Origin of the sequence: Marinobacter sp. Hex_13 (genome assembly GCF_001566815.1) — a bacterium.
GTDB lineage: Bacteria > Pseudomonadota > Gammaproteobacteria > Pseudomonadales > Oleiphilaceae > Marinobacter > Marinobacter salarius.
Genome location: NZ_LSMM01000088.1, coordinates 1 through 57671, shown reverse-complemented (window position 1 = coordinate 57671; position 57671 = coordinate 1). Strand labels below are relative to the sequence as shown.

47 protein-coding genes, 1 tRNA gene and 1 riboswitch (1 of these 49 running past the window's edge) are annotated in these 57671 nt (G+C 58.3%); of the genes, 28 read left to right on the top strand and 20 right to left on the bottom strand.

Annotated elements, in window-relative coordinates:
* Positions 1 to 300, top strand: partial view of a mercury(II) reductase gene (gene merA, locus AXW11_RS20095; protein ID WP_041334612.1) — the end only. Its footprint begins 1104 nt before the window's first position; only the last 300 of its 1404 coding nucleotides appear in the window; its start codon lies off the left edge, out of view; it ends in the stop codon at positions 298 to 300.
* 97 nt (positions 301 to 397) lie between these two features.
* Entirely contained in the window at positions 398 to 832 is a 435-nt protein-coding gene (gene merR, locus AXW11_RS20090) for a mercury resistance transcriptional regulator MerR (RefSeq protein WP_036206363.1), read from the top strand.
* Between the two features lie 22 nt (positions 833 to 854).
* Here merR and AXW11_RS20085 read toward each other — a convergent pair.
* Positions 855 to 931 (bottom strand) — tRNA-Arg (locus tag AXW11_RS20085).
* Between the two features lie 87 nt (positions 932 to 1018).
* Between AXW11_RS20085 and AXW11_RS20080 the strand changes: the two genes are divergently transcribed.
* From AXW11_RS20080 to AXW11_RS20070, 3 genes are read left to right on the top strand one after another with little or no spacing between them, the layout of a single operon-like run.
* Positions 1019 to 1387, top strand: coding sequence for a DUF488 domain-containing protein (locus AXW11_RS20080; protein WP_075194573.1), 369 nt, complete (start codon positions 1019 to 1021; stop codon positions 1385 to 1387).
* A 25-nt stretch (positions 1388 to 1412) separates the two neighbouring features.
* Complete coding sequence (locus tag AXW11_RS20075; RefSeq protein WP_227664155.1) at positions 1413 to 2156, top strand: TIGR04283 family arsenosugar biosynthesis glycosyltransferase; 744 nt, start codon at positions 1413 to 1415, stop codon at positions 2154 to 2156.
* A complete protein-coding gene (locus tag AXW11_RS20070; protein ID WP_075194574.1) occupies positions 2140 to 2778 on the top strand; it encodes a TIGR04282 family arsenosugar biosynthesis glycosyltransferase in 639 nt (212 codons plus the stop codon). Before AXW11_RS20075 ends, AXW11_RS20070 begins: the two co-directional genes overlap by 17 nt.
* Positions 2779 to 2785: 7 nt before the next feature.
* On the opposite strand, the gene AXW11_RS20065 is transcribed toward AXW11_RS20070, so the two are convergent.
* Together AXW11_RS20065 and AXW11_RS20060 are read right to left on the bottom strand one after the other, a co-directional pair.
* A complete protein-coding gene (locus AXW11_RS20065; RefSeq protein ID WP_075194575.1) occupies positions 2786 to 5638 on the bottom strand; it encodes an insulinase family protein in 2853 nt (950 codons plus the stop codon).
* Between the two features lie 24 nt (positions 5639 to 5662).
* Entirely contained in the window at positions 5663 to 5962 is a 300-nt protein-coding gene (locus AXW11_RS20060; RefSeq protein WP_007151678.1) for a hypothetical protein, read from the bottom strand.
* A gap of 401 nt (positions 5963 to 6363) precedes the next feature.
* Here AXW11_RS20060 and AXW11_RS20055 point away from each other — a divergent pair, with 401 nt between their 5' ends.
* Positions 6364 to 8349, top strand: a complete 1986-nt coding sequence (locus AXW11_RS20055) for an SDR family oxidoreductase (protein WP_075194576.1) — start codon at positions 6364 to 6366, stop codon at positions 8347 to 8349.
* Positions 8350 to 8407: 58 nt separating this feature from the next.
* On the opposite strand, the gene rnt is transcribed toward AXW11_RS20055, so the two are convergent.
* Both rnt and pyrC read right to left on the bottom strand, forming a co-directional pair.
* Positions 8408 to 9043: a ribonuclease T gene (gene rnt, locus AXW11_RS20050; protein ID WP_036206941.1), complete on the bottom strand. Its 636-nt coding sequence runs from the start codon at positions 9041 to 9043 to the stop codon at positions 8408 to 8410.
* A gap of 123 nt (positions 9044 to 9166) precedes the next feature.
* Positions 9167 to 10198 (bottom strand): dihydroorotase, encoded by a 1032-nt coding sequence (gene pyrC / locus AXW11_RS20045; RefSeq protein ID WP_075194578.1) that lies wholly within the window; start codon positions 10196 to 10198, stop codon positions 9167 to 9169.
* Between the two features lie 166 nt (positions 10199 to 10364).
* Here pyrC and AXW11_RS20040 point away from each other — a divergent pair, with 166 nt between their 5' ends.
* Positions 10365 to 11288 carry a flagellar protein MotY gene (locus AXW11_RS20040; RefSeq protein WP_075194579.1) on the top strand — a complete coding sequence of 308 codons (924 nt, stop codon included), beginning with the start codon at positions 10365 to 10367 and terminating at the stop codon, positions 11286 to 11288.
* A 17-nt stretch (positions 11289 to 11305) separates the two neighbouring features.
* Here the strand turns inward: AXW11_RS20040 and AXW11_RS20035 are convergent, their stop codons facing one another.
* Positions 11306 to 12232 (bottom strand): histone deacetylase family protein, encoded by a 927-nt coding sequence (locus AXW11_RS20035; protein ID WP_091642357.1) that lies wholly within the window; start codon positions 12230 to 12232, stop codon positions 11306 to 11308.
* Between the two features lie 172 nt (positions 12233 to 12404).
* Here AXW11_RS20035 and AXW11_RS20030 point away from each other — a divergent pair, with 172 nt between their 5' ends.
* Entirely contained in the window at positions 12405 to 15149 is a 2745-nt protein-coding gene (locus AXW11_RS20030) for a bifunctional acetate--CoA ligase family protein/GNAT family N-acetyltransferase (protein WP_036206438.1), read from the top strand.
* 10 nt (positions 15150 to 15159) lie between these two features.
* Here AXW11_RS20030 and rdgC read toward each other — a convergent pair whose 3' ends face one another.
* The 8 genes from rdgC to AXW11_RS19990 all read right to left on the bottom strand — a co-directional run bounded on the left by rdgC (position 15160) and on the right by AXW11_RS19990 (position 21030).
* Entirely contained in the window at positions 15160 to 16089 is a 930-nt protein-coding gene (gene rdgC / locus AXW11_RS20025; RefSeq protein ID WP_075194581.1) for a recombination-associated protein RdgC, read from the bottom strand.
* 115 nt (positions 16090 to 16204) lie between these two features.
* On the bottom strand, positions 16205 to 16405 hold the full coding sequence (locus AXW11_RS20020) for a DUF2788 domain-containing protein (RefSeq protein WP_036206443.1): 201 nt from the start codon (positions 16403 to 16405) through the stop codon (positions 16205 to 16207).
* A gap of 26 nt (positions 16406 to 16431) precedes the next feature.
* Positions 16432 to 17202 carry a peroxide stress protein YaaA gene (gene yaaA, locus AXW11_RS20015; protein WP_091642354.1) on the bottom strand — a complete coding sequence of 257 codons (771 nt, stop codon included), beginning with the start codon at positions 17200 to 17202 and terminating at the stop codon, positions 16432 to 16434.
* Positions 17203 to 17214: 12 nt separating this feature from the next.
* A complete protein-coding gene (locus tag AXW11_RS20010) occupies positions 17215 to 17448 on the bottom strand; it encodes a glutaredoxin family protein (RefSeq protein ID WP_007151668.1) in 234 nt (77 codons plus the stop codon).
* A complete protein-coding gene (locus AXW11_RS20005; protein ID WP_036206452.1) occupies positions 17448 to 18197 on the bottom strand; it encodes a YciK family oxidoreductase in 750 nt (249 codons plus the stop codon). Before AXW11_RS20005 ends, AXW11_RS20010 begins: the two co-directional genes overlap by 1 nt.
* Before the next feature lie 46 nt (positions 18198 to 18243).
* Positions 18244 to 18903, bottom strand: coding sequence for an HAD-IA family hydrolase (locus tag AXW11_RS20000; protein ID WP_041334637.1), 660 nt, complete (start codon positions 18901 to 18903; stop codon positions 18244 to 18246).
* 23 nt (positions 18904 to 18926) lie between these two features.
* Positions 18927 to 19655, bottom strand: a complete 729-nt coding sequence (gene ubiG, locus AXW11_RS19995) for a bifunctional 2-polyprenyl-6-hydroxyphenol methylase/3-demethylubiquinol 3-O-methyltransferase UbiG (RefSeq protein WP_041334640.1) — start codon at positions 19653 to 19655, stop codon at positions 18927 to 18929.
* Between the two features lie 34 nt (positions 19656 to 19689).
* Complete coding sequence (locus tag AXW11_RS19990; protein ID WP_036206461.1) at positions 19690 to 21030, bottom strand: TRZ/ATZ family hydrolase; 1341 nt, start codon at positions 21028 to 21030, stop codon at positions 19690 to 19692.
* Between the two features lie 159 nt (positions 21031 to 21189).
* Between AXW11_RS19990 and mtnA the strand changes: the two genes are divergently transcribed.
* Entirely contained in the window at positions 21190 to 22254 is a 1065-nt protein-coding gene (mtnA, locus tag AXW11_RS19985) for an S-methyl-5-thioribose-1-phosphate isomerase (protein ID WP_091642351.1), read from the top strand.
* Positions 22255 to 22260: 6 nt separating this feature from the next.
* On the opposite strand, the gene AXW11_RS19980 is transcribed toward mtnA, so the two are convergent.
* From AXW11_RS19980 to AXW11_RS19970, 3 genes are all read right to left on the bottom strand, one after another.
* The gene (locus tag AXW11_RS19980) at positions 22261 to 24453 is read right to left on the bottom strand and encodes a carboxy terminal-processing peptidase (RefSeq protein WP_177190614.1); all 2193 of its coding nucleotides are present in this window, start codon (positions 24451 to 24453) and stop codon (positions 22261 to 22263) included.
* Between the two features lie 293 nt (positions 24454 to 24746).
* A complete protein-coding gene (locus tag AXW11_RS19975; protein WP_075194584.1) occupies positions 24747 to 26897 on the bottom strand; it encodes a 3-hydroxyacyl-CoA dehydrogenase NAD-binding domain-containing protein in 2151 nt (716 codons plus the stop codon).
* A 32-nt stretch (positions 26898 to 26929) separates the two neighbouring features.
* On the bottom strand, positions 26930 to 28138 hold the full coding sequence (locus tag AXW11_RS19970) for an acetyl-CoA C-acetyltransferase (RefSeq protein ID WP_075194607.1): 1209 nt from the start codon (positions 28136 to 28138) through the stop codon (positions 26930 to 26932).
* 188 nt (positions 28139 to 28326) lie between these two features.
* Here AXW11_RS19970 and AXW11_RS19965 point away from each other — a divergent pair, with 188 nt between their 5' ends.
* Positions 28327 to 28590 carry a late competence development ComFB family protein gene (locus tag AXW11_RS19965; RefSeq protein ID WP_041334642.1) on the top strand — a complete coding sequence of 88 codons (264 nt, stop codon included), beginning with the start codon at positions 28327 to 28329 and terminating at the stop codon, positions 28588 to 28590.
* Positions 28591 to 28630: 40 nt separating this feature from the next.
* Here AXW11_RS19965 and AXW11_RS19960 read toward each other — a convergent pair whose 3' ends face one another.
* Positions 28631 to 31096, bottom strand: a complete 2466-nt coding sequence (locus tag AXW11_RS19960; RefSeq protein ID WP_091642349.1) for a DUF349 domain-containing protein — start codon at positions 31094 to 31096, stop codon at positions 28631 to 28633.
* A gap of 185 nt (positions 31097 to 31281) precedes the next feature.
* On the opposite strand from AXW11_RS19960, the gene AXW11_RS19955 reads away from it, so the two are divergent.
* Positions 31282 to 31749 (top strand): regulatory protein RecX, encoded by a 468-nt coding sequence (locus AXW11_RS19955; RefSeq protein WP_085681149.1) that lies wholly within the window; start codon positions 31282 to 31284, stop codon positions 31747 to 31749.
* Here AXW11_RS19955 and mltF read toward each other — a convergent pair.
* Positions 31744 to 33138 (bottom strand): membrane-bound lytic murein transglycosylase MltF, encoded by a 1395-nt coding sequence (gene mltF, locus AXW11_RS19950; protein WP_374700691.1) that lies wholly within the window; start codon positions 33136 to 33138, stop codon positions 31744 to 31746. The two genes, AXW11_RS19955 and mltF, sit on opposite strands and share 6 nt — an antisense overlap.
* Positions 33139 to 33674: 536 nt before the next feature.
* On the opposite strand from mltF, the gene purL reads away from it, so the two are divergent.
* A complete protein-coding gene (purL, locus tag AXW11_RS19945; protein ID WP_091642436.1) occupies positions 33675 to 37580 on the top strand; it encodes a phosphoribosylformylglycinamidine synthase in 3906 nt (1301 codons plus the stop codon).
* A 467-nt stretch (positions 37581 to 38047) separates the two neighbouring features.
* Positions 38048 to 38359: a YqfO family protein gene (locus AXW11_RS19940; protein WP_036206488.1), complete on the top strand. Its 312-nt coding sequence runs from the start codon at positions 38048 to 38050 to the stop codon at positions 38357 to 38359.
* 20 nt (positions 38360 to 38379) lie between these two features.
* Here AXW11_RS19940 and AXW11_RS19935 read toward each other — a convergent pair whose 3' ends face one another.
* Positions 38380 to 38928, bottom strand: a complete 549-nt coding sequence (locus tag AXW11_RS19935; RefSeq protein ID WP_091642346.1) for an NUDIX hydrolase — start codon at positions 38926 to 38928, stop codon at positions 38380 to 38382.
* 102 nt (positions 38929 to 39030) lie between these two features.
* Here AXW11_RS19935 and AXW11_RS19930 point away from each other — a divergent pair, with 102 nt between their 5' ends.
* The 15 genes from AXW11_RS19930 to AXW11_RS19860 all read left to right on the top strand — a co-directional run.
* Positions 39031 to 39618 carry an NUDIX hydrolase gene (locus AXW11_RS19930; protein ID WP_007151652.1) on the top strand — a complete coding sequence of 196 codons (588 nt, stop codon included), beginning with the start codon at positions 39031 to 39033 and terminating at the stop codon, positions 39616 to 39618.
* Between the two features lie 207 nt (positions 39619 to 39825).
* The gene (locus tag AXW11_RS19925; RefSeq protein ID WP_036206493.1) at positions 39826 to 40518 is read left to right on the top strand and encodes a GntR family transcriptional regulator; all 693 of its coding nucleotides are present in this window, start codon (positions 39826 to 39828) and stop codon (positions 40516 to 40518) included.
* 15 nt (positions 40519 to 40533) lie between these two features.
* On the top strand, positions 40534 to 40959 hold the full coding sequence (locus AXW11_RS19920) for a cobalamin B12-binding domain-containing protein (protein ID WP_007151650.1): 426 nt from the start codon (positions 40534 to 40536) through the stop codon (positions 40957 to 40959).
* Between the two features lie 60 nt (positions 40960 to 41019).
* Positions 41020 to 42441: a phenylacetate--CoA ligase family protein gene (locus AXW11_RS19915; RefSeq protein WP_091642344.1), complete on the top strand. Its 1422-nt coding sequence runs from the start codon at positions 41020 to 41022 to the stop codon at positions 42439 to 42441.
* Positions 42442 to 43422 (top strand): methylmalonyl Co-A mutase-associated GTPase MeaB, encoded by a 981-nt coding sequence (gene meaB, locus AXW11_RS19910; RefSeq protein WP_083637141.1) that lies wholly within the window; start codon positions 42442 to 42444, stop codon positions 43420 to 43422.
* Complete coding sequence (locus AXW11_RS19905; protein WP_091642341.1) at positions 43409 to 45106, top strand: methylmalonyl-CoA mutase family protein; 1698 nt, start codon at positions 43409 to 43411, stop codon at positions 45104 to 45106. The genes meaB and AXW11_RS19905 overlap by 14 nt, the downstream gene beginning before the upstream one ends.
* A gap of 42 nt (positions 45107 to 45148) precedes the next feature.
* Entirely contained in the window at positions 45149 to 45706 is a 558-nt protein-coding gene (locus AXW11_RS19900) for a cob(I)yrinic acid a,c-diamide adenosyltransferase (RefSeq protein WP_036206502.1), read from the top strand.
* Positions 45707 to 45734: 28 nt separating this feature from the next.
* Positions 45735 to 46754: a threonine-phosphate decarboxylase CobD gene (gene cobD, locus AXW11_RS19895; RefSeq protein ID WP_091642338.1), complete on the top strand. Its 1020-nt coding sequence runs from the start codon at positions 45735 to 45737 to the stop codon at positions 46752 to 46754.
* 47 nt (positions 46755 to 46801) lie between these two features.
* A riboswitch (cobalamin riboswitch) is annotated at positions 46802 to 47002 on the top strand.
* 245 nt (positions 47003 to 47247) lie between these two features.
* A complete protein-coding gene (locus AXW11_RS19890; RefSeq protein ID WP_228301241.1) occupies positions 47248 to 48969 on the top strand; it encodes a TonB-dependent receptor plug domain-containing protein in 1722 nt (573 codons plus the stop codon).
* A gap of 22 nt (positions 48970 to 48991) precedes the next feature.
* A complete protein-coding gene (locus AXW11_RS19885) occupies positions 48992 to 53203 on the top strand; it encodes a cobaltochelatase subunit CobN (protein WP_091642333.1) in 4212 nt (1403 codons plus the stop codon).
* Positions 53197 to 54093 carry a cobalamin-binding protein gene (locus AXW11_RS19880; protein WP_091642330.1) on the top strand — a complete coding sequence of 299 codons (897 nt, stop codon included), beginning with the start codon at positions 53197 to 53199 and terminating at the stop codon, positions 54091 to 54093. Before AXW11_RS19885 ends, AXW11_RS19880 begins: the two co-directional genes overlap by 7 nt.
* Before the next feature lie 33 nt (positions 54094 to 54126).
* Positions 54127 to 55080: a FecCD family ABC transporter permease gene (locus AXW11_RS19875; RefSeq protein WP_036206521.1), complete on the top strand. Its 954-nt coding sequence runs from the start codon at positions 54127 to 54129 to the stop codon at positions 55078 to 55080.
* On the top strand, positions 55080 to 55850 hold the full coding sequence (locus tag AXW11_RS19870) for an ABC transporter ATP-binding protein (RefSeq protein WP_085681135.1): 771 nt from the start codon (positions 55080 to 55082) through the stop codon (positions 55848 to 55850). Before AXW11_RS19875 ends, AXW11_RS19870 begins: the two co-directional genes overlap by 1 nt.
* A gap of 13 nt (positions 55851 to 55863) precedes the next feature.
* Positions 55864 to 57192 carry a cobyrinic acid a,c-diamide synthase CobB gene (locus AXW11_RS19865; protein WP_091642327.1) on the top strand — a complete coding sequence of 443 codons (1329 nt, stop codon included), beginning with the start codon at positions 55864 to 55866 and terminating at the stop codon, positions 57190 to 57192.
* The coding region (locus AXW11_RS19860; protein WP_286792647.1) for a cob(I)yrinic acid a,c-diamide adenosyltransferase at positions 57185 to 57671 on the top strand (487 nt) is incomplete at its 3' end. The genes AXW11_RS19865 and AXW11_RS19860, both read left to right, overlap by 8 nt.

Below are 57671 nucleotides of genomic sequence, written 5' to 3'. Positions count from 1 at the left end.
GTCACCGACAGCCGTACCCTGACCCTCGACAACGTGCCACGGGCCCTGGTCAACTTTGATACCGGAGGCTTCATTAAAATGGTCGCGGAACGTGAAAGCGGGCGGTTACTGGGTGTGCAGTCCGTGGCGGGTGAGGCCGGCGAACTGATCCAGACCGCGGTGATGGCGCTTCGTGCGCGCATGACTGTCAACGAGATTGCCGATGAGCTGTTCCCGTACCTGACGATGGTAGAAGGTTTGAAGCTGTGCGCTCAAACGTTTACCAAGGATGTCAAGCAACTATCCTGCTGCGCGGGATAAGGCAAGGCAACCCTTGGATAGCATGGGCAAATGCTCTATTAGTGACCTTGTTTGATGACGTAAACTGATGCCGTAGTCAACTACGGAGTAAGCCCGCATGGTGAATAAAGTAAATCCACTGACCATCGGTGGGCTGGCCAAGGCGGCCGGTGTCCATGTCGAGACCATTCGCTATTACCAGCGGCGGGGCCTGTTGTCGGAACCCCAGCGTCCTCCCGGTGGGATCAGACGCTATGGTTCTGCCGATATCGATCGATTGACGTTCGTGAAATCGGCGCAGAACCTGGGCTTCAGTCTCGATGAGATTATCGACCTGCTTCGGCTGGAAGATGGTGCCCACTGCCAGGAAGCCAGTGTCCTGGCCGAGCACAAACTGCAGTCTGTGCGTGGAAAGATCAAAAAGCTGGTGAGGATTGAGAGTGTTCTGAGCGATATGGTCGCTCGATGTCATGAGCAAAAAGGGGACATCGCGTGCCCTCTCATTGCGTCATTGCACACCGGAATCAGCAAAGTCCCAGAGGCAGATCTCTAACCATATGATTTTATTGCTGGCATGGTACCCCCGGCAGGACTCGAACCTGCTACCTTCCCCTTAGGAGGGGGACGCTCTATCCAGATGAGCTACGGGGGCTGATCGTCAGAAGGCGGGTATGATAGCGGGCTGAGTGATGTGTCTCAAGGGCTTGCGGGAATACTTCCGGAATAGAAGGAGATCGCTATGACAGAAATTCGGTTGAAGCGTGCCTATGATGAACCGGCCCGTTCTGATGGTCCGAGGCTGTTGGTTGACCGGGTGTGGCCGAGAGGCGTTGCCAAGGAAAAGGCCAGTCTGGCCGAGTGGTTGAAGGATTTGGCCCCATCCACTGAATTGCGTAAGTGGTTTGGCCATGACCCGGCCCGATGGGACGGGTTTCGTGAAAAGTACCTGCAGGAACTGGCATCGTCCGATCGTGCGGACCTGTGCACTCTGGCATCCTACGTTGATAAGCACGAACGAATCACGCTGGTATTTGCAGCCAAGGATACAGATCATAATAATGCGGTAGCGTTGAAACAGTTTATTGAGGCGAGGCAGCTACCGGTTTGATCGGGCACAGGGGATACCAGGCGCATTGAAGACACCAGCACAGCACACTTCCAAGACACCGCCCCAGCCGTTGCGTTTAAGCGTTATTGTGCCTGTTTGGCAGGAAGCCGCCACCATTCGCGACACCCTGGATCATCTGCAGCCGCTCAGAGCGGCGGGCCATGAAGTCATTGTGGTGGACGGTGGCAGTGATGATGGAACAGCCAGGCTGGCGCAGGGTCATTGTGACCGTGTCATCCAGTGTGGCCGTGGAAGGGCGCCGCAAATGAACGCCGGCGCACAAGCAGCCCGTGGCGATGTCCTTCTGTTCCTGCACGCTGATACCCGTTTACCGGATTCTGCGCTGGCGGCACTGGAGCAATTTAATGCAAGCCGTAAGGCATGGGGGCGGTTTGATGTGCGTCTCAGCGGCAAGAGAGTGCTGTACCGGGTGATCGCCTGGTTCATGAATCAACGCTCCTGGCTGACGGGTATCGCTACTGGCGACCAGGCTCTGTTCGTGCGTCGGCCGGTGTTCGAGGCCTTGCGTGGCTTTGAAGAGATGCCGTTGATGGAGGATGTGGAACTATCGTCTCGTCTGAGACTGGTGTCACGACCTTTCCGTATTACCGATCCCGTGGTCACGGATAGCCGGCGCTGGGAACAGCAAGGTGCCTGGCGTACCATCCTGCTGATGTGGCGATTGCGCTGGCGCTATTGGCGCGGCGACTCGCCGGAAACCCTTGTTACCCTCTACCGGTCGGATGTTCGTAATGCCCGTCAATCCTGATGCTTCAGTGCTGGTTATGCAGTTTTCCAAGTGGCCGGAGGCGGGCAGGGTGAAAACCCGTCTGATGCCGGCACTGGGCGCCGAGGGCGCTATGGCGGCACACGTCAGGCTCAGTCTGGCCGTGCTCGATAATCTGGTGGCCAGTGGTTATACCGTCCAGTTCCTGTGGGACCGGGCGCTGGAGAATGCGCCCACGGGTGCTGCTCCTGTACTGGAACGGCTTGACGTTCACGGCGTTGCTCAGGCTGTACAGGAGGGCGACATCCTTGGGGAACGCATGTCACAGGCACTGGACGCAGGGTTGCGTGGCTTTGGCAAGGCGATGATTGTGGGCAGTGATTGCCCCTCCGTGGATGCGGACTACGTGCGAACAGCCGTGGCTGCGCTGGACGAGGTGGACGTGGTACTGGGGCCGTCGGAGGACGGCGGCTATGTACTCATCGGTGCTCGCCGGGTCCTCCCGGGCATGCTGGCCGACGTGGCCTGGGGAACGGAAAAGGCGTTGTCGCAAACCTGTGACCGCCTTACGCAAGCGGGTTTGTCATTCAGGTTGCTTCCGCAACGATGGGACGTGGATGAACCCGAAGACTGGCACCGGTTCACGGGCCAGTCCTCAGGTTGAGAGCTGATCAGGCGTCGGGAACAGCGCTGCGTTGCAGCAACAGCTCAACCGCGCTGGCGTTGTTTTTTGCCTCGGCTGTAGTGAACACCTGCAGTGCCTGTTTACGGTCAATGACCTGCTTTTGCAAAGTATTAACCAGGGCTTCCCGGCTCACGCGTTGTATCGCCTTGGCCAGTTTCTCCCTTGATTTGAAGTCGGTCGCGCCGCGGTCGATTTCACGCCAGTAACGCTCCGAAATCTCACCAAGTTGCCGATCCTGTTCCATCAGTTGGCTGATGACAGCCTGTTTCTCTCGCGCCAGGTCCTGCTCCGAGAGGTTGGATAACGTGTCCTTGAAAGCCTTGGAAAATTCCCGCACCGCTTGGTCGATCTGGTCGCCACTGGCTTCCGGGGATTGCACCACGAAGCCCAGCGCCGGGGTTTCCAGCATTTCGAACGGGGTAGCGTAAACGATATAGCCAAGCTGGCGATTGGTGCGGAGCTCTTCATAGAACGGGCTGCTGATAATCTGCCCCAGCAGGCGGAATACGGCGCGTTCCTCAAAGCCGGTGTTATCGCCCTGTACATAGAGGGTATAGCCGGTGTCCGGATGGTCTACCTCCAGCGGTAACAGGGTTTCACCTTCCGGTAAGGCCCGAACGCGGCTGCGCTCGACCGTTGTCAGCTCACTGTCGTCCAGCACCATGGCATGGATACGATTGGTGAGGTTAAGGGCGGACGCTTGTGTCATATTGCCGTGTGCCAGCATCACCGGGTCGACCTGGGCCAGGAACGCCTCGGCGAAGGATTTGAGTTCATCCAGCGTGACTTCCCGGGCGGCCTTAAGCTTCTCTTCTGTACTCCAGGCGCCCTCGATCAGCAGGCTCTGAATGCGTTCAGAGGTCTGCTGCACAGGCCGTTCCTTGGCCTTGTTTAGCAGTCCATCGATCATGTTTTGCCGGGCAATGCGGAAGCGTTGCTCGGTGAGTGTGGGGTCCGCTACCTGGGTCAGGATGCGGGCCATCAGGGTGTGGAGTTTGTCACTGTAACCGCCGACGCGGACGGTTATGCCCCGAAGGTGGGGGTAGATGCTGTAGTCGAGTCCCGCCAGCTGGGCGGGATAGGCCCATGCGTTCACGTTGGTGTTGATGGCATCCACCAACAGCGACGACAGCACATTGCTGCGAGCGGATGCCCGTGTCGCCGGGGTTCGCAGGCTTAGGTACACATTGGCCTTCGGCGTCTCGAACCGGGTGTCCCGGGCGTACCAGACCTCCATGCCACTGACGGTCCCCATGGAAACGGGCTGCTCCATGGTTGCGCCGTCGATCATGTCGAGTTCTTCGGGAATAAAAGGGTTGTCGAGCGGCAGGGCCAGCCTGGACACCATGGGGTTGTCGTCCCGTTGCCGAATGTCCCGGATGGCGAGGGGCTTCAGTTTCCAGGCGGCGTCGTACCACTGGGTCAGGTTGGGGTCTTCAAGGTTCGGTTCTGTTTCCAGGACGGACACCAGCACGTTATCCGGAGTAAGCCGGTTCAGAATGTTCCGGTATTTATCGGGTGCATAGCTTTCCATCATCCATGGCGCCTGGAGTACGTCCTCTGGCGCCACATGCCGCATCTGTCGCGACAGATGCATCACTTCCTGCACTGGCTGGCTCTTCTCACGGAAACGGAAATCGATCTGTGCCAGTTGTTTCATTTCTTCGAAACGAGAGCGGGAAATGCCTTCCTCGCGCACCTTGTCGATGTAGGCAAAGGTCAGTTCCAGAATGGTTTCCTGATTATCAAGGCCCTCCGGGGTCAGCGCCATGTTCAGTTCCAGGGTGGCTTCCTGGCCGGTATCCATGCCGCTACCTGCGGACAGGCTTTCCACCAGGCCAGCCTTCTTCAGCACGTCAAACAGGCTGCCCGGGCCTTCGTGGCCAAGCAGGCTGGCAACGTAGTTGGCCGGCTTGTCGCGGTAGTGGTCTTCCTGAGACGGGATGGGGAAGGTGAGCGTCAGGTTGCGGATATCCTTCAGCGCATCCGCATGCACGCGGGCGGGCAGGGTGCCTGGGCTGAACAGTGGCTCGTCGTGGACCTTCGCGTTCAGGTTGCGGTTTTCGATGCGGTCGAAGCGGCCTCGTACCATGGCCTCGAGCTGATCCAGCGATTGCGGGCCGTAGACGGCAAGCGTCATCAGGTTGGACGAGTAATGGGCTTTCCAGAAGTCGATCAGGTCCGGGCGCAGGGGGCGCTCTTCGGTGTTTTCCAGGGTAGTCAGGTTACCGACGGCAAACTGATGGAACGCGTGGTCGGGATTGCTGACGGCCTTTTTAACGGAGTAGAAGCGACGGCTGTCGTCTTTCTGTTTCGAGCTGTACTCCGAGTGCACGGCGCGGCGTTCGCGATCCACCAGTTCTGGCGTGAACAGTGGCGCTGAAAATTGCTCGGCGAAGCGATCCAGGGCTTCCTTCAGATGCTCGGCCTGTACGTCGAAGAAGTAGTTGGTGTCCTGGAATGCGGTGAATGCGTTGTGACTGCCACCATGGCTTTTGATGAACTTCTGGTACTCGCCAGGGTCAGGGTATTTTTCCGTGCCCAGGAACAACATGTGTTCAAGGAAGTGAGAGAGGCCTTCGCGGTTGGCGGGGTCATCGCCACTGCCGACGGCAACGTTCATGGATGCTGCGGCTTTGTCGGAGCCCGGCGCGGAAATCAGAAGCACCCGCAGTTGGTTGTCCAACTGCACATAACGGTACAGGTTGTCGTCGTTCGGGCTTTTTACGGGCGACTGGCTCGCCAGGGCAACCGAACTGAAGGCCAGTACCAGCGCCAGGAGAAATCCTTGCTTCAGGCCAAGGAAACCTTGGGCAAATCCATGGATGCCAGGGTGCATACAGTCTCTCTTTACGTTGAAACGTTAATGAATCAGGGCGTTACGGGTACTTTCCGGTTGTTGATCCAGGGTTTTCTTCGCCAGGCTGGCGGCTGCATCGGCATCGAGTTGGCCAGAGGCGATGCGCTCAAGAACTGTCCCCATCACCGCAACGGACTGGCGATAATCCGCAAATTCGGCCTGAAAGGCGTGATCAATGGCCTGATACACCGCCTGGATTTTCTGTTCCCGGGTGCCGGCGTCGGCGGCTGTGTCGTTGATGGCCTTCAGACAGGCACGTGCAATGGCAATGTAGCGTTCAGCGTTGGGATCGTCTTTGTGCATGTTCCGGATTCCGAAGTGTGGGAAATGTAGAAAGTGTGTAAAGAGTATAGAGACAGAAACTGCCGTTGAAGGTTCCGATTATGTCACCGCCACCGTCAGGTTTCATTTCCTTCCGGTAATGGTAAGGATTTGCGGGCAGCCTGCCCACCTTGTGCTAGTCTCAATTTCAGCGTGTCGGTTAACCGAACAGGTTCCGGCGTGTATTGCATGCATGAACTAGAGTAAACGCTCTAATTAAAACAAGAACTTACAGAGTAAATACTCTAAAAAAAATCGATACATGAGTGTTGCAATTAAGTACAATGCCGGCGTGCATCGGCGGTATAAGACTTTGGTCTAATACTCTCGATGACAACAAAGGAAAAAGACAACAACTGAGCAACAAGCAGGGTGGACTATCAATGAATTACTTTCTGACGGGTGGCACCGGATTTATCGGCCGTTTTCTCGTTGAAAAACTGCTGGCTCGCGGTGGCACAGTGCATGTTCTGGTGCGCGAGCAATCACAGGAAAAACTGGACACGTTGAGGGAGCGCTGGGGCGCGGATGAGTCCAGGGTGAAAGCAGTGATCGGCGACCTTACCAGCCCGAACCTGGGCATCGATGCCAAGACGATGAAATCGCTCAAGGGTAACGTTGATCATTTCTTCCACCTTGCTGCGGTGTATGACATGGGGGCGGACGAAAAGTCCCAGCAGGCCACGAACATCGAGGGCACCCACAGTGCCGTCAATGCGGCAGCCGCTATGGAAGCCGGTTGCTTCCATCATGTTTCCTCCATCGCGGCGGCTGGCCTGTTCAAGGGCACCTTCCGCGAGGATATGTTCGAGGAGGCGGAAAAGCTCGACCATCCCTACCTGCTGACCAAGCACGAATCTGAAAAGGTGGTTCGCGAGAGTTGCACCGTTCCGTTCCGGATTTACCGCCCTGGTATGGTGGTTGGTCACTCAAAGACCGGTGAGATGGACAAGGTCGACGGGCCCTATTACTTCTTCAAGATGATCCAGAAAATCCGCCACGCACTGCCCCAGTGGGTGCCGACGATCGGCATCGAGGGCGGGCGCCTGAACATCGTGCCGGTGGATTTCGTGGTGAACGCCATGGACCACATCGCGCACCTGAAAGGGGAGGACGGTAACTGCTTCCATCTGGTGGATTCCGATCCGTACAAAGTGGGCGAGATTCTCAATATTTTCTCCGAAGCCGGTCATGCTCCCCGTATGGCGATGCGGATCGACTCGCGCATGTTCGGGTTTGTGCCGCCGTTTATCCGCCAGAGCCTGAAGAATCTGCCGCCCGTTAAGCGTCTGACTACCGCATTGCTGGACGACATGGGCATTCCGCCTTCGGTGTTGTCGTTTATCAATTATCCCACACGGTTTGACGCCCGTGAGACAGAAAGAGTCCTCAAGGACACCGGTATCGTCGTGCCGCGCCTGGAAAGCTATGCAGCGGTTCTGTGGGACTTCTGGGAGCGTAACCTGGACCCTGACCTGTTCAAGGACCGCACCCTACGTGGCACCGTGGAAGGAAAGGTCTGTGTGATCACCGGTGGTACCTCCGGTATCGGTCTGGCGACAGCCGAAAAACTGGCGGATGCCGGCGCTATCCTGGTGATTGGCGCGCGCAAGAAAGAACGCCTGATGGAGGTGGCTGCTGAACTGGAAGCCCGAGGCGGCAACGTTCATGCCTACCAATGTGACTTTGCCGACATGGATGACTGCGACCGGTTCGTGAAAACGGTGCTGGACAATCACGGCCATGTGGACGTATTGGTCAATAACGCAGGCCGTTCCATCCGTCGCTCACTGGCGCTCTCGTTCGACCGTTTCCACGATTTCGAGCGTACCATGCAGCTGAACTACTTCGGCTCCGTTCGCCTGATCATGGGTTTTGCTCCGGCTATGTTGGAGCGTCGTCGCGGGCACGTGGTCAATATCTCATCCATCGGTGTGTTGACCAACGCGCCCCGTTTCTCGGCCTATGTCGCGTCCAAGTCAGCGCTGGATACCTTCAGCCGTTGTGCGGCGGCGGAGTGGTCGGATCGCAACGTGACCTTCACCACCATCAACATGCCGTTGGTGAAAACGCCGATGATCGCGCCCACCAAAATCTACGACTCGGTGCCCACGCTGACACCGGACGAAGCGGCGGAAATGGTGGCAGACGCCATCGTGTACCGTCCCAAGCGCATCGCCACGCGTCTGGGCATTTTTGCCCAGGTCATGCAGGCGCTGGCGCCGAAGATGGGCGAGATCGTGATGAACACGGGTTACCGCATGTTCCCGGACTCTCCGGCCGCTGCCGGCAGCCGTTCCGGCGAGAAGCCGAAGGTGTCCTCCGAGCAGGTGGCCTTTGCGGCGATCATGCGGGGTATTTACTGGTAGTATTGCCCTTGGAGATCAAAAAAACCCCGCTTCGCGCGGGGTTTTTTGTGGCTGTCTATCAAGGTGCCTCTTCTGTGTCGTCCGGTATGGGCGGCGGTGGGAAGCCACCGATTTCGCGCCAGCGGTTGACGATGCCACAGAACAGATCTGCGGTTTTCTCTGCGTCATAGGCGGCCGAGTGCGCTTCCTTGTTGCTGAACGGAATGCCCGCCAGCTTGCAGGCTTGCGCCAGTACGGTATGGCCGTAGGCCAGGCCAGCTAGCGTTGCCGTGTCGAAGGTGGAAAACGGATGAAACGGGTTGCGGCGGATGTCTGAACGCAGGGCAGCGGCGAACACAAAGTTGTGGTCGAAGGTTGCGTTGTGGCCAACGAGCACGGCTCGTTTGCAATCGTGGGCTTTGACCGCCTTGCGGATGGGCCCGAAAATCTCGCTCATGCCTTCTCGTTCCGGAACGGCTTCCCGCTCCGGGTTCCACGGGTCGATACCGGTGAAGTCCAGCGCAGACTGCTCCAGGTTGGCGCCCTCGAAGGGGTCGATCTGCTGAACGTGGGTTTCAGCCCGCTTCAACCAGCCGTCCTCATCCATTGTCAGTATGACCGCAGCGATCTCCAGCAGGGCGTCCTTCTCAGGATTGAAGCCGCCGGTTTCCACATCCACCACAACCGGCAGGAAACCACGGAAGCGGCGGGACATGGGATGCGGTTCTTTATGTTCTTCAGTCACTTAAACTCCTGGAGTCTCTGGCCAGGGTTGCCGGCCTGGTACACAAATGATTGATAAGGAACGATTAACAGGGAACGGTTGGTCGGCTGATGTTCAGACAAGCCGCCATCTCAGGCTTTCGCCGGCCTTCAAAGGCACGATGGTACCGTCAGCCAGGGGCAGTTCGTCGGGCATCTCCCAGGATTCTTTCACTAGCGTGATGGTATCGCTGTTTCTGGGCAGGCCATAGAAATCGGCGCCATTAAAGCTGGCAAAGGCCTCCAGTTTGTCCAGCACACCCAGGTCTTCGAAAATCTCCGCATACAGGGGCATGGCGCTGAACGCTGAATAGCAGCCGGCGCAGCCACAGGCGGTTTCTTTCTTGTCTTTCGAGTGCGGCGCAGAATCCGTTCCCAGGAAGAAGCGGCGGTCTCCGCTGACCACTGCATCCCTTAACGCCTGTTGGTGCCGGTTGCGTTTGAGGATGGGCAGACAATACAGGTGAGGGCGAATGCCGCCGACCAGCATGTGGTTGCGGTTGTACATCAGATGTTGCGGCGTGATGGTGGCACCCAGATTGTCACCGTCATGGTCACGCACGAATTCGGCTGAATCGGCGGTGGTGATGTGCTCCAGAACCACCCGCAAATCCGGAAACGCCTCCATGGTCGGCGCCAGTACGCGCTTGAGGAAGATCTTTTCCCGGTCGAAGATGTCGATCTCTGCGTCGGTGACTTCGCCGTGGACCAGCAACAGCATGCCGCAGTCACTCATGGCCTCCAGTACCGGATAAATGTTGCGGATGTCGGTCACACCGGATGCGGAGTTGGTGGTGGCGCCAGCCGGGTACAGTTTGGCGGCAATCACGCCCGCAGCCTTGGCATCCCTGATTTGCGCAGGCGTAGTGGTTTCTGTGAGGTACAGCGTCATCAGCGGGTCGAACCCGGTGTCGCCGGCTGCGGCCAGTATCCTGCTACGGTAAGCCATGGCCTGTTCGGCTTCCGTCACCGGTGGCGCCAGGTTTGGCATGATGATGGCGCGGCCAAAGCAACGGGCGGTGGCGGGTACGACGTCCTTGAGAATGTCGCCGTCCCGCACGTGGAGGTGCCAGTCGTCAGGACGGGTGATGATCAGTTGTTCGGTCATTTACGGTTCCGGGATCTGCTGGGGCCCGTCAAACGTGAACCCCTGAAAGAAAAAATCTGGCGAAATTATATCAGAAGCCGACAGCGATTGTTTTGGCGGGCGTCCTAAAGAAAGACTGACTTCGGCCGTTACGAGGGTAGTGAATCTTTTCTGACGGATGGATGGTATGGCACGAATTTCCGCCTTCCTGCGTGGTGCAGTGGTTTCCAGTGCGATTGGTGCACTGACGGCAGGCTCTGTTGCGGTGCAGGCCGCCACCTTTGGCGCGGGTATCGAGAACAGCCAGTGGTACCTGTCGGAGTCCGTATTCGAGTGTACTTTAGTGCATCAGGTTCCGGGCTACGGCCGTGCCGTATTCCGCCACAAGGCGGGTGAGTCGCTGTCCTTCTTTCTGGAGTCGGAAACGCCGCTCATGCGTCCTGGTCAGGCTCAGTTGGTGATGGAAGCGCCGTCATGGCGCCCGGGAACCGCCCCCCGTCCCCTTGGTCGGGTTAACGTGGACGACAGTCGTCGGCCGCTGATGCTCGAGTCACGCCTCGCCATGGTGCTTGTCCAGAGCCTGCTGGAGGGGATGGACCCAACGGTTACGCGTGAGTCCTGGTACGACGGCAGCCTGGTTCGGGTGAAAGTGTCCAACATTAACTTTGCGGGCCAGTTCTCTGGTTATCGAAGCTGCACCGCCGGCCTGTTGCCGGTCAACTACGATCAGATCAAGCGGTCCCGCATTTCCTTTGCGTCAGGCAGCACCAGCCTGTCTGAAGCTGACCGTCGGTTTCTCGACAACATTGTGATGTACATCCAGGCAGATTCCACGGTGGAAAGGGTGTTCGTGGATGGGCATACCGACAGCAGCGGTAGCCGTATCGACAATCGCGCGTTGTCCGAAGAGCGGGCCAATGCGGTGGCGGATTACCTGATCGGGCAGGGCATTGATGCTGATCTCGTGACCACCAGGGCCCATGCGGACCAATACCCGGTATCACGCCGCGCGGCAGACAACCGGCGCACCACAATTCGCCTTCAGCGGGAAGGCGAACGGCCGGACCTGCAGCAAGCCAATGGCTACGAGGCCGCAACGCCAAATACCTGACATTGCGCGCGGCAATCTCAGTGGATGGCGTTGAGCACCTCAAGGTGAGCGTTGACACTCTCGGCCAGCGCCCTCAAATGATAGCCACCCTCCAGGGTTGAGACAATACGGTCGTTGGCATGGTCGCTGGCCACGCTGGTGATCATTTCCGTCAACCAGCGGTAATCCTCTACTTCCAGGTTCAGCTCCGCCATCGGGTCCAGTCGGTGGCCGTCAAAGCCGGCGGAGACTAGCACCAGTTGCGGGCGGAAGTCCTGCAGCCGTTTCAGCCACGCTGCTTCCACGATCTTCCGGTAGTCGTCTGCCGGAGTGCCTGCCTGGATGGGCGTATTGATGATGTTTTCCGCCTGGCGATGCACGTGGGAATGTGGGTAGAACGGATGCTGGAAACTGGAACACATCAGGATGCGTTCATCACCGCCCACGATATCCACCGTGCCGTTGCCCTGGTGTACGTCAAAATCAATAATCGCTACCCGCTCCAACTGGTGAAAGTTCAACGCCCGCATGGCGGCCAGCGCGATGTTGTTGTAGAAGCAGAAGCCCATGGATTTACTGCGTTCGGCATGGTGCCCGGGTGGCCTGGCGCACACAAACGCGTTGGTGAGCTGGCTGCTGAGCACCATATCGACCGCTTCAATGCTGGCGCCAGCGGCAAGTCGGGCGGCTCTCAGGGTGTCCGGCATCATGGCGGTATCGGGGTCGGTATACACCCGTCCCCTGGTGGGCTGCATCAGATCAAGTTGGTTCAGATAGCGTTCGGGGTGCACGGTCTGCAACTGGTCCCGGGTGGCTTCGTCAGGTCGCACCCAGTCGAGATCTTGCCCCAGGCCGGTGTCGGCCAGGTAACTGGTGATGGCTGCCAGTCGCTCGGGGCACTCAGGGTGCTCCGCCCCCATATTGTGTTTCATGCAGTCGTCGTGAGAGAAGAATCCCGTTGTCATACTGGTCCCGAACACTCTGGTTGTGCTTGTATTTTGTCCGATATTATCAGGGATAGACCGGGCTTTCTGCGTTTCTTTGGTCTTATGGCGGAGATAGCCGTTTTACATCGTCAGGCAAGCGCCTAAGATAAGGTGTACACACGCCCGGTCGACTCGAATCAAGGAGTGAAACTTGAGCACCCGTTATCTGGAAAGCCTTTTCAACCCGTCTTCTATTGTGGTGATCGGCGCCTCGGAACGGGCAGACAACCTCGGTGGCATGGTTCTGCGGAACCTACTCGGTGGTGGTTATCCCGGCCAGTTGATGGTGGTCAACCAGAACGATTACGACAACGTCCACGGCGTACCCTGCGTCAAGAAAGTATCCCGCATGGGGTTTAGCCCCGATCTGGCGATTATCTGTACCCCTCCGGATACCGTGCCGAAGATGATCAAGCGACTGGGCGAGGCAGGCGTCCGCACGGCTATTGTGATGACAGGTGGCATGTCCAGGAGCCACAGTAAAACCGGTCAGCCATTAATGTATTCGGTTCGCGATGCTGCGCGGGAGACCGGCATACGCGTGCTTGGTCCCAATACCATTGGGCTGATGGTGCCAGCCCGCAGCCTGAACGCCACCTACGCCCACATGGGCGCCATTCCCGGTAAGGTGGCGTTCGTGGGCCAGTCCGGAACCATCGCCAGTTCGGTAATCGACTGGGCGTTCGCCCGGGGTGTGGGTTTCTCTTACTTCCTGACACTGGGCGATGGGATGGATATCGATCACGACGACCTGATTGATTATCTGGCCCAGGACAGCCAGACCCGAGCAATATTGCTGCACATTGAGAATATTCCCAATCCACGCCGCTTCATGTCCGCCGTACGTGTGGCTTCCCGCACCAAGCCGGTGATTGCCGTGAAAAGCGGCCGTGTGCCGGAATCGGAATGGTTTCCCCACGAGCTGCCCGCAGGGCTGACCCAGAGTGACCCCATATACGATGCCATGTTGCAGCGTGCCGGTGTGCTGCGAGTGGATGGGTTGGGGCAGATGTTTGATGCGCTGGAAACGCTGACACGAATGCGTCCCCTGCGGCGGGAAACACTGGCCATTATGGCCAACGGCGTTGGCCCTGGGGTACTGGCGGTAGACCGGTTGGCGTATCTGGGTGGTGAACTGGCAAAGTTGTCGGGCAAGTCGATCGATTCACTGGCGGAACTGCTGCCACCGTACTGGACCCGAAAGAATCCTATCGACCTCGGTTACGCCGCCTCACCGGAGCTCTACGCCAAAGCAATCAAGATTCTTGCCAAAGACCCGGAAGTGGCCAACGTTCTCGTGATGTACGCGCCCAGCCTGACCGAGGACAGCCTGCGGATTGCCGATGCGGTGGTTCAGGCTACCAAGGGCACGCGCTTGAACGTCTTCACCTGCTGGTTGGGGCAAAGTACGGTGCTGGATGCCCGCGATGAGTTTTATCGGGCGGGCTTACCGTCGTTCTTCAACCCTGAGAAGGCCGTTATGGCGTTCATGCAGCACGTGCGACACCAGCGCGTGCAACGGTTGCTGACCGAAACGCCGGAGTCCTTTACCGACCACCTGGCCGACCATACCCAAACACGGCGTATCGTCGTGAATGCCATTCGCTCCGGTCGGGCGCACCTGTCCAACCAGGAAGCCCGCGACGTGATCCGGAATTACGGCATTAATGCCGTCGAGACCATGTATTGCGACGATATGGAGGAAGTGCTGGAGGTCTTCGCCGTGGAGCGTCGTCCGGTGGACATCACGCTGATCCATGAACAGGCCTGTCATCCGCTTGTGGAACTCAGCCCCGGACAGCGCCGTTACAAGGGCACGGTTCAGAAACTGAACAGTGAGGGGGCGATTATGGATTCCTGTCGCTTCCTGATGGACGAATACCAGAAACATTACCCTGACAGCGGTTTTCTGGGTTTTGCGGTGCAACGTTCCTACCAGCACGTCGGTGGCATCGAGTTCAGTGTGGGGATCACCCGGGACAAGTTGTTTGGGCCGCTGGTAGTCTGCGGCGCCTCGGGGGCGCATATCAACGTAATGACGGATCGACAGATTGCGTTGCCGCCGTTGAATATGGTGCTGGCCAGGGAGCTATTGCGGCGTACCTACATGTACAAGTTGCTGAAAGAACACAGCCTGAAGCCCGAGGAGGACATTCGCGCGGTCTCGGAAACCCTGGTGACTCTGTCCCAGATTGTGATCGATATTCCGGAGATTCGCGGGCTGGAGATCTCACCGCTGTTGTTCAACGACCAGGGCACGGTTGCGGTGAACGTGGCGATCGACCTGGCGGACAAGCCGGGGCGGCCGATTATCCAGCCGTACCCCAGGGAGCTGGAGGAGTGGATCGTGCTGCCGAAGTCCGGGCGCCGTGTCATCATTCGCCCGGTGCTGGCGGAAGACGAACCGGCGCACCGTGCGTTTCATGAACTCCAGTCCCCGGAGTCCATCCGTTACCGTTTTTTCCAGTACCGCAAGCACTTCTCCCGTGAAGACGTGGCCCAAATGGTGCAAATCGACTACGACCGGGAAATGGTCTTTATTGCCAATGCGCCAAGGGAGGACGGCGAGGGGGAGGAGACCCTGGGAACGGTGCGAACCTGGACCGATGCCGACAACCTGCGCTGTGAGTTCGCGGTGATGGTGCACGACAGGATGAAAGGCGAGGGACTGGGTGTGGCCCTGATGCAGAAGATGATCGACTATTGCCGTGCCAAGGGCACGGTGGAGATGGTGGGTGATGTGTTACCGGACAATCGTCCGATGCTGCAACTGGCTGAGCATCTGGGCTTCGAGATCCACTACAACACGGAAGAGGAAGTAATGGACCTGACGCTGGTACTGAACGAGCCGGAGAAGGATTGGCAGCGGGAACGCCTGGAACAGACGTCCCACTGAATATCCAGGTTCAGCTTTCTTCCACAATCGCGGAACGGTCTTCGCCGCCCAGGGCTTCCAGCAGGCCAGGAATCAGCCTGGCCAACTCCAGGGTCATCAGTGAAAATGCGGCGTCGAAGCGTGCTGCGGCGTCATCCGCATCCACATCGTCCAGCTTTTCCTGCAGGGTGTCGCCGAATTTCAGGCGACGGATGCCCAGTTCCTCGTCCAGCACGAATGACAGGTTGTCGTCCCAGGTGACAGACAGCTTGGTCACCTGCATGCCGGCGTCCAGATGACTGCGGATTTCATCACCCTGAAGATCCAGGCCTTTGCAGCGCACCACGCCACCGTCTTCGGATGTGTCTTTCAGTTCGCACTCGGTGCCCAGCTCGATGCTCACGGGTAGATCAATGGACTCGTTCAACCAGCCGGTGAAGGTGAAGGCGGGTGCCTGCTCCACGGCTGGCGGGCGAACGGGCAGGGAACCCAGGCTTTTGCGAAGTGTTGAGGCGAGATCTTCCGCCTGTTTGGAGGAGCCCGCGTCAACAACCAGTACACCGTCTGCCGGTGCCAGATAGGCGTAGCAGCGACGGTTCTTGGAAAATGCCCGGGGCAGCATTTCCAGCGTCACTTCTTCTTTCAGTTCGTCCTTTTCCTTGCGTCGCACCTTTCGGTGTTGTTCCGCTTCAATCATTTCAGCCTTCTCGTCCACCAGTTCCTTGATGACGGAGGCGGGCAGCAGCTTCTCTTCCTTGCGCAGGGCAATCAGGTGATAGCCGCCGGCGCTATGAACCAGCAGATCGCTGTGCTTACCCATGGGCGATACCCAGCCCTGGCGTGAGGTTTCCTGGGGACCACAGGGTTTGAAGGCGTCTTCCTGGAGTTTTTCTTCCAGGGCTTCGGCGGTTATTTCGAATGGCTTGGTAAAACGGAATACGCGGGCATTACGAAACCACATGGTCCGGATCCTTGTTGGTTATTCGATGATGGTGAGAGTCTGAAAAGGGTGGGGATGATACGGCCACGGGTCCGTGGCCGTAAAGTGACAATGCTGAAAACCTCATCTTGGGCAGTTAGAGATTCATAATCTCCACCATCACGGTCTTGATGATGAACCCCACCACGCCAGCACCGAGTATGGTGAACAAAATGATGGTGCCAAACCGCCCGGCCTGGGACTTTTTGGCCAGATCCCACACGATGAATCCCATCCAGACGATCAGGCCTGTGAGAAAGACCAGCATGGCGAGCTGGGAAAAAACGGCTTCACTCATTAATGTCTCCGGATTCAGTGAACGGTTTACGGCTTATCCCGTAGGAATACCCAGCTGTCCGCATCGGACTGCTCTTCGCTGAACCGGTAACCTTCCAGGTCAAAGCCTTTCAGGTCACTGGCCTGGGTGATGTTGTTCTGGATGGCGTAGCGACACATCAGGCCCCGGGCCTTTTTGGCGTAAAAACTGATCATCTTGTACTGGCCGTTTTTCCAGTCCTTGAACTGCGGTGTAACCAGGCGACCTTCAAGGTCCTTTTTGCGAACGCTCTTGAAGTATTCGTTAGAGGCCAGGTTTACCAGCACGCCATCATCAGCCTTCAACAAGCGGTTAAGCTCATCGGTGACCTTGCTGCCCCAGAATGCGTACAGATCCTTGCCCCGGCGGTTCTCGAACTTGGTGCCCATCTCCAGACGATAGGGTTGCATCAGGTCCAGCGGCTTGAGCACACCGTAGAGGCCGGACAGAATTCTCAGCCGCTTCTGGGCAATCTCGAATTCTTTCTCGCTGAAGCGTTCCGCATCCAGGCCGGTGTATACATCACCCTTGGAGGCAAGCACCGCCTGGCGGGCGTTATCCGGTGTGAAGGGGGTGTGCCAGGTGCGAAAGCGTTCAGCATTGAGCTGGCCGAGCTTGTCGCTGATCCCCATCAGGTTACTGATGTCATGGGGTTCCAGGTCTTTAAGCTGGTCTATCAGTTCACAGGCATCCTCGAGAAAGTCCGGCTGGGTTGTCTTTTGGGTCGCCAGCGGGCTCTCGTAGTCCAGTGTCTTGGCGGGGGATATCACCATCAACATGTCGGGCTGTCCTCATCGAAGAAAATTCATTAACTGGTCACTGGTGAACGGCCAGTCCAGTTCTTCACCGGTATCGTTACGGCGCAACACCGGAATCCGGGTGCCATAGCGTTCAACCAGTTTTTCGGACTGGGCAATGTCCACGGCGTCCACGGGCACCGGCTCCGGCATGGGCGTTCTGACCAATAGGGCTTCCGCCAGTTCGCACAAGTGGCATTGGGACGTGGTGTAGAAAATCAGTTCCATTATTTCGGCTGTGCGTCTATTTGTTGGCCATTCACGTCGTGGCTGTCCTTACCCATCAGGTACAGATACACCGGCATCAATTCCTCCGGTGCTGGATTCTGGTCCGGGTTCTCAGCCGGGTACGCGGTGGCTCTCATATTGGTACGGGTGGCGCCGGGGTTAAGACTGTTCACGCGGACGTTGTGGCGGTCGTCATCCAGCTCCTCTGCCAGCATCTGGCTCAGGCCTTCGATGGCGAATTTGGAAACGGCGTAGGCGCCCCAGTAGGGTTTGGCCCGGCGTCCGACGCCGGAGGCGGTGAAAATCACCGACGCATCGTCGGATTTGCGCAGTAACGGAATCATTGCCCGGCTCAGCAGGAAAGGCGCGGTGGCATTGACATGCATGACCTTGTTCCAGATTTCCGGATCGTACAGTTCGATCGGGCTGCGAGTGCCCAGAATGGCTGCGTTGTGGAGAAGCCCGTCGATCCGGTCGAAGTTGTCTTCAATGGTCATGGCCAGCTCTTCATACTCCTTCACCGCGGCGCCTTCAAAATTCAGCGGTACGATGGCTGGTTTGGGATGACCGGCCGCTTCGATCTCATCGTAGACGGATTCCAGTTTGGAGACGGTGCGGCCGACGAGAATGACGGTAGCGCCGTGAGCCGCATAGGCCTTTGCTGCAGCCCTTCCTATCCCGCTGCCGGCACCGGTCACCATGATGATGCGTTCTTTCAGTAGGTCGGCCGGTGCTTGATAGTCCTGCATTCTGAGTCTCCATTTGGGAAATGCTGAAATAGTGCTGCCATCGGCGCTATTGTAACAGTTTTGCCAGGTCGCTGACGGTGTCCGCAATAAGGTCGGCTTGCCACAGGTCAACGGTTTCCGGCTGCTCGATATAACCGTACCGAACCGCAATGGTTGTCATCCCGGCGTTGCGCCCGGCCTCGATATCGCGCTCATGGTCGCCCACGTATACGCCCGTTGTCGGTTCGACGCCCACTTCCTTGCAGGCAAGAAACAGAGCTTCTGGATGCGGCTTGCGGTGGGTGACATGGTCGGGGCAGACCACTGCTGCACAGCGGTTTGCAAGTCCCAGGGCTTCCACCAGCGGAACGGCGAAGCGAACCGGCTTGTTGGTGACAATGCCCCAGGGGATACCCCGTGCTTCGAGGCTTTTCAGCACGTTGTCCATGCCCTCGAACAGAGTGGTTTCCACGGCGACGCCGGCCTCGTAAAGGTCGAGAAACGCGGTGTGTTTTTCCAGGTAGTCGGGATGGTCCGGGTCGAGCCCGAAGCCAATCTTGATCATGGCCCGGGCCCCGTTGGAGACAGAGCGCCGGATATGCGGTGCGGGCAGGCCTGGTAAACCGTGAGAGAGTCGCAGCTCATTCAGGCAACGAATAAAGTCCGGTGCGGTATCGATCAACGTACCGTCCAGGTCAAACAGGACGGTCGACGGGGTTGCTGGCATGGCTGACTCTGGGGGTGTGGCGTTCACGACGGCGTACCGTCCTCTCGTGTGTCCATGGCGTGCATCATGTAGTTCACGTCCACATCCCGCCCCAGGCGGTAGGCTTTGGTAATCGGATTATAGGTCATGCCGGTCAGGTCGCGGATGTCCAGGCCAGCGTGGCGGAGATGGTCGGACATCTCGGACGGCCGGATAAACTTGCGCCACTCATGGGTGCCCTTGGGCAACAGGCGGAGCATATATTCCGCGCCGACGATGGCGAACAGGAACGATTTTGGATTGCGGTTGATGGTAGACACGAACAGATGCCCGCCCGGTTTGAGCATGGTGGCGCAGGCGCTGATCACCGACGCCGGGTCGGGTACATGCTCAAGCATCTCCAGGCAAGTCACCACATCGTATTGGCCCGCGTGTTCCGGGTCTTGCGCCAGCTCTTCCACAGTGATCTGACGGTAGTCCACCTCAATGCCGCTTTCCATACCATGGAGTCTGGCGACGGATAGCGGTGCTTCTCCCATATCAATGCCGGTGACATGGGCGCCACGCAATGCCATGCCCTCGGAGAGCAGGCCACCACCGCAACCGACATCCAGCGCGCGCTTACCGGCCAGGGGCGCGCGTTCATCGATGTAGTTGAGTCGCAGGGGGTTGATGTCGTGCAGAGGCCGGAATTCGCTGGTGGGGTCCCACCAGCGGCTGGCCAGTGCCTCGAACTTGGCGATTTCGTTCTGGTCTACGTTGTGGTTACTCATGTGCCGTTCTGCCTGGTCGCTGAGAGAGTGAGCGTCAACTGGTTTGCTGTTCGCGAATACGGTCGGCCCAGCCCTGGACGCGTAGCATCAGGTCCGGGACGTCAATGCGGGTGAGTTTGCCTTCCTGCACCTGGGGTACGCCGTTGATCCAGCTATGGCTTACCTGGCGGCCATGGTTGCTGTAAACCAGATGGGAGGCGGGATCATACACTGGCTGCAGGAACGGGTCGCCGAGATCCACGGCGATAATGTCCGCCAGTTTGCCAGCGGCCAACGATCCCAGCTCATGATCGCGCCCAAGAGCTCTGGCGCCCTGGATGGTCGCCATAGCCAGTGCCTCGTGGGCGGACAGTGCCGAGGCGTCGTCTGCGACCACCTTGGCCAGCATGGCGGCGGTGTTAAGCTCGCCGAACAGGTCCAGGTCATTGTTACTGGCCGCGCCATCCGTGCCAATGGCGACATTGACGCCGGCCTTGCGGAATGTTTGCACCGGGCTCAGGCCGCTGGCCAGTTTCAGGTTGGATTCCGGGCAGTGGATAACGTGGGCACCGGTCGCCTGGAGCAGCGCTATGTCTGACTCATCAATCTGCGTCATGTGCACGCACTGGGTGTTGGTCCCGAGTACTTTCAGCTCCGCCAGGCGGGCAGTAGGGCGCTTGCCGGACTTTTCCATGGCGTCCGCAACTTCGAAGGCGGTTTCATGCAGGTGAATCTGGATCGGGGCACCCGTCGCCTCCGATAGCGCTACGGCTTTTCTCAGTGGCTCGTCGGATACGGTGTAGGGCGCATGGGGGCCAATGGCCGGCATGATGAAGGCGTTGTCCTGCCACTGTTTTATGAACGCTTCGCCTTTGGACAGGTATTCATCCGGCCCGCTCCCCCAGGGTGTGGGGAAGTCCAGCAGCGGAAAGCAGATCTGCGCGCGCATGCCGGCGTCATGCGCAAGCTGGGCAACGATTTCCGGAAAGAAGTACATATCGGAAAACGTGGTGGTGCCGGTGCGCAGCATTTCCGCCATGGCAAGCTGGGTGCCATCGGCAATGAATGCTTCGCTGACAAACGCGCCTTCGGCGGGCCAGATATGGTCGTTAAGCCAGGTCATCAGGGGTAGGTCATCGGCCAAGCCACGGAACAGTGACATGGCGGCGTGGCCGTGCATATTGATGAGGCCGGGCAGCACCACATGGCTGGGAAGGTCGATCACTTCCTTGGCACGGAAGCGGGCATCCGCTTCGTCCTGCGATACGATGGCGGCAATCCTGTCACCCTGGACGAGAACCGCCTGATGTTCCAGAACCACATCGGCGGGCTCGATGGGAATCAGCCAGCGTGCGTTGATGCGAATGTCCGCTGCGGTAATGGTGTCTGCCGTCATTAACCCTACCTTTGTGCGTGCAGCCTGGAACGGAGCCACGCTGTCTTGAAATGTAGCCCGAAAGTATAGCGACCGGCCCGGTTGAGAACTACCCTGGGGGCTGAGTTTACCGTATTAACACAGGTATACTGCCGTTTTGTAACCCTCAGGAGTTAATGAATGAGTCGCGCCCCTGTTTCATCTGGTGACCGTGCTATCGGCACCGTAGCCATTCGCTGGCATGGCGGAAGTCTTGAATTGCTGGATCAGCGGCTGCTGCCGGACCAGGAACACTGGATTACGCTGGAGGGCTCCGCCGGGGTGGCTCAGAGTATCCGCAATATGGTGGTGCGTGGGGCGCCGGCGATCGGAATCAGCGCCGCGTACGGTGTTGCTCTTGCAGCCCGGCACGCTGGTGGCGGTGACTGGAAAGCGGAGATCAAGCAGGCCATTCGCGAACTGGCGGCCTCCCGGCCAACGGCGGTGAACCTGTTCTGGGCGCTGCAGAAAATGGAGCAGGTGTTCTCAGAATGTCACTCCCTGGAGGAGGCGGTAAAGCGCCTCTCCGAAACGGCGGTTCAAATCCATAAGGACGACCTGTCTGCCAATCTGGCAATGGCGGATTATGCACTGGCCCACATGGATGCCAGCAAACCGTTTTCGGTTCTGACCCACTGCAATACCGGGGCGCTTGCCACCGGCGGCTACGGCACAGCGCTGGGAGTGATCCGGCGTCTGCATGAGAAAAAGCTGTTGAAGGATGTGTTTGCCGATGAGACCCGGCCTTGGCTTCAGGGTAGCCGATTGACCGCCTGGGAACTGGCAAGGGATGGAATTCCGGTGACGCTCAACGCAGATGGGGCGGCGGCGTCGATACTAGCGGCGGGTCATGTGCGTTGGGTGATTGTCGGCGCGGACCGAATTACGGCCAACGGTGATGTGGCCAACAAGATTGGTACCTATAGCCTGGCTGTCCTGGCCCGGCATCATAAAGTCGGTTTTATGGTGGTGGCACCGTCCAGTACGGTGGATATGGCCCTCGCATCGGGGAAGGACATCCCGATTGAAGAACGCGAGGGGGAGGAGCTCAGGCAGGTTCGGGGCGTTCAGATCGCCCCCGCTGGCGTGAAGGCGTTTAACCCGGTGTTTGATGTGACGCCGGCCAGTCTGATCGACGTCATCGTCACTGAGAAGGGTGTGGTCAGCACCCCGAACCTGACCGGTATGTCGGGATTGTTTAGCTGAAACTCTTTACTGGCCTGACTTGCCGCTCAGCGTGTTCGCCTGGGCGGTGATCTGCTTGGGAGCCAGGATGGACGCCATGCGCTGATCCAGCTCAAGCATATCCGCCATGATGTTACCGCCTTCGCGGATAATGAAATCCAGTTCGTCGTCTGCGCCGTCTGGTTCCGCCGCCTGCTCGTCCTGCCAGTCGTCCAGCGCGTCCAGGCTTTCGAAGGCTTCTTCACCGTGTATGGCGCGGCGTGCGTTGGCGATGGTCAACCGGGTGCTCTCAATCTGTGACTGATATTCCTTGCGCTTTTCAAGGTTCAGGCTGACGTATTCCTGTTCGCGTTGTTGCTTCAGGAATTCGATTTCCTTCTGCAGCAAGCTGAACTCCGGGTTTTCCTCAAACCGGGTATCGTGGCGCTTCCGGAGTTCATCGATAACACCGCTGAAGTCGAAGTAGCGCGCATGTGGCACGGCTTCAATCTGGTCCCAGGGCAGGGCGTGGTCCAGCGCATCCTCGCCGATACGGGTCTTGTCCACGCGCGACGGAATTTCTATGTCCGGAATCACGCCTTTGTGCTGGGTCGAGCCGCCGGACACGCGGTAGAACTTGCTCTGGGTGATTTTCAGCTGGCCGTGATTCAGCGGCCGAACAGCCTGTACCGTGCCTTTTCCGAAGGTCTGGGAGCCAACCACAAGGCCCCGGCCGTAATCCTGGATGGCACCGGCAAAAATCTCCGAGGCGGAGGCACTCATTCGGTTGACCAGCACCACCAGCGGCCCGTCATAGGCAACGGATGGGTCCTCGTCGTTGAGTACCTGTACGTCGTTGTTGGAGTTGCGAATCTGTACCGTTGGGCCTTCCTCGATGAACAGGCCGACCAGGTCGTTGGCTTCATGAAGTGCGCCGCCGCCGTTATTGCGGAGGTCCATCACCACGCCATCGACGCCATCTGCCTTCAACTCGTCGATCAGTTTGCGAACATCCCGGGTGGTGCTTTTGTAGTTGGGATCGCCATCCTGCATCGCCTTGAAGTCGGCGTAGAAGGTGGGAATGTTAATGACGCCGATGCTGTAAGTGGTATTGCCGCGTTCGAACTCGATGACTTCCTTGCTGGCGCTTTGTTCCTCCAGCTTCACTTTGTCCCGCTCAATGGCGATGGTTTCAGTGACGGTTTCATCCGGGGCATCGGCGGGGATGACTTCCAGGGTCACCGTGGATTCGCGGGGGCCGCGAATCAGATCCACAACCTCGTCGAGGCGCCAGCCGATGACGTTGACGGGCTTTTCCTCGTCGTTCTGTTTGACCGACACGATACGGTCTGCCGGCTCAAGCTGGCCTTGCTTTGAGGCAGGCCCACCCGGTACCAGGCGAACCACCTTGGTGTATTCGTTGTCTGATTGCAGCACTGCGCCGATGCCCTCGAGGGACAGGCTCATGTTGATATTGAAATTCTCGGACGTGCGCGGTGAAAAGTAGGAGGTATGCGGGTCCCACATGCCCGCGAAGGCGTTCATGTAAGCCTGGAACGCGTCCTCGCTACGTGCCTGGTAGGCGCGCTTCAACTGGCCTTCATAGCGCCGCTGCAGAGCCTCCTTGATGGATTCGTCATCGGAATCGTTGAGGCGTTGTGCCAGGACGGCGTTCTTGATCCTTTTTACCCACAGGTCGTCCAGTGCTTCCCTGTCGGCGGCCCAATCGGCGTCGGAGCGGTCCAGCAGGATGCGTTCGTCGGCACTGAAGTCGAGCTTGTCGATGCCGTTGTCGATCAGGTCGAGAGCGAACTCGAGGCGTTCAATGATGCGTTGCTGAACCAGGTTGTAGATATCAAAACCCGGTTGCAGTTGACCGGTTTTGAGCGCCGATCCGAGCCCAAGCCGAATCGCACTGAGCTTGTCGATGTCTTTCTGTGTCAGGTAGACGCGCTGGCCATCCAGGTAGTCAAGATAAGCGTCAAACACATCCCCAGACAGCGAGTCGTTAATGCTCAAATCGCGGAAGTGGGTGAACTGCAATTGGCGGGCAATCAATATGTTGGCGCGAGCCTGCTCCACCGTTGGAGACACCGGCTGGTAGACCTTGTCGGTATCCAGATTGGCCGATACAGGCACAGCGAGTGCGAGCGTGAGAGCCAGGGCAAAGGTTTTTTTGCCGGGCATGACTCCACCCATGGTCGTGCTGTAACGGGTGACAAATCGTTCCGCGATGCTCATAAGCTTTGTTACCTGACGGTGTGGACGATACCCTGCGCTGCGGAGAGGGACCCATGATGAGCGGCCGCTGGCAGTTGATTAAGCGCTTTTTGGGTATCGCTGGATTGGCTCATGGTTTTATTGTAGGCAAGCACAGAACCGGTTGCCATAGTGGGGAAGTTTCGATACGTGACAATCTGTCCATGAAGTCGTCAGATTTGTGAACGCGGGGGCCGGCGGAAAGCCAGCGAGAAACCTTTGGTGACCCCCTTGCCGGAGCGCGCAGGTGCAGCTCCGGCAAGGGAAGGGGTTGATTACTCGAAGACCGCGTTGCGTTCTGCCTTGTCCAGCAACAGACGGGGTGGGTTGAATCGCTCACCAAAGCGCTTGGCCAGGACTTTTGCCCGTTCTGCAAAGGCTCTGACACCGTATTGGTTGATGAACTGGATGGCACCGCCGGTCCAGGGGGCAAAGCCAATACCGAATATACTGCCGATGTTGGCGTCTTCAACGGTCCGGAGTACGCCTTCTTCCAGGCAGCGTACGGTTTCGATGGCCTGGATGAACAGGATGCGGTCTTTCAGCTCCTGGAGGTCCGTGTTCCGGGCTTTTTCCCGATCGACAAACAGTGTGTCCAGTTCCGGCCAGAGGTGCTTTTTCCCGGATTGCGGATACTCGTAGAAGCCGGCACCGGCGGCCTTGCCCTTGCGGTCGTGGCTGCCGACCATCTGGTCGATGACGGCTTCCGCCGGGTGCGCGTTCCAGGTTTGACCGGCCGCTTCCGTGTCTTTTTTGCTCTGGTCGCGGATATGTTGCATAAGGGTCATGCTGACTTCATCAGAAATCGCCAGCGGGCCGACCGGCATGCCGGCCAATACGCCTGCGTTTTCGATGCTGGACGGATGGATACCTTCACCCAGCATGGCGATGCCTTCATTGACGAAGGTGCCAAACACCCGTGAGGTGAAGAACCCGCGGCTGTCGTTGACCACAATGGGGATCTTGCCGATCTGCTGGACGTAATCAAAGGCGCGGGCGAGGGTGTCGTCAGATGTTTTCTCACCCACGATGATTTCCACCAGTTGCATCTTGTCCACCGGCGAAAAGAAGTGCAGCCCAATGAATTTTTCGGGCCGAGCCGAGGCCTTGGCCAATTGGGTAATGGGAATGGTGGAGGTGTTGGACGCAAAGAGACCGTTCCCGGCCAGTTTCGCTTCCGCTTCCTGGGTGACTTTTGCTTTCAGGTTGCTGTCTTCAAAAACGGCCTCGATGACCAGATCGCATCCTTCCAGGTCGTCCGCGGAACCAGTGGCCTTAATGCGGTTCAATATCTCGGCTTTCTGTTCTTCCGTCATGCGCCCACGGCTGACTTTTTTCGCCAGCAGTTTCTCGGAATAGGCCTTGCCTTTTTCCGCGTTTTCCGTGGAAACGTCCTTGAGGACCACATCCAGGCCTCGGGTTGCGGTGGAGTAGGCGATGCCCGCGCCCATCATGCCGGCGCCAAGGACGCCCACTTTGCGGAAGGTTTCCTTCTCAACACCCTGCGGGCGGCTTTCGCCGGCGTTGACCGCGTTAAGCTGAAACCAGAAAGTGCCGGTCATGTTCTTGGCGACCTGACCAATAACCAGTTCCGCGAAATAGCGGGTTTCGATCAGGCTGCCATTGTCGAAGTCCACTTGGGCACCTTCCACGGCGGCGGACAGGATACGCTCCGGGGCGGGGTAGCAGCCTTTGGTTTTCTGCTTGAGCATTGCCGGCGCAATAGCCAGTTTCTGGGCCATGGCGGGGTGGTGAGGCGCGCCGCCAGGAAACTTGAAGCCTTTCTGGTCCCAAGGCTGCTGGCTCTTTGGATTGGCGTCGATAAAGGCCCGTGCCTTGGCCATCATGTCGTCGGTGGACGAGGCCAGTTCATTAACAATGCCGGCCTTAAGCGCCGCTTTTGGGTTTACCTTTTTGCCTTCCATCAGGAAGGGGAAGGCCGCTTCCAAACCGATCATACGGGGCAGGCGTTGAGTGCCGCCGCCACCGGGCAACAGTCCAAGGGTGACTTCCGGAAGGCCCAGTTGAATCTTGTCTTCGTCCAGAACAACCCGGTGATGGCACGCCAGGCAGATTTCCAGACCACCACCGAGGGCAGAGCCATTGATGGCTGCCACGATGGGTTTGCCGCTGGTTTCGAGGACGCGCATCTCGGCTTTCATGCCGTTGACCATGTCTTCAAAGGCACCGGCGTCTTCCCGGGTTACTTTGTACAGCTCTTTCAGGTCACCGCCGGCAAAGAAGGTTTTCTTGGCGGAGGTGACAATAATGCCGCGGATATTGTCGAGATCGCTTTTAACCTTGCCCACTGTCTCCGTCAGTGCCGCTCGAAAATCGGCGTTCATGGTGTTGGCGGACTGGCCGGGCATGTCGATGGTCAGGGTCAGGATCTGGTCTGAACCCAGGTCGTAGTGAATGGCGCTCATAGTTGGTTCTCCTCTCAGAATCAGTCGTCGGCTCAGACGCGCTCAATGATGGTGGCAATACCCATTCCACCACCCACACACAGGGTGGCCAGGCCGTAGCGCAGTTCTCTCCGCTCCAGTTCGTCGAGCAGGGTGCCCAGGATCATAGCGCCAGTGGCCCCCAGTGGGTGGCCCATGGCGATAGCACCGCCGTTCACGTTCACTTTTTCGTCCGGAACCGACAACTCCTTCTGGAAGCGCATCACCACGGAGGCAAACGCTTCGTTTACTTCGAACAAGTCGATCTGGTCGACTGTCATGCCAGCTTTTTCCAGCGCCTTGCGAGCCGCCGGGGCAGGGCCGGTCAGCATGATAGTGGGGTCGGTGCTGGTGACCGCTGTGGCCAGGATACGTGCTCGGGGTTTGAGCCCCATGGCCTTGCCCTTGGCTTCGCTGCCAATAAGGAGCGCCGTGGCGCCATCCACAATGCCGGAGGAGTTGCCGGCATGATGTACGTGATTGATTTTCTCCACGTAGTGGTATTTTTCCCGGGCGACGCCGTCGAAGCCCATTTCACCCATCATCTGGAACGAGGGCTTGAGGCTGGACAGGGATTCCACCGTGGTGTTGCCGCGTACATGCTCGTCACGATCCAGGATCATCACGCCATTCTGGTCGGTAACCGGAACGATGGACTTTGAAAAATAGCCTTTTTCCCAGGCGTTGGCGGCCTTTTGTTGTGACTTCACCGCAAACCCGTCTACATCCTCCCGGCTAAAGCCTTCCAGTGTTGCAATCAGGTCCGCGCCGATGCCCTGTGGCATGAAGCCAGTGTGCAGGTTGGTGGCCGGGTCCGTGGCCCAGGCACCGCCATCGGAACCCATGGGAACGCGAGACATGCCTTCAACACCGCCGGCAACCACCAGGTCTTCCCACCCGGAACGAACCTTCATCGCCGCCAGGTTGACGGCCTCAAGGCCGGATGCACAGAATCGGTTCAGGGTGACACCGGCTACAACTTCGTCCCAGTCCGCGGCCAGGGCGGCGGTTTTGGCAATATCCGCACCCTGGTCGCCAACCGCGGTCACGCAGCCCATAACGATGTCGTCCACCTGGGCGGTGTCCAGGCTGTTTCTCTCCTGTAGCGCCTTGAGAACGGTGGTCAGCAGGGTAATGGGTTTAACGCTGTGCAGGGCACCGTCTTTCTTGCCGCGCCCCCGGGGCGTACGAACCGCATCGAAGATATAGGCTTCGGTGGTCATTTCCTGTCCTCTGTTGGTCGTTGACTCAGTAATAGCATCGCGAAGGGTAACCATAGCGGGTCCTGACGGGTAAGCGTAATGACGAGCACTGCCAATCGAATTGGCGAAACTGCTCAATCCGGTCATGACAATTTCAGGGTAGGGTTCTATGGTGTAGACAGGTACCCATCACAAGCAGGAGCAAGGCGATGTCCCTGAGAGATGCCATCGATAACTTTTACGAGCCGCTGGTTGCGGAAGCCATTGATGAAACAAGAGGGGATGGTGACAGCCAGGACTACCTGACCGACGTGATGTGTGTGGCGCTGAATCGGCTGCCAGCCAAATACTACCGCCACAGCATCGATATGATGTTCTACCTCGCCGACGGCGAACTCGAGACCATGAAAAAACAGGCCCTGACCGCCGTTCGGGAGGCCAGGGAGTTTGTGAAGAGCCATCAGCGCGAATAAAAGAGCCATCAGCGGGAATGAAAAGCCATCAGCGCGATGGTTAGCTCTCCCGCAGTACAGCCTCCAACGCCTTGCCAAGCCGTTCAGCCAGGGGCTCACTGACAACATCCACTGGTTGAACCACACACCAGTTGGCAACCAGCATTTCCAGTTGCCTTGATTTGTCGCTGTCCGAAGAAGCGTTGCCCATGCCTTCGGCAAGTCGCTGTACCTGAATTTCCATGCGACGGCCCTGGTCTTCCGCCGGTGACGGCACTTCCGCCAGTATCTCCGCCCGAATCACCAGTTCTACCGGGTCTGGCTGGCCCACATCGGCAGCCAGACCGGCCCAATGCTGTGGCAGTGCCTCGCTGTCCAGGGTGCTCGAACTCCGGGCGTTGATCCAAGTTTTCCAGGTATCTATCTGATCCTGCAGCTGGCGGGTCGAAACCAGCCCTGAAAGGCGACTGCGTTCCTGGCTGACTCGCTCTTTGCTGCCCGCAGACAATGGCTCGTTTCTGAGCGAGTCAAGTTCAGCCAGTGTCGCTTTGAGCACATCAAGGCTGCTATCGGAGCCCGCCGATTGGCAGGCTTCAAGCACCGGCCCCGCTTTTTCATCCGCCTCACGGGAAAGCTGTTCCTGCTCATTCTTGCGGGCATCCCTTCGCGCAAAGATCTGGTCGCAGGCTTTGCGGAACGCTTGCCACAGTTTTCGGTCTTCGCGGTGTCGGGTAATGCCAATGCTCGTCCACTCTGTTTGCAGGGCTTTTGCCTGGCTCATGGCATCGCCCAGGGGCTCGTGTTCAATCAGGGCTTCCGCTCGCTCAACAATACCCTGTTTAAGAGCTTCGTTCTTCTTACGCTCGGTATCCAGCGGCGCCTCGAGCTGTTTCAGCAGGTCGTCGAACCGTTTCTGAACCGGGCGATTGTCGCGAAATTCCACGGGCCAGGCCGCTTTCCACTCTTCACGTGCGGTCTGGTGTATGCGTTCGGCCGCTTTCCAGTCAATGTTATTCCAGTCGGCGTTGTCGAGGAATGTGCCCAGCTGATCGCAAATCGTCTTGCGGGTTTCCAGGTTTGCCTGTTTCAGCCCGGACTTGGCAGAGAAATAGGCCTTGCAGGGCTCATACGCCTGATCCGAGGCCTGCTTGAACCGTGACCACAAGTCGCGATCGGAAGAACCTCCCAAACCCCGCCACTCATTCTGCAGTTCCTTGATTCGCTCAGCCTTGGCTTCCGGTTCCATGGGCTGGTTTGCCAGGTATTCCATCTGTTCGCACAGCGACTCCTGTTTCGGGCGCGTTGCAAAGCCCTGCCAGTCTGTCAGTTCGCGAAGCTGGCCTCCGAGCAGGTGCATTCGTGGTTGCAGTGATTTGCCGTGGCGATGATCAAGGCCTTTTGCGAGTTGTTGTGCGGCCTTGAAGTGCTGGCGGGACTCCTTCAACTGCTTGGATTCGAGAGCTTCCTCCAGCTTATCCAACACCTGCCGAAGCGAATCAGCCAAGGCCTTCTGTTCTTCCGAGTCTGGCTTGTTGGTTTTTGCAGGGCGGGGTTTTCCCGCAAGGCGATTCAGAGCGTCCAGCACGGTGGGGCGCCTGAAATCGCGGGGCCAGTCGACGGTTTCCAGTATCACCCTGGCTTGGTCGGTCTGCTTGCTATCATCGGTGTCACTGCTGGCGGTGGCCTGCAGTGCCATGATCTCGTCGCGGTGCTGGCCGAGGCGCTTGACTGCGGATATATAACTCCGCAGCGACTGCATCAGGTTCTCGTAGGTTTTCTGTTCCTGTTTCTCCACCTGGGTGTCCCGGGTGGCTTCCAGCCAGCGGTTCTCCTGGGTTTTCTGCAAGGCATCCAGGGAGGCCAGGGAGGGTTCCAGGTCCGGATCCTGATGTTTCAGTTCGTCAAGGGTGTCTTCCAGTAAGGACAACGTTTCCGCCCGTTGGCTCTTTTGCTCTTGCTGATGCCTCAGCTGATCCTTTTCGGCCTGCATCTCGCGCAGCCGTTCGCGGCACTGGTGAACAGCCTGCAGGAACTCCGTGGTTTGTTCCTGTGAGGCCTGAGTTTCCACATCAGCCCACTTTTGGAGGAGTGCGTCCAGACGCGCCTCAAACAACTTCGTGTCGTCGCTGCGGGCCTGCTCAACCGCATGACGCACGATGGTTTGAATGGTTTCGGCCAGTTTTCGTTGTCGATCTTCGTCGTCGCGAATACGTTGCAGCTTCTGGCGAACGATTTGATAGACCCCTTTGTCCTTGCCTTTGGCAAGCTTCTGGACGCGCTGCAGGGTGGCTTTTTCTGTCAGTGCTTCCGCCGCCTCGCTGCGTATACCTGCTGTCAGGCCGCCAATGGCCAGTTCCTCGAGTTCGCCTTCGGACGGGTTGGCTTTCAGTGCTTCTGCCTGCAGCTCTCGTTGGTCATCCTGCCTGCTTGTCTTGTCGGCCTCTTCCTTCGTAGCTTCCTTGCGAGGGGTAACGGCAGTCGCGGTTGCTTTGCGATTTCCAAACAGTTTCTGGATGAATGCGGCCATGGGGTTATCCTTTGATATTGAAACCAGTTCCCGGTGCCGGCAAAGTAAGCAGGCACCAGCCATCGGCGTTGTCCGGAGTTCCGGGTGCCGGGTACGTCAGCTGATCGATCCATGGAATTGAACGGTCAGCTGTATTAGGTGGGGGCTAGTCTAGCGTTTTGTCGGCATTTGCGGGAAGAGTCTGAATGGGAAAAGCATCAAATCCGGAAGATCAGGACCACAAGGCGCGTTCCGCCGCGTTGCGACTGCTCGCCAGACGGGAGCACAGCCGTTTGGAACTCGCGCTTAAGCTCAAGCAGAGGAAGATCGAATCGGATGTTATTGAGCAGGTTCTGGACGACTATGAAACCGAAGGTTGGTTGAGTGATGAGCGATTCGCGGAGGTCTATGCCCGGCAGCGGATGGATCTGGGCTACGGGCCGCTGAGAATCCAGGCTGAACTCCAGCAAAGGGGTATCCAGGAGACGCCGTCCTGCGTCCGGGAAATGAACGACACGGACTGGTCCGACCGGGCGACGCTGCTTCGGGAGAAGCGGTTCGGGCTCAGCGATATCCGCGATGACTGGGATGAAAAAGCTCGCCAGGCCCGCTTTCTTGCCCGTCGGGGGTTTTCCTCCGAGCACGTGGAAAACGCGCTTGAGCAACGGCTATAGCGTTGGTGGGACGAAACCGAATTCCTCTGGCAGCGACGCCCTGATGTCGCTGTTGTTTTCCTTGCCATCGACGGGGCCGACAATCTTTTCCATACCCTCCAGCTCTTTGAACCAGGGCTTTTCCTCAGTTTCCGCTACCTTTGTTGGCTCCGTCAGCCAGGCCAGGAAATCGTAGTAGCGGCGTATGTTCTGAACGTAAATCACCGGTTCATGCCCCCTGGCGTAGCCAAACCGCGTTTTGGAATACCATTCCTTCTGGGCAAGCAGAGGCAGGAATTCCTTGACGTCCATCCAGCGGTCAGGGTTTCTGCCGGCCCCTTCGGTCAGCCTGCGGGCATCCTCCACGTGCCCCCAGCCAACGTTATAGGAGGCGAGTGCAAACCAGGTCCGGTCCGGTTCGGGAATGCGATCGGGGACCCGGCTATGCACGATGGTGAAATACTTTGCGCCACCCTGGATGCTTTCCTCGGCATCGAGGCGATTATTGATGCCGATATGGCTGGCTGTATTCCGCGTTAACATCATCAGTCCGCGAACACCGGTCGGCGAGACTGCATTAGGGCGCCAGTGGGACTCCTGGTAGCCCATGGCGGCCAGCAGTCGCCAGTCCAGTTCGTAGGTCTTGGCGTAATCGCGAAACAGGCTTTCGTACTTGGGCAGGCGGTTTTCCACGTGATGAACAAAGGTCCGCGCGCCAACATAGTCCAGGCGGTCGAGATGACCGTAGAATCGCTCGGAAATATGCGCCAGTGTGCCGTCGTCCCGCAGCTCCTGAATAAACTGTTCGGCGGCATTGGCCAGACTCTGGTCCTGCTCGCTGGGAAAGAGCCACAGTAATGGTTCGGGCTCTCCGAGGCTGAACGCGCTCTTGACCTTCGAGAAGAACACATGGTTCAGCTCGAGTTCGTTGGAGGATACGATGGCCAGCGGGAACTCGCCGGATTCCACCCGCGAGAGGATGCCAGCGGCGTCCAGACCGGCGTGCATGGTCCACTGAAGGCCGCTGTTGTTGGCACTGAACTGTTCCAGTTGGTGTTCGTGATTGCTGTCCGCCACCAGATGGATAGTCTGCCCCTCAAGATCCTCCAGGGATTCCGGGCGGTCAACTTCGCGGTTATAGACCACCACGGATTCGGCTTCGATGCCGTTGGCAACCTTCTGGTAGCGCTGCTGAAAATCGGGGCGCGAGGACAGTCCTGCCAGACCGATGTGAGCGTAGTCCTGATCGAGTATCGACAGCACGCTGGTGTTGTCCTTCGCAACGCGAACCTTGAGCTCAACGCCCAGGTCCTCTGCGAACAGGCGCGCCAGTTCGTAGTCATAACCAGTGGGGCCATCACGGCCTTCAAAATAAACCGATGGCGCATTCCGGGTGATAACGTGGAGCACACCCTCGGAACGGATCTCCTGAAGAGTGCTTGGCCTTGAGCATCCTGCAACTGTCAGGATTATTGACAGTAGGCAGGTGTATTTCGCGATGGCCGTGTACGGCTGACGACGGTTCTTAGGCAAATTCCTGAACTCCCTTGATGCAGGACGCTGAGTGTTACGGTGTTTCCCCTGATGTCCGATCACTCCCTGCTACCTCGCTCGCACTTCTTGCGTTACTGAAAAAGCAGCAAGTGGCATGCCAGCACAGCTTTGGAGAGTTTAACCGATGTTCACTCAATACGGAGCCTCCCTGGCTCAACTGTAATGATCCCCGGTCATACTGGGGTGGTCAATGAATCTGCTCAGTTAATGTGCAAAACAATGTAAATTATAGCGGCCGGTTTATAACCTTTTGACGCTGTATCCCGGTGCGTGTTTCAAGTATCATTGCGGCCTTTCAGATGGCCGGCCTTTTCCTGTTTGCCTTGTACTCCGTCGATACGGAACACAGGATGCTGCACCGGCTCCCAGTCTCGCGCGTACAGGTTTTGATCATGCTTGAACTTCGCGGCGCTCCCGCGCTCTCGCCCTTTCGTTCCCGCAAGCTGCATACTCGCCTCCAGGACATCGTGCCTGCGGTGGAACATGTGTATGCCGAGTTCATGCACTTCACGGATCTTGAGTTCCCGCTGTCCGAATCCGATCAGGCGGTACTTGATCGCCTTCTGACATACGGTCCCAGTGTTTCCGCCGAAGAGCCTGATGGCGTACTTTTCCTGGTGGTTCCGCGCCCGGGCACCCTTTCACCTTGGTCAAGCAAAGCGACGGACATCGCCCGTAACTGTGGCCTGCGGCAGATTCGGCGGATTGAGCGGGGTATCGCCTATTACGTGAAAGCCAACCGCAAGCTGAGCCTCGAGCAGCGGGAGAAGATTGCGGCGTTGCTTCACGACCGCATGACCCAGAAAGTCTTCCACGAGATGGGCGGTGCGGAATTGTTGTTCCATACCGACGAGCCGCGCACCCTTAACCGTGTTCCGGTGCTTTCTGGTGGGCGTCAGGCACTGGTAGATGCCAATCGCTCACTGGGCCTTGCGCTGGCTGAAGACGAGATCGATTACCTGGTTAAGTCCTTCTCGGACCTGGAACGTGATCCCACCGATGTTGAGTTGATGATGTTCGCGCAGGCCAACTCAGAACATTGCCGCCACAAAATTTTCAACGCCTCCTGGGATATCGACGGCGAAGGGCAGGAAAAATCCCTGTTTGCGATGATTCGCAATACCTTTGAGATGAACAGCGAGGGCGTGCTTTCCGCTTATAAGGACAACGCGTCGGTTATCGCCGGCAGCCGTGGGGGGCGTTTCTTCCCGGAGCCCGAAACCGGTGTGTATCGCTATCATGAGGAAGATATCCATATCCTGATGAAAGTGGAAACCCACAACCATCCGACCGCGATAGCGCCGGCGGCTGGTGCTGCAACCGGTTCTGGTGGTGAGATCCGTGATGAAGGGGCAACCGGGCGTGGTTCCAAACCGAAGGCGGGCCTCAGCGGGTTCACGGTATCCAACCTTAACCTACCGAATGACCCGCAGCCCTGGGAACTTGGTTACGGGAAGCCGGAACGAATTGCCTCGCCTCTGGATATCATGATTGAAGGTCCCATTGGCGGTGCTGCCTTCAACAATGAGTTCGGCCGTCCCAATCTCGCCGGGTATTTCCGGACCTTTGAGGAAGTGGCGCCCGGTGCCGGTGGCGAAGAGGTACGCGGTTATCACAAGCCCATCATGATCGCTGGCGGCCTGGGTAATATCCGGGCGAACCATGTGGAGAAAGGCAATATTCCTGTGGGGGCCAAGTTGATCGTCCTCGGCGGCCCGTCCATGTTGATTGGTCTGGGTGGCGGTGCTGCATCGTCCATGGATTCCGGATCCAGCAACGAGAACCTGGACTTTGCGTCGGTCCAGCGGGATAACCCGGAAATGGAACGTCGCTGCCAGGAAGTGATTGATCGTTGCTGGCAAATGGGCGACGACAATCCCATATGCTTTATTCATGACGTAGGGGCCGGCGGCCTGTCCAACGCCATGCCGGAACTGGTCAAGGACGGTGGTCGCGGTGGCCGTTTCGAACTGCGTGACATACCCAGCGACGAGCCGGGCATGTCGCCCCTGGAGATCTGGTGCAACGAATCCCAGGAACGTTACGTGATGGCGGTGGCGCCGGAGAACCTTGAACAGTTTGATGCCCTTTGCCGCCGTGAGCGTTGCCCCTATGCGGTGATCGGCGAAGCCACCGAGGCGCACCATCTGGAACTCGGGGATTCCTATTTCGACGATCGCCCTGTTGATTTGCCGATGGACGTGCTGTTCGGCAAGCCGCCCCGCATGCATCGCAGTGTTTCGCGTTCCTCATTCACTAAGCCCATATTTGATTCCACAAAAATTGATCTGAACGATGCGGTAAGCCGTGTTCTGAGGCTGCCGTCGGTGGGCTCAAAGAGTTTTCTGATCACCATTGGTGACCGAACCATCACGGGGCTTGTCGCGCGTGACCAGATGGCGGGCCCCTGGCAGGTGCCTGTCAGTGATGTGGCGGTTACCTCGTCGTCTTTTGATGTGAAAACAGGCGAAGCCATGGCCATGGGTGAGCGCACACCGGTTGCGGTTATCGATGCGCCTGCATCCGGGCGCATGGCAGTGGGCGAAGTGATTACCAACCTGGCGGCCGCCCCTGTCGCCAAATTGTCGGATATTCGGCTGTCCGCCAACTGGATGGCCGCGGCAGGGCACCCGGGTGAGGATGAAAACCTCTATGAAACCGTTCGTGCGGTTGGTATGGAGCTTTGTCCTGCACTGGGTATCACCATTCCGGTGGGCAAGGATTCCATGTCCATGAAGACGGTCTGGGAAGAGGATGGCGGCGAGCAAAAAAGTGTTACGGCCCCGTTGTCGCTGATCATCAGCGGTTTCGCACCGGTGACGGATGTGGACAGAACATTGACCCCTCAGCTGGCAACAGATGCGGGCGATACGGATCTGATTCTGGTTGATCTTGCGGCGGGACAGAACCGCCTCGGTGGCTCGGCACTGGCGCAGGTCTACCGGCAGGTGGGTGCGGTAGCACCGGATCTGGACGATCCGGAAGACATCAAGGCGTTTTTCGCGGTTATCCAGGGCCTGAACGCAGACAGCAAGCTGCTGGCGTATCATGACCGTTCGGATGGTGGCCTGTTCGTCACCCTGGCTGAGATGAGCTTTGCCGGGCACACCGGTATCGACATCAAACTCGATGGTCTTGCGGAAGATGCGTCCCAGTTCGCTCGTGAGCTCTTCAATGAGGAACTTGGCGCCGTGATCCAGGTTCGTCGGGAGGATACCGGGTTTGTACTACAGCAGTTTTCGGCAGCGGGTCTTGGTGACCACACCTCGGTAATCGGTACCGTCAACCAGGACGACCACATCCGCTATACCTTTGAGGGACAGTCGGTCATATCCCGACCGCGGGCGGACCTGCAGCGTCTTTGGGCGGAAACCAGCTATCGCGTGCAGTCGCTCCGTGACAACGCCGATTGCGCTCAGGAGGAGTTCGACAACCTGCTGGACAGCAGTGACCCGGGGCTTCACGCGGAACTGACGTTTGACCTCAACGACGATGTTTCCGCGCCATACATCAACACAGGGGCCAGTCCTCGGGTGGCGGTGCTGCGGGAGCAGGGTGTTAATGGACAGGTTGAAATGGCCGCCGCCTTTGACCGTGCCGGGTTCGAGTCCGTGGATGTTCACATGAGTGACCTGCTCTCCGGCCGGGTTTCCCTGGAAGGGTTTAACAGCCTGGTAGCCTGTGGTGGCTTCTCTTATGGGGATGTTCTGGGTGCAGGTGAGGGCTGGGCCAAGTCCATCCTGTTCAATGATCGGGTTCGTGATCAGTTTGCCGCATTCTTCAACCGTCAGGACACCTTGGCACTTGGCGTTTGTAACGGTTGTCAGATGCTGTCCAACCTGCACGAACTGATTCCCGGCAGCGAAGGCTGGCCGCGTTTCGTACGTAACCAGTCGGAGCAGTTCGAAGCCCGGTTGGTGATGGCGGAGGTGCCCGCTTCTCCGTCGGCGTTCATGGAAGGCATGGCCGGCTCCAGGATGCCGATAGCGGTTGCCCATGGTGAGGGCAGGGTTGAGTTCCCGGCTGGCACGTCTGCAGACCAATTGAGTGATAGCGAGCTGATCGCGCTGCGCTACGTGGATAACCGCGGCGAGGTCACCACACGTTACCCATGGAACCCTAACGGATCTGAGGCGGGCATAACCGGTGTGACCACAAAGGATGGACGGGTCACCATCTTGATGCCCCATCCCGAACGGGTATTCAGAACCTCCCAGCTTTCGTGGCACCCTGCCGATTGGGGTGAAGACGCGCCATGGATCCGAATGTTCCGTAATGCGAGGCGTTGGTTCAGCTAAAGCCATAGCCTGAGCTAAAAAAGCCGGCCCCGGACGCACCATAAAGGTGACTCATCCAGGGCCGGCTTTTTTGTTTCTGGCGACGGGAGTTTTCAAGAATTTTCAAGGGAAATTTTTGTTTATAAGTGCGAAAATCCCCTTGACTCAAACGGTTTATGCACATTCCTGGTGCCATGCTGTGTGCAATGTGCACAAAGCACTGGGTTTAGGTTCATTTTTTGTTCGACAGCTATAACTATATGAAATATAAGAACTTAATTAAGTAGGTGAATTTGTCGCCAATTTAACAAAAGTGCAGTAATTCCGGGGGATGGGGGCATGTTCCCCAAAACTTTCCCCAGAGTTATCCACAGATTCTGTGGGTAAGTAGCTAAATGCTTAATCTGTACAAAAATTATCCGTTGGAAGGGTGTCGGAATGGCCCGATTCTGTTCTGACACAACGGAGTTCAAGGGAGGATCTGACGAATGTACAAGATGTGTTATTTCGTGCCTGAGAGTCATCTTGAAACGACCAAAAGCGCCCTTTTTGAAGTGGGTGCCGGGCGTATTGGAGATTACGATTGCTGTGCCTGGCAATGTAAAGGTCAGGGGCAGTTTCGTCCGCTGGATGGCAGCCAGCCTTTTTTGGGCCAGGCAGGGGAAATTGAGCGTGTGGACGAATTCCGCGTTGAGCTGGTGTGCAAGGACGACCTTATTCAGGCGGCACTTCGAGCGTTGAAACAGGCGCATCCCTATGAAGAGCCCGCCTACGAGGTGTTTCGTATGGAAGCGCTGTAGCGGCGGCCAGGCGTGGATATTTAGGCACGAGGCCCCATCCGGTACCGAATGTCGTCCACATGCACTGGGAAGTGTTCATTGCGAACGTCTTCCACATAGAGCTCAAGGGTGCGACGGACAGTGGGGAACGACAGCTCATCCCAGGGAATGTCTTCCAGCGCAAACAGCTGGGTTTCCAGCGACTCTTCGCCGGCCCCGAAGTCTTCGCTGGTGAGGGTGGCGCGATAGAACATGTGTACCTGATCAATGTGTGGCACATGAATGATGGTGTAGAGATTGTCCACCGTCACTTCTGCAAGCGCCTCTTCCCGGGTTTCCCTGGTGGCCGCTTCGAGGGTGGTTTCCGAGTTTTCCATAAACCCTGCAGGCAGCGTCCAGTAACCATAGCGGGGCTCGATAGCGCGGCGGCATAGCAGAACCCGCCCTTTCCAGACGGGAACCGTACCGGCGACGATGCGGGGATTCTGGTAATGTATGGTTTCACAACCGATGCACACGTAGCGGTGGCGATTGTCGCCTTGGGGGATGCGCTGTTCGACAGGATGGCCGCATGTGCTGCAGTATTTCATCTGTTTCACCATATACTGGACAAATGTGTGTTGGTAGCAAGTGTAACTATCTGCGCTGCCGGTGTCTCATTCAACAGTCAGAAGTCTTAACGGAGCCGTGTTTTGCGCGATCTTCTCACCAAACGCCTGTCAGGCTATGTACCCCGTTTGTTGACATTGGATTACCCCGAAGCAGCCGTACTCGTCCCGGTCACCAATGACCACGGAAACCCTGAAATCGTGTTTACCCTGAGGTCGGAAAACCTGAGTACCCACCGGGGGCAGGTGTCTTTCCCAGGCGGCCGGCGCGATCCGGAAGACCATTCCCTGGCCGATACCGCGCTGCGCGAGACCCACGAGGAAATCGGGCTGCCACCAGACCAGGTGGAACTGATTGCGCCGCTGAGCCAGGTCATGTCGCTGCATCAGATTCTCGTAACGCCTTACGTAGGGGTGATACCCGGCGATCACCCTCTTCAAGCCAATCCTGCGGAAATCGATAGTATTTTCCGGGTGCCCGTTGAGTTTTTCCTGGACGACAATCGAGAACGCACAGATCCGCTCAACTTCCTCAACAATACCTTCTATGTGCCCTGTTATCGCTGGGAACGCTATCAGATATGGGGCCTGTCTGCGGTCGTTCTGGTGGATTTCCTCAATGCGGTTTACGACGCCGGTATTGATTTGCTGGAGCCGCCGCCGAAACGCTGACCAGCGTCTCCTGACCCCTCCTTTCGAGTTCTCCTCTTTTTTTCGCGTTTATCAGCGAGCCCATTTCTTGGGCCCGCTGACGTTTTATGTGTCCCTGAATGCTCAAATGTTAGACAAAGGTCTAATATGCTTGTAAATCGATCAGGTATTACATGGTGAATACTGTATGCAAACGACAAAAAGGAGTTGCGTCGTGGGGTGCGATCAATGAAAAAAATTCAAACCGAAAAAAACCTGCCGGAGTTGATTTACGACTCTGTGGTCAATGCGATCGTTGAAGGTTTGCTCAAGCCGGGTGAGCGGGTCACACAAGAGACGCTGGCCGAGAGACTTGATGTCTCGCGGTTGCCGGTAAGCCAGGCTATGCAGCGTCTGCGTGATGACGGGTTCCTGTCAGCGGTAGGGCGTCGGGGCCTGATGGTGTCGGTGCTTGATGAGAGTTTTGTGGCGCAGCTGTACGAATTCCGGTGTGGGATCGATCTGGTGAGTGCCGGGCTTGCCGCCCAGCGAGTGGATGCCGGGGCGCGAAAGCGAGGTGAGGACATCATTGCCGAAGGTTTCGCGGCAGGGAAAGCACATGATCTCCCCGCTCTGATCGATGCTGACATGCGCTTTCATGGCTTCATCTACGAGCTGGCGGGTAACACCTTCATCCTTGACTCAATGGAGGCGCACTGGAACCACGTAAGGCGCGTCATGAGTGACATTCTCATTGTCGAGAAAAACCAGAAACAGATCTGGGAAGAGCACGAGGCAATACTGAACGCGGTATTGGCCGGTGATGCACGGACTGCTGAAACACTTGCCAGAGAGCATGTGGAAACCGCATCAAAATGGCTTCAGAAAGAGATTCAAGTCTGCCGTGAACCCCTGAAAAGAAGCGGGAGCACGATTAGTTAATCCAAGGAGAACGCGATGCAAAACAATGACAAAAATGCAGCTGTGATTCGGGTAATGTTGGCAAAAATCGGTCTGGATGGTCACGATCGCGGCATTAAAGTGGTCGCTCGTGCTCTGCGTGATGCCGGCATGGATGTGGTCTATACCGGACTGCATCGCACGCCTGAAGAAGTCGTGGACGCTGCCATTCAGGAAGACGTGGACATCCTCGGCATCAGCCTGCTGTCCGGTGCGCACATGCACATTTTCCCCAAGGTACTGGAGCTTCTGAAAGACAAGGAAGCTGAAGACATGATCGTTGCCGGTGGCGGTGTCATCCCCGACGACGATGTCAAAGAACTCTACCAGATGGGCGTCCACAAGATTCTTCTTCAGGACACTCCTCCGCAAGAAATCATCGATTCGTTCCGGCAAATGGTCGCAGATCGAGGTGCCCGATAGTCAGGGCCGTGGCCGCAGATTTCCTCAGACGACAACCAATAACAATATCAGGAGTCTCCGATGGAAGAGTGGAATTTTCCCCCCAGTTATCGCAACGACTATTTTCCGGATACGAACAGTCCCTACTGGTTCCGGGACCGGGAGACGATGGACCCGGAAAAACGCGATGAGTTGATTGTTGCGCGCATCCGCGAGGTGATGGCCTATGCCTACGACCACTCGCCATTTTACCAGCGCAAATGGGATGAGGCCGGTATAAAGGCCAATGACATCCGTACCCTCGCAGACTTCGAGGAAGTGCCCGTCGTCACCAAGCAGGAACTGCGCGATTCCCAGGCGAAAAATCCACCTTTCGGGGATTACCTCTGCTGTCCCGAAAGCGACATCCATCATATTCACGGCACTTCTGGTACCACCGGCCGACCCACCGCTTTTGGCATTTCCAGGCGTGACTGGGAAACCATTGCCAACAACCATGCCCGGATCATGTGGGGTATGGGGTTGCGACCCGGTGATACGGTATTTGTGGCGGCGATCCTGAGCCTCTACATGGGGTCATGGGGGGCGTTGATCGGAGCTGAAAGACTGGGTTGCAAAGCCTTCCCCTTCGGCGCTGGTGCGCCCGGGATGACTGCGCGAGCGGTAATCTGGCTCGGAATGATGAAGCCAGCCGGGCTGTATTCAACGCCGTCTTACGCGTTAAGGCTGGCGGAAGTGGCCCGCGAGGAAGGGGTAGACCCGAGAGAATTCGGCATCAAAGTGCTGTTCTTCTCCGGCGAACCGGGCGGCTCTATTCCTTCCATCCGCGACAAGATTCAGCAGATCTACGGTGCCAAGGTAGTTGACTGCGGAACGATGGCAGAGTTGACCCCCTGGATGCATGCCTCCGGTAGCGCAGACACCGAGGGCATGCTGCTTTGGCAGGACATTGTCTACACCGAAGTGGCAGACCCCAACACCCATCGCCGGGTGCCATACGGCGAGCAGGGAACGCCGATCTACACCCATCTCGAGAGAACGTCCCAGCCGATGATCCGGATGGTTTCCGGCGATCTGACCCATTGGGTGATGGAAGACAATCCCTGTGGTCGCACCTATCCCAGGCTGCCCAAAGGCATCTACGGCCGAATTGATGACATGTTCCAGATCCGCGGTGAAAACGTGTATCCCAGCGCCATTGCGGAAGTTCTGGAAGGCCTGGCTGGTTATGGCGGCGAGCACCGGATCATCATTTCGCGCGGTGGCTCTATGGATGAGTTGGCTGTCAAAGCGGAGTTTGATCAGGAGGTCGCAGGTAGGGGCCCGGATGCGATCAGATCTCTTGGTGAGAAAGCAGAGGCTGAACTTAGCCGGGTACTGGGCGTGCGCGCACGGGTCGTCATGGTTGACCCCGAGACCTTTCCTCGCACGGACTTCAAGGCCCAGCGTGTGGTTGATGATCGCGACCTTTACCAGAGCCTCAACCAGAAGCGAGGAGGTTAAATGATTAACCGCATACCCTCGATGAAGCTCGCTGAACGTGTGCGGGAAGGGCATCTTCGCGCCATCGCCAGACTTATTACCCGCGTTGAAAGCGGCGGTGATGCTGAGGTGCGCGAAGCCCTGGCCGAGCTTTACAAAAGCACCGGCAACGCCCATGTGGTGGGCATTACCGGTGTGCCAGGAGCCGGGAAGTCCACCCTTGTCACGCAACTGGTCCATGAGTACCGGGCCAGCGGCCGCAAGGTCGGCGTTGTTGCTATTGACCCGTCCAGCCCGTACTCCGGCGGTGCTATCCTCGGTGACCGTATCCGCATGGGCGACCTGGTGTCCGACCCCGGCGTTTTCATCCGCAGCATGGCCACACGGGGAACCCTGGGCGGCCTCGCCAGGCCAGCCCTGGATGCGGTTGATCTTCTGGATGCAGGCGGCTTTGACGTGGTCCTGATCGAGACGGTCGGGGTGGGGCAGGACGAGGTCGATATTGTCCGTGCCGCCCACACGACCGTGGTCGTCAACGCGCCCGGGCTGGGCGACGACATCCAGGCCATCAAGGCCGGCGTTCTGGAGATCGCCGATGTTCACGTGGTGAGCAAGGCGGACCGGCCGGACTCCAACAAAACCATTCAGGAGCTCAAGGCCATGCTGATGATGAGCCTGGAGCCGGGCGAGGGAATCTGGCGGGTGCCCGTGGTGCCTACCAGTTCCGAAAAGCATACCGGTTTTGACGACCTGATGGCCGCCATTGATCGTCACGCTGAGCACCTGGAAAAAAGCGGCGAAATCACCCAGCGGCGGCACCAGATCGCATTAACCCGGGTGGTGAAGGTTGCTGAAGAGATTGTCCGGGATAATTTTGCACGTGACAGCAGGTCGCAGACCGAAGAGCTGCTCAAGAAGGTTACCCAGCGCGAACTGGACCCCCATGGAGCCGCAGTAACCTTGTTAAAAGCCATGAAGGAGACCATTCATGAAGCGCACTGACCAGTATGACCCCGCTGCACTCAAGCACATGGAAAAAGAGTTCGACCAGTGGGAACAGAACGAGGTGTCGTCCTTTATCAAGCGGGCGCCGGAGAGCAAGACGGAATACACCACTGCCTCGGGAATGCCGACGAAACGTACCTACACGCCACTGGACCTGAAGAATACGCCCTTTGAGGATATTGGTTTCCCTGGGCAATACCCGTTTACGCGGGGGCCGTACCCCACCATGTATCGGGGCAGGAACTGGACCATGCGCCAGATTGCCGGCTTTGGTACGGCAAGGGAAACCAACGGTCGCTTCAAGTACCTGATCGCCCAGGGCCAGACCGGTCTGTCCATCGACTTCGATATGCCGACGCTTATGGGTTACGACTCCAGCCATGCCATGAGCCAGGGTGAGGTGGGCCGAGAAGGCGTTGCCATCGACACCCTTGCCGACATGGAGGAGTTGTTCGACGATATTGATCTGACCAAGATCTCGGTATCCATGACCATCAATCCGTCCGCCTGGATTCTCTACGCCATGTACATCGCCCTGGCGCAGAAGCGGGGATACGATCTCAATGACCTGTCGGGCACCATCCAGAACGACATTCTCAAGGAATACATTGCCCAGAAAGAGTGGATATTCCCGGTGCGGCCGTCGGTTCGACTGGTGCGGGACTGCATCCAGTACGGCTCCGAAAACATGAAGCGGTACAACCCTATCAATATCTCCGGGTATCACATTTCTGAAGCCGGTTCGACAGCGGTCCAGGAAGTGGCGTACACCATGGCAACCACCATGGAGTATGTCAGGACCGCCATCGATGCGGGTGTGGATGTGAATGAGTTCGGGCCGCGCCTGTCCTTTTTCTTCGTCAGCCAGGCCGACTTCTTCGAGGAAATTGCCAAGTTCCGCGCAGCCCGGCGGGTCTATGCCAAGATCATGCGCGAAAAATTCAACGCCACCAAACCCGAGGCCAGCCGGCTTCGTTTTCACGCCCAGACTGCCGCGGCCACCCTGACCAAGCCGCAATACACCATCAACCCGATCCGTACCGCGCTTCAGGCACTGTCTGCGGTACTGGGTGGCGCCCAATCCCTGCACACCAACGGCATGGATGAAGCGTTCGCTATTCCAACGGAAGAGGCGATGCGTATTGCCCTGCGAACCCAGCAGATCATCGCCTACGAGACCAACATCACCCAGGTGGTGGACCCATTGGGCGGTTCCTACTATGTCGAGAATCTTACCGATGAGATCGAGAAGGAAGTCTGGAAGATTCTCGACGAAGTGGAAGAGCTCGGTGGCACGCTGCAGTGCATCGACGACGGCTACTTCCAGAGGGGCATCTCCGATTCCGCCTACGATTTCGCGCTGCGCAAGGCCAGCGGTGAGCGTCCGGTTATCGGCGTCAACATGTTCGTGCAGGACGAAGAGGATGTTGAAATCGAAACCCATCCCCACGATCCGGAAACCGAACGCCGGCAGATTGAACGCCTGAATAAGGTCAAGGACAATCGCGACGAGGAGAAAGTTCAAGGCATGCTCAAGCAACTGAAAGAGCAGGCCGAGGACGAATCGGCCAATCTCATGCCCATCACTATTGAACTGGTGAAAGAGGGCGCCTCGATGGGTGATATTGTTGAAACCCTGAAAGGGATATGGGGAACCTATCGCGAAAAACCTGTAATCTGACCGGCTTTGAATACTGACAGAACCGGTTCACGGGAGACATGAATGGTCAGGCTCACCAAGATCTATACGAAAACCGGAGACAAGGGCGATACCGGTCTTGGCGACGGCAGCCGCGTCGCCAAGCATGACCTGCGTGTGGAAGCCTACGGTACGGTGGATGAGGCCAACGCAGTGATTGGTCTCGCGCGGCTGCATGTGGACGACGAACTGGACGTGATACTGGCACGCATCCAGAACGACCTGTTTGATGTCGGGGCGGATCTGTGTACCCCGATCGTGGAGAACCCGAAATACCCGCCACTGAGGCTCGCCGAGGGCAAGACCGTTGAGCTTGAGCAGGAGATCGACCGGTTCAACGCGGATATTCCGTCGCTTCGCTCCTTTATCCTGCCCGCAGGCAATGCTGCGGCTACGCATCTCCACCATGCCCGCACGGTAACGCGGCGTGCTGAGCGCATCATTGCTCAGCTACAGGAAGAGCAGGACATCAGCCGGTTGGTGCTGGAATACATGAACCGGCTGTCCGATTTGTTGTTCGTTCTTGCCAGACACGCCAACAACCAGGGTAAGGACGATGTGCTTTGGGTGCCGGGTGAATAATGCTGGCCCGCGACCAGGGTACTGAAGCGTGAATTTGTCGCCGCTGGAACATGGTGGCCGGTTACGCGCCGCCGCGAAGAAGTGGGCGATTCCGCTGGATCAATGGCTGGACCTGTCCACCGGTATCAATCCGAGTGGGTGGCCGGTTCCGGCGATCCCGGAAGAGGTCTGGCGCCGCCTGCCGGACCCTGACGATGGCCTGGAGCAACTCATCAGGCAATGGGTAGGTGCGCCGGACGCCGCTGCTTGTATGGCCTTGGCCGGCAGCCAGGCGGCAATCATGCACTTGCCCCGTATACGAAAGCCGTGCCGGGTAGGTGTGCCCTCTCCGGGGTACCAGGAGCATGGTCACAACTGGGCTGTTGCCGGCCATCGGGTGATCGAGATTGGCAACGACCAGCGAGAGGACGATGACGAAAGTTGGCTGGACGAGCTGGACGTGCTGGTGTGGATCAATCCAAATAATCCCACTGGCCAGGTTGTTGATCCGGACCGGTTGCTGAGCTGGCATCAGCGGCTTCAACGTCGTGGTGGGTGGCTGATTGTAGACGAGGCGTTCGTCGATGCCACTCCGGAACTCAGTGTCGGGTATGCGACCGACAGACCCGGTCTTATCGTCATGAGATCCCTGGGTAAGTTTTTCGGCCTGGCGGGCCTGAGGGCCGGAGCTGCGGTGGGAGACCCGGATATTATTCGCCGATTGGGCGCAATGATCGGGCCCTGGTCAATCAGTGGCCCCGCGCGATTTATCATGGGCCAGGCGCTGGCGGACGCTCAGTGGCAGGCCGCGACGATGGAGCGGCTGCACAGTGAAAGCCAGCGGTTGGCGGACTGCCTGTCGCGGCATGGCATTGAAGGAGCCGCAGGAACGGTGCTCTTTCGATACGTTCGGCATGGCCAGGCGGCGGACATTGCAGGCGAGCTCGCACGGCGAGGAATCCTCGTTCGGGAGTTTGAGAACCCTGCCGCATTACGGTTTGGATTGCCCGGTTCGGAACCGGAATGGACCCGGTTAGAGCAGGCACTGTATTTAAGCCATCTGTATTGATTTAGCACATAAGGGCTGCTAGTTTGGCGCCCGATTCGATGAACACCGTGTTCAGGTAACGCTTTTTTGCGGTATCCCCGCCGGAAAGCGTAAAACGGGAAGTCGGTTAAAGTCCGACGCTGCCCCCGCAACGGTAAGTGAGCTAAAGGCAATCGAAAAAGCCACTGTGCGTCATGCATGGGAAGGTGATTGCCCCGGACCGGCCCATCGGCTGATCCACTCGCAAGCCCGGAGACCGGCCTGAATACACACCGGAAGTTGCGGAGGGCGACGGCGGTGGGAGAGTTGCGTCGGTCTCACACCCGTACTCTGACTCGTATCCTGCCTCCCCAATCTCATACTCAAACTCCGCAACACAATAACCATCACGCGGGTGCGCGTGGTTTGCCAGCGAGTGTTGATTATGAGTTGTCCGAAGTCTTTGCCGGTCCTGTTTTCCGGCCTCCCCCTTGTGTTCCTGCCAGTTTCCAGTGCGCTAGCCGACGAAGACATAATGGTCTCGGCACTTGACCCCATTGTTGTTACGGCCACGCTTGGTCCGAAGACCCGGGGCGAAAGTGACTCATCGGTCACGGTGATCGATGAAGAGGCGATCGAACGCTTGCAGCCTCAAACGTTCGACGAGCTGCTGATGGGCCAACCCGGCATTGATATCACCAGCAACGGCTCGTTCGGTAAGAACACCAGTGTCTACACCCGGGGTACCGGCAGCGAATCCACGGTTTTCCTGGTGGACGGCATTCGTTTGCGCTCGGCCACCAGTGGTAGTGCTGCCTGGCAGTATTTCCCGCCGCAAATGGTGGAAAGGGTAGAAATTGTTCGGGGTTCCCGCAGTAACCTGTACGGGGCCGATGCCGTGGGCGGCGTTATCCAGGCCTTTACCCACAGCGCCGAAAAGGGCCGCGAGGGATGGGTTCAGGCCGGCGGTGGCAACTTCAATACCCAGGAGTATGTGGCCGGGACGGCCGGTACTGAAGGCCGGATGACATACAGTCTGAGCGCAAGCCATCTGGAAACTGACGGCACGGCCATCGTTGAAGGGGGCGAAGACAAGGGCTTTCGTAACACCTCAGCCCTGGCGTCCGTTGCTCACCAGTTCGACTCCGGTGGGGAAGCCGGCGTTGTCCTCATGCGTGCCCAGGGCAATACCGAGTTCGAGGGCGGTGATACAGATTTTGCTATCCAAACCGTTGGTGTTCGTCTGGACGCGCCGATCAGCGACTATTGGCGGAGCCGTATCCTGTTAGCCGAATCCATTGATGAGCAGGATACACGGGACGAATTTGGTGACAGCACCTTCGACACCAAAACCCGCAGTGCCCGTTGGGAGAACCAGATCAGTATCGGCCGCCATGAGTACATCTTGGGCGGTGAACTCTTGATGGATGAAGTAGACAGCACCACCGACTTTGACGAAACCAGCCGCACCAACGCCGCTGTTTTTGGTCAGGCCCTGCTGAATTTCGGTCCGACGGACTTTCAGTTGAGTTTGCGCGCCGACGATAACGAGGCTTTTGGTCGTGAGGAAACCGGTGCGATCGCCATGGGTGTCGATATGGATCGCAACCATAGAGTAAGGGTGAGCTACAGCACATCTTTCCGGGCGCCCACGTTCAATGACCTCTACTTCCCGAACTTCGGCAATGCGGATCTTCAACCGGAAACCGCAGGTAGCGTGGAGCTTGGTATTGGCGGAAATTACGCCCGTTGGTTCTGGGATGCCGCGATCTATCAGACAGACGCTGATGATCTGATTGTATTTGTCTTTAGGGACGGTCGGTTCGCACCATTCAATGTTAACGAAGCACGCATCAGGGGGGTTGAGCTGAGTGCTGGCCTGGAATTGGACGAATGGACCGTGCAGGCTGGGGCCTCGGTAACCGACCCCCGCGACCGTGAGACCGACAATAGAATTCGTCGCCGTAGCGCGAAACAGTTCCGGGTGGATCTGGATCGGGACTTCGGCCGAGTGTCGTTGGGAACCACCGTCAAGGGCCAGGGGTATCGTTACGACGATGCCGAAAACGAAGAGCGCCTCGCCGGCTTTGTCACTTGGGACCTGCGGGCAAAGTGGGAAATCGACAGCCATTGGACCACCAATCTGACGGTCGACAACGTGCTGGACAGAGAATACGCCACGGCGCAGCGCTTTGATGGAAGTGCTTACATAGCCGCTGGCCGCACCGCAATGCTGACGATTCGCTACGACCTATGATCAACCATGGAGAGGTAAGGGCATGATTGAGCGCCTGTATAGGACTCTGAGACGCCCGTTGTTCGGCTGCCTTTCCGGGCTTCTGTTAATGCTGTCCCAACCGGTGTCCGGCGCCACGGTATTTGGGGTAGTGTCTGAGCGTTCCGCTGCGGAGATGGCTGCTGGTGCGGAACGCTTGCTGGCAGCCCAGCCAGATCACCGCATTATTCTGCGAACACCGGAGCAATTGGCAAACCTGGACAACAGCGCTCTCGACGATCTGGTGAGCCAGGCCGATGCCTTGTTGATGGCGGCGGTTTTCGGAGAGCAGGTGGGCCGGATTGAGCGTGCTGTGGGCGAGCAGGCCGCCGTTCGCGAGTTTCCGATTCTGGGGGTGAATGGCGACAGGGCGCTGACTGTGCTGTCACGGTTACAGGGGCGCAAGCCCCTGGAAGGGCTGGATGCCACGACCCTGAACAACCTGATGAAAGCGCCGGACCCCGGCACCGACTTGAAAGCCCATCTGGCAGAGCTTAAGGCCCGTTTCCCCGAACAGGAACCCTGGCTTGAAGGCCGGGCCCTATACCAGGGACGCACCCCGCAACACCTGGATGCCTTATTGCGTTGGTTGCTTGTTCAGGCGGGCGAAGAGCTTGACGTGCCGGATCTGCCGCCCCGGTCGCTGATCCGCTATTACCGTAATGGTGAAGCCACAGATAGCGCGGCGAACCTTAGCCTGCAATCCGGCCCTGTGGTCGCGCTTCTGGATCTGGACAGTGGTGATCGCCCCGGCGATCGGGCGCTGCTGGACGCAACCTGTGCAGTCCTGGAATCCAGAGGAATGCAATGCTTTGCGATTCTGTCCCGATGGGGTGGTGCCAGCCTGGAGGCTGTCCGTGCCCTGAATGAAACGGTAGGCCCGGCGACACTATCCGGTATTGTCAGTCTTCAGGACTTTATTATTGGAGGCGGTGAGGGTCGGCGTCAGGTCACGGAAGCGTTGGTCAGGTTGAATGTGCCGGTGATCAAGGGTTTGCGCCTGGCCTCCCGCACCACCAACCAATGGCAATTGTCGATCGATGGTATTCCGTCTGACAAGGTGCACTACAAATTGGCGATGCCCGAGCTCCAGGGGGTCAGTCAGCCTATGGTGCTGGCTACGGCGGAGCCGGAAGTGATTGACGAAAACACCGGTGTGGCTCTGACGCTTACCCAGCCGGTGCCGGAGCGGGTGGACGCCGTTGCGGACCGCCTGAAACGCTGGCAGACGCTGCAAGCCAAGGGCAACGCCGACAAGCGCGTGGCCATCATCTACTACAATCATCCACCGGGCCGGCAGAATATTGGGGCGGACAATCTCGATGTGCCAGCTTCCCTATATGAAATGCTGCACTGGCTTAAAGCCGAGGGCTACGAAACCGGCCCACTGCCGGAGAGTCCGGAAGCCCTCACCGACCTCCTCCAGCAACGAGGCGTGAGCCTGCCGGATGATCCTCGCGCGCTGAGGGAAATGGCCGGTGACGTTGCCTCAATGGCGGGCAGAACCTATCGTCAGTATCTCGAAACCTTGCCCAGGGTTGTCCAGCAGGAAATGGTCCATGGCCCCCTGGGTTATTTGCATGAGCGACTTGAGCAGGCACATAGGTTGGGCGAGAAAGAATTGGCAACCGGTCTGTTGAGTCGGGGCATTCGTGACTTGCGGCACCTGATTGAACACCTCCAGCACCCGAACCGAAAGGCGGCCCTGAGCCGACTGGACGAGTACGAAGCGCTCTGGCAAGCACGTCTCGATGAAGGTGGTCACAGTGGGGAACTGGATGACAGCCGGGTTGCGCTGGCCGATACGGGCATTCCCGGACTCAAGGGGTGGGGAGAAGCGCCGGGCCAGTCCATGGTGGTGGATGACAGGCTGATTTTCCCTGGGCTTCGATTCGGTAATATTTACATCGGTCCGCAACCGCCCCGGGGCTGGGAAGTGGATGAAGAATTGTTGCACGCCAACACCACCTTCCCCCCGACCCACCAGTACGTGGGTTTCTACCACTGGTTAAGGGATCACTACCAGGCTGATGCGCTGGTCTACGTTGGGCGCCACTCAACCAGGGAATTTCTGCCACGCCGCCGTGCTGGTTTGACGGGGGATGACTACCCCGATCTGCTGGGGGGTGACCTGCCATTGATCTACCCTTACATCGTCGACGGTGTGGGTGAGGGCATCCAGGCCAAGCGCCGGGCGCTGGGAGTCATGATCAGTCACCTGACGCCGCCGCTGGCCGCAACGGAGCTTTATGACGAACTGCTGGAGCTCCGACAGCTCGTGGAAACCTGGGAGTCCGCCAATGAACCCGACAGCCCTACCAGGGAGCGGGCGCTGAAAATGCTGCGGGAGAAAATCCAGGTGCTGGATATCTCTGACGATCTCGAACAGGAAATCGCTGGCGAGATGGGTTTGTCGGTGGAGGAGGTGTCCCTCGATGAACTTTCACCCGACCTGCTGGTTCATGAAGCCGGCCACTATGTCACTGATATGCAGGAACACTTTATGCCCTTGGGGCTGCACGTGTTTGGCCGGGACTGGAGCACAGACATGGTGGACACCATGCTCGACTCCATGGCGGGTAAGGCCGGCAAGCCAGAACCGGCCTGGCGCACCGATCTTGAAGCGTCTCCTGCTTCTGAGCGCACCAGCTTTCTCAACGCGTTGAATGGCCGGTTTGTTGCTCCGGGGCAGGGCAACGATCCATTGCGAACGCCGGCGGTATTGCCAACGGGGCGCAATTTTCACGCCTTGTCGGATGACCTGATTCCAACCCGTGTGGCCTGGTCGCTGGCTGAAGAACTGGTCGAGGAGGCCAGGGCCACAAAAGTCAGCACCTCAGAACAAAGCGATGCACTGGTGCTCTGGGCCTCGGATACGGTGCGAGACGAAGGGGTCATGATCGCGTTTGGCATGAAGCTTTTGGGTGTGCGTCCGGTGTGGAACAGTCGGGGCATCGTGAAAGGCCTGGAGCGTTTGCCCGCCGGCCCGGGAACCGATACACCCATTCGTCGCAATGTGGTTTTCACCACGTCCGGCTTGTTCCGGGATCTTTATGAAAGCCAACTGGAATGGCTGGATATGGCATCGCGTTACGCCTTGGCGGGTGCGGCGGGATCCATCAGGGCCGAGCACCCGGAGCTGAACGAGGCACTGGACCAGGCGTTATCGGTTCTGCCGGTCGACATGCGTAAGCCGGGCGAGGAATCCCTGTCCACCAACGGTGTTGCCGCCCACTGGGTCGCTGAGGCACGGGTATTGCTGGCCGCAGGTGCGTCGGCTCGGGATGCGGGGGCAAAGGCCGCTTACCGGGTCTTCGGTACGGCTCCGGGCGCATACGGTGCGGGGGTTAACCGGCTTGCTACCCGCACGGGAGCCTGGCAGGACCGGGAGCAACTGGGTGACGCTTATCGCCGGCGCATGGGGCACGTCTATGGCAAGGGCAGCCAGGGTGAACCGGCTCACGATGCTTTCGACCGACAATTGCGGTCGGTGAACCATACCTATCTTGGGCGGGCCAGCCACCTCTATGGCCTGCTGGACAACGATGACGGTTTTGATTTCCAGGGCGGGCTGTCCAACGCCGTGGAGCACTTGCGTGGCAAGCCACCGCAGAACCGGGTGCTCCAGTACGCAGACCCGCGAAATCCCCGGGTGGATTCGCTTCAGCGAGCGCTGCAGGTAGAGCTGAGAGCCCGTAATCTGAACCCGCAATGGTTGGCCCCACTGATGGAGCACGGCTATGCCGGTGCCCGCACCATGGGCAGTGATTTTCTCGACAACCTCTGGGGCTGGCAGATCACAAGCCCACAAGTGCTTCGTTCCAGTGTGTGGGACGAGGTCAATGAAGTGTACTTTCAGGATCGCCACGGCCTTGGCCTGGACGACTTCCTGGCAGAGGGCCACAACGTGCATGTCAAAACCCACATGCAGGCGATTGCGCTCCTGGCCGCGAAACGGGGGTTCTGGGAGGCGGACGTCTTCACCCGTCAGGCCCTGGCACGTGACTTCGCCGGAAACATCATCGACCATGGCCTTCCCGGCAGTGGCCACACTCGTCCGGATCACCCCCTGATGGATTGGGTCGCGGACCAGTTGGACCCCCGGCAGCGGGAAGCCTTCGAGTCCGCGCGACAAGGTGGGTCGGCCGACTTCCCCCCGTTAGGCGCCGCCAACGATGATTGTCAGACTCCCGGAAACCAGAGGGCCTCATGTTGAAATCGTTACGGCATACCGCTGCGTTGATGTCGTTTGCTCTGGCTATGTCACCGGGGGCTGTGGCCGGTACTGAGCGATGTGCAACCGACGACACCGGCCAGGAAGTCTGCCTTGAACAACCGGCCGGCCGGATCGCGGCCTTGTCTCCCGGAGCGACCGAACTTGTCTGGGCTGCAGGCGCCGGTGATCAGGTCATCGCGGTGGTTTCGTACAGTGATTACCCCGAGCAGGCGAAGCAGGTCACCTCTGTGGGTAGCCACACTCGAATGGACCTTGAGCGCCTGATGGCACTGAAACCTGATCTGGTCATTGGTTGGGTGACGGGCAACCCGCCGGAACAGATTGCGGCCCTGAAGGACCTGGGGTTGCCGGTATTCTCCATTGAACCCCGAAGTTTTGAGGGCGTTTCAAGCACCATCGAACGGCTGTCGATTCTGGCGGGTACCGAAGATGAAGGCTTTGCCGAAGCGGATCGTTTCCGCAAGGGAATGGCCGCACTGAAAAAACAATATCAGGGTGCGGAGCCGGTCTCGGTGTTCTATCAGGTGTGGGATGAGCCTCTGATGACCGTGAACGACGAGCACCTGATTGGTAAGGTGATCACGCTATGCGGTGGCGTGAACGTATTCGGTGATCTTGATCGCCTGGTGCCGAGGATCAGTGCCGAGGCGGTTATCGGCGCCAACCCTGAGGCCATTCTGGCCGGTGGCATGGGTGAAGAGAACCGGCACTGGCTGACCCGCTGGGAGGCTTTCCAGAGTATCGATGCCACCGTGAAGGAGAACCTGTACTTCGTTCCACCGTCGCTGATCCAGCGCCCGACGCCGCGTATTCTGAAAGGTTCACAACTGTTTTGCGAGAAACTGGATGATGCCCGTGCCAAACGTTAGTGGGAGACAGACCCCTTGAGCAGGCCTCTGACCATGCCACTTGTGTTGTTGGCTCTGGCCAGCCTCGTCGCCATGATGTTGTCGGTGGGTGTTGGCAGTGTCAGCGTGGCACCGGGAGACGTTGTCGCCGTCATTCTGGGTGAGGGCAGCAACCTGCAGCAAACCCTGGTGCTGGAATTGCGCCTGCCACGCACACTGTCCGCTTTCGCAACGGGCGGTTTGCTGGCCGTGGCCGGGGCTCTGATGCAGGTGCTGTTACGCAATCCGTTGGCGGATCCCTACGTTCTGGGGTTGTCTGGCGGTGCTGCCGTCGGGGCCTTGTTTGCGATGCTGGCGGGCCTGGGCGGTTTGATGATTTCGGGATCGGCTTTTGCCGGTGCGTTGTTGGCCACACTGATGGTGTTCGGCCTGGCCCATGGCACCGGAAGCTGGACGCCGTCGCGTTTGTTGCTCACCGGTGTGGTGGTCGCCGCAGGCTGGGGCGCGGTGATTACCCTGATGTTAGCGATCAGCCCGGCCCAGCGCTTACCGGGAATGTTGTACTGGTTGATGGGCGATGTGTCCTACGCTAGAACGCCCTGGCCCGCACTGGCTTTCCTGGTGCTGGTGTGTCTTTTGGTGGTACCCCTGGGGCGGAGTCTTAACGTACTGGCACGCGGTCCCATGCAGGCGGCAGCCCTTGGAGTGGCGGTGCGACCGCTGGAATGGACGATCTATATCCTTGCCAGCCTGCTCACGGCCACCGCGGTCACCATGGCTGGCAGTATTGGTTTTGTCGGCTTGGTGGTGCCTCACATGTTGCGGCTGGTGCTTGGTAACGACCAGCGCCTGATCCTCCCTGCCTGTGCACTGGCTGGCGGCACGCTGCTGGTGCTGGCGGATACCCTGGCGCGAGTAGTGATTGCGCCCGAGCAGTTGCCGGTAGGTGTGATCACGGCCTTGCTGGGTGTACCCACCTTCCTTTACCTGTTGTATCGGAGCCGCTGATGAATCCGTTGCAGGCTAGACAGTTGGTCATCGACATTCCCGGGCGGGGCGATGGGGAAGCGCTGAACTTTGCCGTGGAACCCGGGCAGATCTGGGGCGTTTTGGGGCCAAATGGTGCCGGCAAGACGACGCTCTTGCACACACTGGCGGGGTTGCGAGCACCACGTCACGGATCGGTTTGCCTGGGAGAGCATCCTTTGGCAGACCTGAAGCGCAGGACAATATCGCAACAACTGGGGATGGTTTTCCAGGAACGGCAGGACGGTTTTCCCGCGACGGTACTGGAAACGGCGCTGATCGGGCGCCATCCCTGGTTGTCACCCTGGCAGATGGAGTCCGGAGCCGATGAACGTCTTGCGAGAGGCGCTCTGGAACAGCTGGATGTGGGCCATCTCAGTGATCGGCTGGTGAACACACTCTCTGGCGGTGAACGCCAGAGAGTAGCCATTGCCACAGTGCTGACCCAGGCACCTGATACCTGGCTTCTGGATGAACCCACCAACCATCTTGATCTGCACCATCAGGTGTCGGTACTCCAGTTACTGACCGAGCAGGCGCGTAGTGGGCGTTCCGTCTTCATGTGTCTGCACGACCTGAATCTTGCGGCACGATGGTGTGACCATCTGCTGTTGCTGTACCCCAACGGCGAAGCCTGCTGGGGGCCTGCAGAACGAATGCTCGTGCCGGCCGCGCTTGAACGGCTTTATGATCAGGAACTTCTGACAGTGGACGTGGATGGTGCGCCGCTATTTGTCCCTGTTAAGTATTGAACGTAGGAGCTATATGAAAGCAACCGTACCAGCCGCAATGATTACCGCACCAGGTTCTGGCCAGGGGAAGTCCATGGTGACCGCAGCACTGGCGAGATTGCATAGGAATGCCGGACGAAAGGTACGGGTGTTCAAGCACGGCCCGGATTACCTGGACCCGATGGTGCTGGAAGTCGCATCCGGACAGCCGGTGTACCAGTTGCATCCGTGGATGACGGGCGAGGACGAGTGTCGCTGGCGTCTGGTGGAAGCCGCGCAGGATGCCGACCTTATTCTGGTGGAAGGATCAATGGGATTGTTTGACGGTGACCCTTCCAGTGCGGACCTCGCCAAGCTGATGGGTATTCCCGCTCTGCCGGTCATTGATGCCCGCGGCATGGCTCAGACCTTTGGAGCGGTGGCTCTGGGGTTATCAAAATTCGACTCCGCGCTTCCGGTTTATCAGGTGATTGCCAACCGCATCGGCAGTTCCCGACATGGGGCTATGCTGCGGGAGAGCCTGCCTGAGGGCATCAGTCTGCTAGGGGCCATTCCCCGAAACGAGGCCATGAGTCTCCCAAACCGGCATCTTGGGCTGGTTCAGGCCGGCGAGTTGGGCGATCTGGAGCAGCGCCTGGACGCCGCCGCTGACGTCCTTGCGGAAGCAGGGCTGGATGGCCTGCCGCTTCCCGTGACGCTGGAAGCTGAACCCCCGGAGTCCCCACCACCGTTGCTTGAGGGTGTTCGCATCGCCATTGCCCGGGACGCAGCGCTGAGTTTTATTTACCGCGCCAATCTGGACCTGTTGCAGGCGATGGGGGCAAAACTGTCTTTCTTCTCCCCGCTGATAGATTCAGCATTGCCAGACGCCGACGCCCTCTGGTTACCAGGCGGGTACCCGGAACTTCATGGCGCCACTCTGGCCGGTAACCGTCCGATGTTGGAGGCGATTCGCAACCACTACAGCGCCGGTAAACCCATGCTGGCCGAGTGTGGCGGGTTAATGGCCTGTGTGGAGGAACTGGCGGACCACGACGGAGAGATCCACAACCTGCTCGGAATTATCCCGGGTCGAGCCAGTATGGCCGGCCGCCTGCAGGCGCTGGGTCTGCAGAGCCTGAATACCGAGCAGGGGCAGTTGCGGGGGCATACCTATCATCACTCGCGACTGGAAACTGACTGGCAACCCCTGGCCCGAACCCGCAAGGTTGCGGGCACCGAGGCTGAACCGGTGTATTGCCGGAAGGGGCTGGTGGCCAGCTATTTCCACGGCTATTTCCCCTCCGCCCCAGAACTGGTGGCCGGAATTTTTCGCGGGCAGGCCATTCGCCCGCTTATCGATAAGGAGCCTGACCATGCGTGAACGCGCCAAAGACCCCGAACGCCATGCTCGCCGCATGGACGCAAAGCAGAAGATCATGCAGGAGCGCATCGCCCGTGCCCAGAAAGAACAGGGTGTGCTGCTGGTGCTGACCGGCCCGGGCAAAGGCAAGAGCAGTTCCGGTTTTGGCATGGTGGCCCGGGCGCTCGGCCATGGTATGAAAGTGGGTATTGTCCAGTTCATCAAAGGCGCATTCAGCACCGGTGAAGAAGCGTTCTTCCGCGAATTGCCCAACGTGAGTTATCACGTGATGGGCCAGGGCTATACCTGGGATACCAAGAACCGGGAGCAGGACGTGGAGGCAGCCAATGCCGCCTGGGATGTGGCCGCCAACATGTTGAAAGACGACAGCTACGACCTGGTCCTGCTGGACGAACTCAACATCGCCCTGAAGTACGACTATATTGATCTCGACCGTGTTCTGGACGACCTCCAGGGCCGCCCGGAGATGCAGCATGTGG

Coding starts and splice junctions, on each gene's coding strand:
- merR (WP_036206363.1), top strand. CDS start 398: ATGGTGAATAAAGTAAATCCACTGACCATCGGTGGGCTGGCCAAGGCG.
- AXW11_RS20080 (WP_075194573.1), top strand. CDS start 1,019: ATGACAGAAATTCGGTTGAAGCGTGCCTATGATGAACCGGCCCGTTCT.
- AXW11_RS20070 (WP_075194574.1), top strand. CDS start 2,140: ATGCCCGTCAATCCTGATGCTTCAGTGCTGGTTATGCAGTTTTCCAAG.
- AXW11_RS20065 (WP_075194575.1), bottom strand. CDS start 5,638: ATGCACCCTGGCATCCATGGATTTGCCCAAGGTTTCCTTGGCCTGAAG.
- AXW11_RS20060 (WP_007151678.1), bottom strand. CDS start 5,962: ATGCACAAAGACGATCCCAACGCTGAACGCTACATTGCCATTGCACGT.
- AXW11_RS20055 (WP_075194576.1), top strand. CDS start 6,364: ATGAATTACTTTCTGACGGGTGGCACCGGATTTATCGGCCGTTTTCTC.
- rnt (WP_036206941.1), bottom strand. CDS start 9,043: ATGTCCCGCCGCTTCCGTGGTTTCCTGCCGGTTGTGGTGGATGTGGAA.
- pyrC (WP_075194578.1), bottom strand. CDS start 10,198: ATGACCGAACAACTGATCATCACCCGTCCTGACGACTGGCACCTCCAC.
- AXW11_RS20040 (WP_075194579.1), top strand. CDS start 10,365: ATGGCACGAATTTCCGCCTTCCTGCGTGGTGCAGTGGTTTCCAGTGCG.
- AXW11_RS20035 (WP_091642357.1), bottom strand. CDS start 12,232: ATGACAACGGGATTCTTCTCTCACGACGACTGCATGAAACACAATATG.
- rdgC (WP_075194581.1), bottom strand. CDS start 16,089: ATGTGGTTTCGTAATGCCCGCGTATTCCGTTTTACCAAGCCATTCGAA.
- AXW11_RS20020 (WP_036206443.1), bottom strand. CDS start 16,405: ATGAGTGAAGCCGTTTTTTCCCAGCTCGCCATGCTGGTCTTTCTCACA.
- yaaA (WP_091642354.1), bottom strand. CDS start 17,202: ATGTTGATGGTGATATCCCCCGCCAAGACACTGGACTACGAGAGCCCG.
- AXW11_RS20010 (WP_007151668.1), bottom strand. CDS start 17,448: ATGGAACTGATTTTCTACACCACGTCCCAATGCCACTTGTGCGAACTG.
- AXW11_RS20005 (WP_036206452.1), bottom strand. CDS start 18,197: ATGCAGGACTATCAAGCACCGGCCGACCTACTGAAAGAACGCATCATC.
- AXW11_RS20000 (WP_041334637.1), bottom strand. CDS start 18,903: ATGCCAGCAACCCCGTCGACCGTCCTGTTTGACCTGGACGGTACGTTG.
- ubiG (WP_041334640.1), bottom strand. CDS start 19,655: ATGAGTAACCACAACGTAGACCAGAACGAAATCGCCAAGTTCGAGGCA.
- AXW11_RS19990 (WP_036206461.1), bottom strand. CDS start 21,030: ATGACGGCAGACACCATTACCGCAGCGGACATTCGCATCAACGCACGC.
- mtnA (WP_091642351.1), top strand. CDS start 21,190: ATGAGTCGCGCCCCTGTTTCATCTGGTGACCGTGCTATCGGCACCGTA.
- AXW11_RS19980 (WP_177190614.1), bottom strand. CDS start 24,453: ATGAGCATCGCGGAACGATTTGTCACCCGTTACAGCACGACCATGGGT.
- AXW11_RS19975 (WP_075194584.1), bottom strand. CDS start 26,897: ATGAGCGCCATTCACTACGACCTGGGTTCAGACCAGATCCTGACCCTG.
- AXW11_RS19970 (WP_075194607.1), bottom strand. CDS start 28,138: ATGACCACCGAAGCCTATATCTTCGATGCGGTTCGTACGCCCCGGGGG.
- AXW11_RS19965 (WP_041334642.1), top strand. CDS start 28,327: ATGTCCCTGAGAGATGCCATCGATAACTTTTACGAGCCGCTGGTTGCG.
- AXW11_RS19960 (WP_091642349.1), bottom strand. CDS start 31,096: ATGGCCGCATTCATCCAGAAACTGTTTGGAAATCGCAAAGCAACCGCG.
- AXW11_RS19955 (WP_085681149.1), top strand. CDS start 31,282: ATGGGAAAAGCATCAAATCCGGAAGATCAGGACCACAAGGCGCGTTCC.
- purL (WP_091642436.1), top strand. CDS start 33,675: ATGCTTGAACTTCGCGGCGCTCCCGCGCTCTCGCCCTTTCGTTCCCGC.
- AXW11_RS19940 (WP_036206488.1), top strand. CDS start 38,048: ATGTACAAGATGTGTTATTTCGTGCCTGAGAGTCATCTTGAAACGACC.
- AXW11_RS19935 (WP_091642346.1), bottom strand. CDS start 38,928: ATGAAATACTGCAGCACATGCGGCCATCCTGTCGAACAGCGCATCCCC.
- AXW11_RS19925 (WP_036206493.1), top strand. CDS start 39,826: ATGAAAAAAATTCAAACCGAAAAAAACCTGCCGGAGTTGATTTACGAC.
- AXW11_RS19920 (WP_007151650.1), top strand. CDS start 40,534: ATGCAAAACAATGACAAAAATGCAGCTGTGATTCGGGTAATGTTGGCA.
- AXW11_RS19915 (WP_091642344.1), top strand. CDS start 41,020: ATGGAAGAGTGGAATTTTCCCCCCAGTTATCGCAACGACTATTTTCCG.
- meaB (WP_083637141.1), top strand. CDS start 42,442: ATGATTAACCGCATACCCTCGATGAAGCTCGCTGAACGTGTGCGGGAA.
- AXW11_RS19905 (WP_091642341.1), top strand. CDS start 43,409: ATGAAGCGCACTGACCAGTATGACCCCGCTGCACTCAAGCACATGGAA.
- AXW11_RS19900 (WP_036206502.1), top strand. CDS start 45,149: ATGGTCAGGCTCACCAAGATCTATACGAAAACCGGAGACAAGGGCGAT.
- AXW11_RS19890 (WP_228301241.1), top strand. CDS start 47,248: ATGGTCTCGGCACTTGACCCCATTGTTGTTACGGCCACGCTTGGTCCG.
- AXW11_RS19885 (WP_091642333.1), top strand. CDS start 48,992: ATGATTGAGCGCCTGTATAGGACTCTGAGACGCCCGTTGTTCGGCTGC.
- AXW11_RS19880 (WP_091642330.1), top strand. CDS start 53,197: ATGTTGAAATCGTTACGGCATACCGCTGCGTTGATGTCGTTTGCTCTG.
- AXW11_RS19875 (WP_036206521.1), top strand. CDS start 54,127: ATGCCACTTGTGTTGTTGGCTCTGGCCAGCCTCGTCGCCATGATGTTG.
- AXW11_RS19870 (WP_085681135.1), top strand. CDS start 55,080: ATGAATCCGTTGCAGGCTAGACAGTTGGTCATCGACATTCCCGGGCGG.
- AXW11_RS19865 (WP_091642327.1), top strand. CDS start 55,864: ATGAAAGCAACCGTACCAGCCGCAATGATTACCGCACCAGGTTCTGGC.